At 71.3% G+C, this 56787-nt stretch carries 47 protein-coding genes and 2 tRNA genes (1 of these 49 only partly in view); 28 read left to right on the top strand and 21 right to left on the bottom strand.

Going from position 1 to position 56787, the window contains the following annotated elements:
- Positions 1-1301 carry the 5' portion of a phytoene desaturase family protein gene (locus tag ACQSSQ_RS20335; protein WP_431328957.1) on the bottom strand. The gene continues 217 nt to the left of window position 1, outside the view, so only the first 1301 of its 1518 coding nucleotides appear in the window; it begins with the start codon at positions 1299-1301; the stop codon falls past the left edge of the window.
- A 96-nt stretch (positions 1302-1397) separates the two neighbouring features.
- Here ACQSSQ_RS20335 and ACQSSQ_RS20330 point away from each other — a divergent pair, with 96 nt between their 5' ends.
- On the top strand, positions 1398-2387 hold the full coding sequence (locus ACQSSQ_RS20330) for a pirin family protein (protein WP_431328956.1): 990 nt from the start codon (positions 1398-1400) through the stop codon (positions 2385-2387).
- Here the strand turns inward: ACQSSQ_RS20330 and ACQSSQ_RS20325 are convergent.
- Positions 2308-3546, bottom strand: coding sequence for an MFS transporter (locus ACQSSQ_RS20325; protein ID WP_431328955.1), 1239 nt, complete (start codon positions 3544-3546; stop codon positions 2308-2310). The two genes, ACQSSQ_RS20330 and ACQSSQ_RS20325, sit on opposite strands and share 80 nt — an antisense overlap.
- 92 nt (positions 3547-3638) lie before the next feature.
- On the opposite strand from ACQSSQ_RS20325, the gene ACQSSQ_RS20320 reads away from it, so the two are divergent.
- The 4 genes from ACQSSQ_RS20320 (at position 3639) to ACQSSQ_RS20305 (ending at position 8849) form a co-directional block, all read left to right on the top strand.
- A complete protein-coding gene (locus ACQSSQ_RS20320) occupies positions 3639-4508 on the top strand; it encodes a LysR family transcriptional regulator (protein WP_431328954.1) in 870 nt (289 codons plus the stop codon).
- Between the two features lie 26 nt (positions 4509-4534).
- Positions 4535-6052, top strand: coding sequence for a glycerol kinase GlpK (gene glpK, locus ACQSSQ_RS20315; RefSeq protein WP_431328953.1), 1518 nt, complete (start codon positions 4535-4537; stop codon positions 6050-6052).
- 1 nt (position 6053) lies between these two features.
- Complete coding sequence (locus tag ACQSSQ_RS20310; protein WP_431328952.1) at positions 6054-7796, top strand: glycerol-3-phosphate dehydrogenase/oxidase; 1743 nt, start codon at positions 6054-6056, stop codon at positions 7794-7796.
- A gap of 228 nt (positions 7797-8024) precedes the next feature.
- Positions 8025-8849, top strand: a complete 825-nt coding sequence (locus ACQSSQ_RS20305) for a pseudouridine synthase (protein ID WP_431329364.1) — start codon at positions 8025-8027, stop codon at positions 8847-8849.
- 3 nt (positions 8850-8852) lie between these two features.
- Here the strand turns inward: ACQSSQ_RS20305 and ACQSSQ_RS20300 are convergent, their stop codons facing one another.
- Both ACQSSQ_RS20300 and lplB read right to left on the bottom strand, forming a co-directional pair.
- Positions 8853-9425 carry a hypothetical protein gene (locus ACQSSQ_RS20300; RefSeq protein WP_431328951.1) on the bottom strand — a complete coding sequence of 191 codons (573 nt, stop codon included), beginning with the start codon at positions 9423-9425 and terminating at the stop codon, positions 8853-8855.
- Between the two features lie 45 nt (positions 9426-9470).
- Complete coding sequence (gene lplB / locus ACQSSQ_RS20295; protein WP_431328950.1) at positions 9471-10517, bottom strand: lipoate-protein ligase small subunit; 1047 nt, start codon at positions 10515-10517, stop codon at positions 9471-9473.
- A gap of 494 nt (positions 10518-11011) precedes the next feature.
- Between lplB and ACQSSQ_RS20290 the strand changes: the two genes are divergently transcribed.
- Complete coding sequence (locus ACQSSQ_RS20290) at positions 11012-11521, top strand: Ltp family lipoprotein (RefSeq protein WP_431328949.1); 510 nt, start codon at positions 11012-11014, stop codon at positions 11519-11521.
- 71 nt (positions 11522-11592) lie between these two features.
- Here the strand turns inward: ACQSSQ_RS20290 and ACQSSQ_RS20285 are convergent.
- Positions 11593-11665: transfer RNA gene (locus ACQSSQ_RS20285), tRNA-His, on the bottom strand.
- A gap of 48 nt (positions 11666-11713) precedes the next feature.
- The gene (gene orn, locus ACQSSQ_RS20280) at positions 11714-12391 is read right to left on the bottom strand and encodes an oligoribonuclease (RefSeq protein ID WP_431328948.1); all 678 of its coding nucleotides are present in this window, start codon (positions 12389-12391) and stop codon (positions 11714-11716) included.
- Positions 12392-12517: 126 nt separating this feature from the next.
- Between orn and ACQSSQ_RS20275 the strand changes: the two genes are divergently transcribed.
- From ACQSSQ_RS20275 to ACQSSQ_RS20265, 3 genes are all read left to right on the top strand, one after another.
- Complete coding sequence (locus ACQSSQ_RS20275; RefSeq protein ID WP_431328947.1) at positions 12518-13321, top strand: DsbA family protein; 804 nt, start codon at positions 12518-12520, stop codon at positions 13319-13321.
- 3 nt (positions 13322-13324) lie between these two features.
- Positions 13325-14125, top strand: coding sequence for a DsbA family protein (locus tag ACQSSQ_RS20270; RefSeq protein ID WP_431328946.1), 801 nt, complete (start codon positions 13325-13327; stop codon positions 14123-14125).
- A gap of 124 nt (positions 14126-14249) precedes the next feature.
- Positions 14250-14696 carry an OsmC family peroxiredoxin gene (locus ACQSSQ_RS20265; protein ID WP_431328945.1) on the top strand — a complete coding sequence of 149 codons (447 nt, stop codon included), beginning with the start codon at positions 14250-14252 and terminating at the stop codon, positions 14694-14696.
- A gap of 1 nt (position 14697) precedes the next feature.
- On the opposite strand, the gene ACQSSQ_RS20260 is transcribed toward ACQSSQ_RS20265, so the two are convergent.
- Positions 14698-14771: transfer RNA gene (locus ACQSSQ_RS20260), tRNA-Arg, on the bottom strand.
- 56 nt (positions 14772-14827) lie between these two features.
- Between ACQSSQ_RS20260 and ACQSSQ_RS20255 the strand changes: the two genes are divergently transcribed.
- The 5 genes from ACQSSQ_RS20255 to ettA all read left to right on the top strand — a co-directional run bounded on the left by ACQSSQ_RS20255 (position 14828) and on the right by ettA (position 22057).
- Entirely contained in the window at positions 14828-16267 is a 1440-nt protein-coding gene (locus tag ACQSSQ_RS20255; protein WP_431328944.1) for a PrsW family intramembrane metalloprotease, read from the top strand.
- 132 nt (positions 16268-16399) lie between these two features.
- Positions 16400-18091: a GTPase family protein gene (locus ACQSSQ_RS20250; RefSeq protein ID WP_431328943.1), complete on the top strand. Its 1692-nt coding sequence runs from the start codon at positions 16400-16402 to the stop codon at positions 18089-18091.
- A 1-nt stretch (position 18092) separates the two neighbouring features.
- Positions 18093-19715: a GTPase gene (locus ACQSSQ_RS20245; protein ID WP_431328942.1), complete on the top strand. Its 1623-nt coding sequence runs from the start codon at positions 18093-18095 to the stop codon at positions 19713-19715.
- A gap of 101 nt (positions 19716-19816) precedes the next feature.
- Positions 19817-20287, top strand: a complete 471-nt coding sequence (locus ACQSSQ_RS20240; RefSeq protein ID WP_431328941.1) for a single-stranded DNA-binding protein — start codon at positions 19817-19819, stop codon at positions 20285-20287.
- An 87-nt stretch (positions 20288-20374) separates the two neighbouring features.
- Complete coding sequence (gene ettA / locus ACQSSQ_RS20235; RefSeq protein WP_431328940.1) at positions 20375-22057, top strand: energy-dependent translational throttle protein EttA; 1683 nt, start codon at positions 20375-20377, stop codon at positions 22055-22057.
- 85 nt (positions 22058-22142) lie between these two features.
- On the opposite strand, the gene ACQSSQ_RS20230 is transcribed toward ettA, so the two are convergent.
- Together ACQSSQ_RS20230 and ACQSSQ_RS20225 are read right to left on the bottom strand one after the other, a co-directional pair.
- Positions 22143-25931, bottom strand: a complete 3789-nt coding sequence (locus ACQSSQ_RS20230; RefSeq protein ID WP_431328939.1) for a glycosyl hydrolase — start codon at positions 25929-25931, stop codon at positions 22143-22145.
- Entirely contained in the window at positions 25928-28969 is a 3042-nt protein-coding gene (locus ACQSSQ_RS20225) for a family 78 glycoside hydrolase catalytic domain (RefSeq protein WP_431328938.1), read from the bottom strand. Before ACQSSQ_RS20225 ends, ACQSSQ_RS20230 begins: the two co-directional genes overlap by 4 nt.
- A 311-nt stretch (positions 28970-29280) precedes the next feature.
- Here ACQSSQ_RS20225 and ACQSSQ_RS20220 point away from each other — a divergent pair, with 311 nt between their 5' ends.
- Positions 29281-31167, top strand: coding sequence for a hypothetical protein (locus ACQSSQ_RS20220; RefSeq protein WP_431328937.1), 1887 nt, complete (start codon positions 29281-29283; stop codon positions 31165-31167).
- Positions 31168-31243: 76 nt separating this feature from the next.
- Here ACQSSQ_RS20220 and ACQSSQ_RS20215 read toward each other — a convergent pair whose 3' ends face one another.
- Complete coding sequence (locus ACQSSQ_RS20215) at positions 31244-31729, bottom strand: MarR family winged helix-turn-helix transcriptional regulator (protein ID WP_431328936.1); 486 nt, start codon at positions 31727-31729, stop codon at positions 31244-31246.
- 143 nt (positions 31730-31872) lie between these two features.
- On the opposite strand from ACQSSQ_RS20215, the gene ACQSSQ_RS20210 reads away from it, so the two are divergent.
- Positions 31873-32409, top strand: coding sequence for a YceI family protein (locus ACQSSQ_RS20210; RefSeq protein ID WP_431328935.1), 537 nt, complete (start codon positions 31873-31875; stop codon positions 32407-32409).
- 156 nt (positions 32410-32565) lie between these two features.
- Here the strand turns inward: ACQSSQ_RS20210 and ACQSSQ_RS20205 are convergent, their stop codons facing one another.
- Positions 32566-33147: a TetR/AcrR family transcriptional regulator gene (locus tag ACQSSQ_RS20205; protein ID WP_431328934.1), complete on the bottom strand. Its 582-nt coding sequence runs from the start codon at positions 33145-33147 to the stop codon at positions 32566-32568.
- A 107-nt stretch (positions 33148-33254) separates the two neighbouring features.
- Here ACQSSQ_RS20205 and ACQSSQ_RS20200 point away from each other — a divergent pair, with 107 nt between their 5' ends.
- The 4 genes from ACQSSQ_RS20200 (at position 33255) to ACQSSQ_RS20185 (ending at position 37258) form a co-directional block, all read left to right on the top strand.
- Positions 33255-34400, top strand: a complete 1146-nt coding sequence (locus tag ACQSSQ_RS20200) for an acyl-CoA dehydrogenase family protein (RefSeq protein WP_431328933.1) — start codon at positions 33255-33257, stop codon at positions 34398-34400.
- A gap of 89 nt (positions 34401-34489) precedes the next feature.
- Entirely contained in the window at positions 34490-35713 is a 1224-nt protein-coding gene (locus tag ACQSSQ_RS20195) for an acetyl-CoA C-acetyltransferase (protein ID WP_431328932.1), read from the top strand.
- The gene (locus tag ACQSSQ_RS20190) at positions 35710-36474 is read left to right on the top strand and encodes an SDR family oxidoreductase (protein ID WP_431328931.1); all 765 of its coding nucleotides are present in this window, start codon (positions 35710-35712) and stop codon (positions 36472-36474) included. Before ACQSSQ_RS20195 ends, ACQSSQ_RS20190 begins: the two co-directional genes overlap by 4 nt.
- A gap of 1 nt (position 36475) precedes the next feature.
- Positions 36476-37258 carry an SDR family oxidoreductase gene (locus ACQSSQ_RS20185; RefSeq protein ID WP_431328930.1) on the top strand — a complete coding sequence of 261 codons (783 nt, stop codon included), beginning with the start codon at positions 36476-36478 and terminating at the stop codon, positions 37256-37258.
- Positions 37259-37301: 43 nt separating this feature from the next.
- Here ACQSSQ_RS20185 and ACQSSQ_RS20180 read toward each other — a convergent pair whose 3' ends face one another.
- The 3 genes from ACQSSQ_RS20180 to fabG are packed head-to-tail and all read right to left on the bottom strand — an operon-like array spanning position 37302 to position 40350.
- Positions 37302-38546 (bottom strand): acyl-CoA dehydrogenase family protein, encoded by a 1245-nt coding sequence (locus tag ACQSSQ_RS20180; protein ID WP_431328929.1) that lies wholly within the window; start codon positions 38544-38546, stop codon positions 37302-37304.
- Between the two features lie 18 nt (positions 38547-38564).
- Positions 38565-39593 (bottom strand): phosphotransferase family protein, encoded by a 1029-nt coding sequence (locus tag ACQSSQ_RS20175; RefSeq protein WP_431328928.1) that lies wholly within the window; start codon positions 39591-39593, stop codon positions 38565-38567.
- Position 39594: 1 nt separating this feature from the next.
- Positions 39595-40350 (bottom strand): 3-oxoacyl-ACP reductase FabG, encoded by a 756-nt coding sequence (gene fabG / locus ACQSSQ_RS20170; RefSeq protein ID WP_431328927.1) that lies wholly within the window; start codon positions 40348-40350, stop codon positions 39595-39597.
- A 144-nt stretch (positions 40351-40494) separates the two neighbouring features.
- Between fabG and ACQSSQ_RS20165 the strand changes: the two genes are divergently transcribed.
- Entirely contained in the window at positions 40495-41265 is a 771-nt protein-coding gene (locus tag ACQSSQ_RS20165; RefSeq protein WP_431328926.1) for an acyl-CoA thioesterase, read from the top strand.
- Positions 41266-41287: 22 nt separating this feature from the next.
- Positions 41288-41710: a globin gene (locus ACQSSQ_RS20160; RefSeq protein ID WP_431328925.1), complete on the top strand. Its 423-nt coding sequence runs from the start codon at positions 41288-41290 to the stop codon at positions 41708-41710.
- A gap of 236 nt (positions 41711-41946) precedes the next feature.
- Here the strand turns inward: ACQSSQ_RS20160 and ACQSSQ_RS20155 are convergent, their stop codons facing one another.
- Together ACQSSQ_RS20155 and ACQSSQ_RS20150 are read right to left on the bottom strand one after the other, a co-directional pair.
- Positions 41947-42981, bottom strand: coding sequence for a mechanosensitive ion channel family protein (locus ACQSSQ_RS20155; protein WP_431328924.1), 1035 nt, complete (start codon positions 42979-42981; stop codon positions 41947-41949).
- A gap of 10 nt (positions 42982-42991) precedes the next feature.
- Positions 42992-44407: an amidase gene (locus tag ACQSSQ_RS20150; RefSeq protein ID WP_431328923.1), complete on the bottom strand. Its 1416-nt coding sequence runs from the start codon at positions 44405-44407 to the stop codon at positions 42992-42994.
- Between the two features lie 45 nt (positions 44408-44452).
- Here ACQSSQ_RS20150 and ACQSSQ_RS20145 point away from each other — a divergent pair, with 45 nt between their 5' ends.
- The 4 genes from ACQSSQ_RS20145 (at position 44453) to ACQSSQ_RS20130 (ending at position 47789) form a co-directional block, all read left to right on the top strand.
- Positions 44453-44782: a hypothetical protein gene (locus tag ACQSSQ_RS20145; RefSeq protein ID WP_431328922.1), complete on the top strand. Its 330-nt coding sequence runs from the start codon at positions 44453-44455 to the stop codon at positions 44780-44782.
- Between the two features lie 57 nt (positions 44783-44839).
- Complete coding sequence (locus ACQSSQ_RS20140) at positions 44840-45760, top strand: tetratricopeptide repeat protein (RefSeq protein WP_431328921.1); 921 nt, start codon at positions 44840-44842, stop codon at positions 45758-45760.
- A 77-nt stretch (positions 45761-45837) separates the two neighbouring features.
- Entirely contained in the window at positions 45838-46791 is a 954-nt protein-coding gene (locus ACQSSQ_RS20135; protein WP_431328920.1) for a hypothetical protein, read from the top strand.
- Positions 46788-47789 (top strand): DUF8094 domain-containing protein, encoded by a 1002-nt coding sequence (locus ACQSSQ_RS20130; protein ID WP_431328919.1) that lies wholly within the window; start codon positions 46788-46790, stop codon positions 47787-47789. The genes ACQSSQ_RS20135 and ACQSSQ_RS20130 overlap by 4 nt, the downstream gene beginning before the upstream one ends.
- Before the next feature lie 13 nt (positions 47790-47802).
- Here the strand turns inward: ACQSSQ_RS20130 and ACQSSQ_RS20125 are convergent, their stop codons facing one another.
- A complete protein-coding gene (locus ACQSSQ_RS20125; RefSeq protein WP_431328918.1) occupies positions 47803-48639 on the bottom strand; it encodes an NUDIX domain-containing protein in 837 nt (278 codons plus the stop codon).
- Positions 48632-50452: a 1,4-alpha-glucan branching protein GlgB gene (gene glgB, locus ACQSSQ_RS20120; RefSeq protein ID WP_431328917.1), complete on the bottom strand. Its 1821-nt coding sequence runs from the start codon at positions 50450-50452 to the stop codon at positions 48632-48634. The genes ACQSSQ_RS20125 and glgB overlap by 8 nt, the downstream gene beginning before the upstream one ends.
- Positions 50453-50586: 134 nt before the next feature.
- Here glgB and ACQSSQ_RS20115 point away from each other — a divergent pair, with 134 nt between their 5' ends.
- Positions 50587-52089, top strand: coding sequence for a hypothetical protein (locus ACQSSQ_RS20115; RefSeq protein WP_431328916.1), 1503 nt, complete (start codon positions 50587-50589; stop codon positions 52087-52089).
- 22 nt (positions 52090-52111) lie between these two features.
- On the opposite strand, the gene ACQSSQ_RS20110 is transcribed toward ACQSSQ_RS20115, so the two are convergent.
- Together ACQSSQ_RS20110 and treS are read right to left on the bottom strand one after the other, a co-directional pair.
- Positions 52112-53620: a maltokinase N-terminal cap-like domain-containing protein gene (locus tag ACQSSQ_RS20110; RefSeq protein WP_431328915.1), complete on the bottom strand. Its 1509-nt coding sequence runs from the start codon at positions 53618-53620 to the stop codon at positions 52112-52114.
- Positions 53617-55326, bottom strand: coding sequence for a maltose alpha-D-glucosyltransferase (treS, locus tag ACQSSQ_RS20105; RefSeq protein ID WP_431328914.1), 1710 nt, complete (start codon positions 55324-55326; stop codon positions 53617-53619). Before treS ends, ACQSSQ_RS20110 begins: the two co-directional genes overlap by 4 nt.
- 58 nt (positions 55327-55384) lie before the next feature.
- On the opposite strand from treS, the gene ACQSSQ_RS20100 reads away from it, so the two are divergent.
- Entirely contained in the window at positions 55385-55900 is a 516-nt protein-coding gene (locus ACQSSQ_RS20100; RefSeq protein WP_431328913.1) for a hypothetical protein, read from the top strand.
- Between the two features lie 762 nt (positions 55901-56662).
- Here the strand turns inward: ACQSSQ_RS20100 and ACQSSQ_RS20095 are convergent.
- The coding region (locus ACQSSQ_RS20095) for an integrase core domain-containing protein (RefSeq protein WP_431329363.1) at positions 56663-56787 on the bottom strand (125 nt) is incomplete at its 5' end.

Here is a 56787-nt window from a genome sequence, read left to right as displayed (position 1 = left end):
TCGCCCTCGATGTCGGCGGGCGTCTTCACCTCGACGCAGGGGTCGCCGTGGGCGTCGCGCGCGAGGACCGACGCGATCGGCTCCTCGAGGTAGGCGTCGATCGCCGCCTCGAACGCCCTCCACCCGCGCTCCTTCGCCTCAGGCCCGCGCGCGTCGTACGGCCAGTGGATCCCGAAGTACGTCAACGTCTGCGCGTCGCCCGCGGCCAGCTCCGGACCGAGGATCGAGCGGTCGGTGAGGGTGTGGCAGTAGAGCTCGCCGCACGCCACGTCGGGCGATGGTGAGGCGAAGGCGCGCTCGAGCTGCGCGTAGGTCTCGCCGAGGTGGAACGTCCCGGCGAACGCGACCGACGGGTCGATCCCGGAGCGCAGGCGCGGGAGCCGGTCGACGAGCACGTTGATCTTGAGCTGCGAGCCCTGGGGCTTGGTCGGCAGCGGGTCGCCGAGCAGGCCGGCCAGGACGTACGGCGCCACGCCCGACAGCATCCAGCGCGCCTCGAGGTCGAGCCCGTCGGCGTGGACGACGACCCCGTCCAGGCCGGCGTCGACCGAGGTGACGGTGACCCCGGTACGGATGTCCGCGCCCGCGGCCTCCGCGACGCGGCGCAGCTCGTCGGTCACGGCACCCATCCCGCCGACGGGGACGCGCCACTCACCGGTCCCGTTGCCGATCAGGTGGTAGAGGAAGCACCGGTTCTGCAGCAGGGAGGGGTCGTGCAGCGACGCGTAGGTGCCGATCAGCCCGTCGGTCGCCACCACGCCGCGGACCAGGTCGCTGGCGAAGCGGCGCTCGATCGCGTCGCCGAGCGGGTGGGCGACGAGGTCCTCCCAGACGCCGTCGCCGACCTGCTCGCGGATCGACTCGGTCGTCGGCAGCGGCTGCAGCAGCGTCGGCGCGACGGCGAGCGCGAGCTCCTCGGCGTCGCCGTAGAACGCCCGCCAGGCCTCGTACTGGCTCCCCGTCCCGGTCGCCGCGCGGAACGACTCCGCGGTCGCGCGACCCTCGTGGGTCTCGACGAGCAGGCCGCCCCCGTCGTACGGCGTGTACGACGCGGTGGCGCGCGAGCGGAGCTCGAGCTTGAGGCCGAGCTCGGTGATCAGCTCGTGCGGCAGGAGCGAGACGAGGTAGGAGTAGCGCGACAGCCGGGCGTCGACGCCGGGGAAGGGGCGCTCGCTCACGGCAGCGCCGCCGGTGTGGTCGAGGCGCTCGAGCAGGACGGTACGCAGGCCGCTGCGGGCGAGGAGCGCGGCGGCGACGAGGCCGTTGTGGCCGCCGCCGACGATGACGACGTCGTGAGTCATGGTCGCCAGCCTAGGACGGGGCCGCTCGGCCCTCGGTCTTGCCGGAAGTTGAAATATCAACTAAAGTCAAGAGCACCGACTTCCTGGGAGGCACCGATGCCCGCCGTCACCGTTCCCGACTGGACCGTTCTCCCGCGCGTGATCTCCGTCCCGGAGCACGAGGGCCGCGCGGTCGTCAGCGTCACCACCGCGCCGCAGGGCTACGAGGGGGAGGGCTTCCCGGTCCGCCGCGCGTTCGCCGGCGTCGACCTGCGTCACCTCGACCCCTTCATCCACATGGACCAGATGGGTGAGGTCGAGTACGCGCCGGGCGAGCCGAAGGGCACGCCGTGGCACCCGCACCGCGGCTTCGAGACGGTCACCTACATGCTCGACGGCGTCTTCGACCACGCGGACTCCCACGGCGGTGGCGGCTCGATCACCGACGGCGACACGCAGTGGATGACCGCAGGAGCCGGGCTGCTCCACATCGAGGCGCCGCCGGAGTGGCTCGTCGCGCAGGGCGGGCTCTTCCACGGGCTCCAGCTCTGGGTGAACCTGCCGCGGTCGCAGAAGCTCGCGACGCCCCGCTACCAGGACCTCCGCAGCTCCGAGGTCGGCCTCGCGACCAGCGCGGACGCCGGCACGCTGATCCGCGTGATCGCCGGCGACGTCGACGGCGTGAAGGGCCCGGGCAGCACGCACACCCCGATGGCGATGGTCCACCTGACCGTCTCGCCGGGCGCCGAGGTGACGCTCCCGTGGCGGGCCGACTTCAACGCGCTCGTCTACGTGATGTCCGGGGACGGGTACGTCAGCGGTGCGCGCCGCCCGCTGCGCTCCGGCCAGCTCGCCGTCCTCGGGTTCGGCGAGACGATCACCGTCGGCGCCGACGCGCAGCAGGACTCGCGTCACCCGGCGATGGAGGTCGTCGTCCTGGGTGGACTGCCGATCCGCGAGCCGGTCGCCTGGGCGGGTCCGTTCGTCATGAACACCCGCGAGGAGGTCACGACGGCGTACGAGGACTTCAACAAGGGACGGTTCGGCCAGATCCCTGCCCAGCAGGTGCCGCACGGCGACGTCGGGGGATCCACCCCCGGCGCCTGACGCCGGCCGCGTCCCGCTCGAGCCACACGACGCACGTCCCGGCCGCGAGGACCGCGCCGAGCGCGCTCACCGCCGCCCACCCCCCGTGCACCCAGGCGATCGTCGTCGCCGCCGAGCCCGCGGCGCCGCCGACGAAGAACGCCGTCATGAAGGCGGCGTTGAGCCGGTTGCGCAGCGCGGGGTCGAGCGCGTAGATCGCGTTCTGGTTGGCGTTGAGCAGCATCTGCTGCGCGACGACGAGCACGAGGACGCCGAGCCCGAGCCACGCCAGCCCCCGCGCGCCTCCACCTCCGCCGAGCGCGATCGCCGCCCAGGCGACCGGCAGGGCGAGCGTCGAGCCGCGGGCGACCGTACGGGCTCGTCCGGCGTCCACGAGCCGACCGGCGACCGGCGTCGCCACCACCCCGGCAATCCCCATCAGGCCGAAGGCGCCGATCGCCGCCTCCGACCACCCGTAGGTGCGGGCGAGCAGGAACGTCGATGCCGTCCAGAACGTGTTGAACGACGCCAGCGAGAGCGCCGCGACCAGGGCACGACGGCGCAGCACCGGCTGGCTCGCGAACAGGCCGAGCGTGGAGCCGATGAGGCGCGGGTACGTGATCCCGGCCGGCGTGTGGAGCGACGGCAGCCGGTCCCACAGAGCGATGGCGACGCCGGCGACCAGCACGCCGCACACGACGTACACCGAGCGCCAGCCGGCCAGCTGGGCGAGCGCCCCCGAGATCGGGCGCGACACGATGCTGCCGAGCAGCAGCCCGCTCATCACGACCCCGACGACCTGGCCGCGCCGGGCCGGGTCGGCGAGCGTCACCGCGAACGGCACCACGACCTGGGCCGCCACCGACGTCAGTGCCGTGAGCGTCGTCGTGAGAAGGAGGACGCGCCCGTCCGGGGCCAGCGAGGACGCCACGAGCAACGCCGCCGTCGCCCCGAGCAGCGAGACGGCCAGGCGCCGCCGCTCGACCAGGTCGCCGAGCGGCACGATGAGCAGCAGCCCGACCGCGTACCCGACCTGGGCTGCCGTCACGATCGCTCCCGCGGTCGACTCGGAGATGCCGAGGTCGGCGGAGAGGACGTCCAGCAGCGGCTGGGCCAGGTAGTTCGCCGAGACCGAGAGGCCGGTCGCGAGAGCCATCAGGAGGAGGAGCGGGCGGGTCATTCCTCCAGCGTGCTGCTCGATGAGCGATGAGTCCAACGCATGTTCGTCACGGCAAGCATGACGCAAATCGATGGATGGTGGACGATGGCCGGATGGAGCTCCAGCAACTCCGCTACGTCGTCGCCGTCGCCGAGACCCGCAGCTTCACGCGTGCCGCGCAGCAGTGCCACGTCGTGCAGTCCGCGCTCAGCCACCAGGTCGCCAAGCTCGAGCGCGAGATCGGGGCGCGGCTCTTCGACCGGACCAGCCGACGCGTCGTTCCGACCGCCGCGGGCGAGGCGTTCCTGCCGGCGGCCCGCGACGCCCTCGAGGCCGCGGAGCGCGCCCGGGCCGAGGCCGCCGCCGTGTCCGGGGTCGTGAGCGGACGCCTGCGGCTCGGCGCGATCCCGACCGTGACCGCGCTGGACCTGCCGAGCGTGCTGCGCGACTTCCGCGACGTCCATCCGCGCGTCGACGTCTCGCTGCGGACCGACGGCAGCGACGAGCTCGTCGCGCAGATCGCGTCCGGCACGGTTGACGTGGCCTTCCTCGGTCTCCCGCCGGGACGGGTGCCTCAGGGCGTGCGCAGTCGCGTCCTCGGCCGGGACGAGCACGTCGCGGTCGTCGCCGTGGACCACCCGCTCGCGGGGGAGCGCCGTACGGACCTCGCGACGCTCGCGCCGTACCCGTTCGTCGACTTCACCGCTGGCACGCCGGGGCGGCTCCAGTCGGACGAGGCGTTCGCCGCCGCCGGCCTGGAGCGGCACGTGGCGTTCGAGGTGACGACGGGCGACCTCGCGGCGCGGCTGGTCGCGCAGCGGCTCGGGATCGCGCTGCTGCCCGGTGCGTACGCTCGGACGCTCGCGGGCGTCCGTACCGTCCCGATCGCCGACGCCCCGGCCCGCGAGGAGCACGTGGCGTGGAGCCGGCACCGCCCGTCGCCCGCGGCAGCGGCGTTCCTCGCGGCGCTGACCGCTGGTTAGCACGCGGACTGCGGTAGAAACGTTCCATGGCCGACTTCGTGGGGTCCGTGGACCAGGGCACGACCAGCACGCGCTTCATGATCTTCGACCACGACGGCTTCGAGGTCGCGCGTCACCAGCTGGAGCACGAGCAGATCATGCCGCGCAGCGGGTGGGTCGAGCACAACCCGCTGGAGATCTGGGAGCGGACCAGCGCGGTGATCCAGACCGCGCTCGCGAAGGCCCGGCTGAGCGCGTCCGACCTCGCCGCGCTCGGCATCACCAACCAGCGCGAGACCACGGTCGTCTGGGACCGCCGTACCGGACGGCCGTACGCGCCGGCGATCGTCTGGCAGGACACCCGCACCGACCGGCTCGCCGCGCGGCTCGAGAACGAGGGCTTCGGCGACGTCATCCGCGAGAAGGCCGGCCTGCCTCCGGCGACGTACTTCTCCGGCGGCAAGATCGCCTGGATCCTCGAGAACGTCTCCGGAGTGCGTGAGGCCGCCGAGCGGGGCGACGCGCTCTTCGGGACGACCGACTGCTGGGTCACGTGGCAGCTCACCGGCGGCCGGCACGGCGGGGTGCACGTCACCGACGTGACCAACGCGAGCCGCACGATGCTGATGAACCTCGAGACCCTCGACTGGGACGACGAGCTGCTCGAGATCTTCGGGATCCCGCGCGCGATGCTCCCCGAGATCCGCCCGTCGTCGGTCGCCGACTCGTACGGCACGACGCTCGACGACGGCCCGCTCGCCGGAGAGGTGCCGATCACCGGCATCCTCGGCGACCAGCAGGCGGCGCTCGTCGGCCAGGTGTGTTTCGCGCCGGGGGAGGCCAAGAACACGTACGGCACCGGCAACTTCCTGCTGCTCAACACCGGCACCGAGATCGTACGGAGCAAGGCCGGGCTGCTGACCACCGTCGCGTACCAGCTCGGCGACACCGACCCCGTCTATGCGCTCGAGGGCTCCATCGCCGTCACCGGCTCCGCGGTCCAGTGGCTGCGCGACCAGCTCGGCATCATCTCAGGCGCCGCGCAGTCCGAGGCGCTGGCGCGACAGGTCGAGGACAACGGCGGGGTCTACTTCGTCCCCGCGTTCTCCGGCCTCTTCGCGCCGTACTGGCGCTCGGACGCCCGCGGCGCGATCGTCGGCCTCTCCCGCTACAACACCAACGCGCACCTGGCCCGGGCGACGCTCGAGGCGATCTGCTTCCAGTCGCGCGACGTGGCGGAGGCGATGGTCGAGGACTCCGGCGTCGCGGTCGACGTGCTCAAGGTCGACGGGGGCGTCACCGAGAACGAGCTGTGCATGCAGATCCAGGCCGACGTGCTCGGCACGCCCGTCAGCAGGCCGGTCGTCTCCGAGACGACGGCGCTCGGGGCGGCGTACGCCGCAGGGCTCGCGGTCGGGTTCTGGGAGAGCACCGACGAGCTGCGCCAGAACTGGCACGAGTCGCGTCGGTGGGAGCCGCAGTGGGACGCCGAGCGGCGGGAGGCGGCGTACGCGGGCTGGAAGAAGGCCGTGCAACGGACCCTCGGCTGGGTGGAGGTCGACTGACGTGCGACCGGTCGCGCTCGACCATGCCGCACGGCGCGACGCGTTGGAGCGCCTGCGCGCGACCGCCGCCGAAGGCCCGCTCGACGTCCTCGTCATCGGCGGCGGCGTCGTGGGCGCCGGCAGCGCGCTCGACGCCGCGACCCGCGGTCTGACCACCGGGCTCGTCGAGGCGCGCGATCTCGCGTCCGGGACGTCGAGCCGCTCCTCGAAGCTGATCCACGGCGGGCTCCGCTACCTCGAGATGCTCGACTTCGGCCTGGTCGCGGAGGCGCTGGCCGAGCGCAGCCTCCTCGTAGAACGCCTCGCCCCGCACCTCGTCCAGCCGGTCCCGTTCCTCTACCCGCTGACGCACCGCGGGTGGGAGCGCGCGTACGCCGGCACCGGCGTCGCGATGTACGACTCGATGGCGTGGCTGTCCGGCCAGTCCCGCGGCGTGCCGCGGCACCGCCACCTCTCCCGGCGCAAGGCGATGCGCCGCATGCCGGCGCTGCGCAAGGACGCGCTGGTCGGGGCGATCGAGTACTACGACGGCCAGGTCGACGACGCCCGCCACAGGATGATGCTCGCGCGCACCGCTGCCTCGTACGGGGCGCACGTCGCCACCCGCACCCGCGTGACCGGCATGCTGCGCGAGGGCGAGCGGGTGACGGGCGTCGTGGTCCGTGACCTGGAGGCGGGGGAGGAGTTCGAGATCCGCGCCTCGCAGGTGATCAACGCGACCGGCGTGTGGACCGACGAGACCCAGGCGATGGTCGCCGAGCGCGGGCAGTTCCACGTGCGGGCGAGCAAGGGGGTGCACCTCGTCGTGCCGCGCGACCGCATCCAGGGCGACGTCGGGCTGATCCTGCGCACGGAGACGTCGGTGCTGTTCGTGATCCCGTGGAAGCGGCACTGGATCATCGGCACCACGGACACCGACTGGGCGCTCTCGAAGGACCACCCGGCCGCGAGCCGTACCGACATCGACTACCTCCTCGCGCACGTCAACGCGGTGCTCGCGACGCCGCTGACGCACGACGACGTCGAGGGCGTGTACGCGGGCCTGCGGCCGCTGCTGCGCGGCGAGTCGGAGGCCACGTCGACCCTCTCGCGCGAGCACGCCGTCTCGCACGCGGTGCCGGGGCTGGTCGTGGTCGCCGGCGGCAAGTACACGACGTACCGCGTGATGGCACGCGACGCCGTCGACGCCGCCGCCAACGCCCTCGGGGTGCGGCTCTCGCGGGTGATCCCGGCCTGCGTGACCGAGGACGTGCCGCTGCTCGGGGCCGACGGCTACCCGGCGCTGTGGAACCGGCGCGGACTGATCGCCGCGCGCAGCGGGCTGCACGAGGTGCGGGTCGAGCACCTGCTCCAGCGGTACGGCGCGCTGGTGCACGAGGTGCTCGGGCTGATCGAGGCGGACCCGACGCTGGCGGAGCCGCTCGCAGCTGCCGACGACTACCTGCGGGCGGAGATCGTCTACGCGGTCACGCACGAGGGCGCGCGGCACCTCGACGACGTGCTGACGCGCCGTACCCGCATCTCGATCGAGACCTTCGACCGGGGGACGGACTCCGCGGAGGAGGCGGCGGCGCTGATGGCGGGGCCGCTCGGGTGGGGACCGGAGCAGGTACGCCGCGAGGTGGAGCACTACCTCGCGCGCGTCGCGGCCGAGCGCGAGAGCCAGACGATGCCGGACGACGAGACGGCCGACGCGGCGCGGATGGGGGCGGGGGACGTCGTGCCGGTGGCACGCGTCGAGTAGAGCGCCGGTGGCACGCGTCGAGTAGAGGGCGCTCACCGCAGCGTCGGTGCCTCCGTGGTCACCGAGATCGGCGCCGTGACCACGGACGCACCGACGCTCCGCGCGCACCGCCCGCGCGCCTACGATCGAGCCGTGCCGCCCCGCTCTCCGCTCCCGCCCCGCGACGGGCTCAACGCCGTCTGGTTGCGGACGCCGGACCGGGGTCGCGAGCCGGTGGCGTGGACGACGATGGGGGAGTGGCTGCGCTGGCGGCTCCCGGAGAAGGTCGACGTGTCGGGGATGTTCGCGGACCGGCGCTTCGTGGACGGAGCGGGCGCCGCGGTCGCCGACGACGCCCCGTACCGTCCGCACACGTTCGTCTGGTTCTACCGTGACCTGCGCGAGGAGGCGCCGGTCCCGGGCGCGCTGCACGTCCTCCATCGCGACGAGCGGCTCGTCGTCGTGGACAAGCCGCCGTTCCTCGCGACGATCCCGCGCGGCCGCCACGTGCGCGAGAGCGTCGTGGTGCGGCTGCGCGACGAGCTGGGGCTTCCGGAGGTCTCTCCGGTGCACCGGCTCGACCGGATCACCTCCGGCGTGCTCGTCCTCACGACCGAGCGGCGGTGGCGCGGGGCGTACCAGCTGCTGTTCCAACGCCGGGAGGTCCGCAAGACCTACCGCGCGCTCGCTCCGGTCGACCCCGGGCTCGCGCTGCCGACGACGGTGCGCAACCACCTCGTGAAGCGTCGCGGGTCGTTCCAGGTAGCGGTGGTTCCCGACGCGCGGCCGAACGCGATCACCCGCATCGCGCTCGAGGAGCGCCTCGGCGAGCACGGCGTCTACCGCCTCGAGCCCGAGACCGGACGCACGCACCAGCTCCGCGCGCACCTCTACGGGCTCGGCATCCCGATGGTCGGCGACCCGGTCTATCCCGAGGTGCTCGACGTCGACCTCGACGACTTCACGCGCCCGCTCCAGCTGCTCGCCAGCGAGCTCGCGTTCACCGACCCGGTGGACGGGCGCGTACGGCGCTTCACCAGCCGCCGTACGCTCCCGCTCCTCCCGGAGGGGTGACCGTCACTCGTGCAGCGTGCCGACGGCGATCATTGCGAGGCGAGGCTGCATCGAGTAGCCGGCCGCCACGCCGGAGCAGTCGATCCACACGTCGGAGGTCGCCGTCACGGTGAACGCGTCGCTCACGGGAAGGGTCGCCGTCGTGTTGCTTCCCGGGAAGAACGAGCCGACCGCTGCGCTGCCGGAAGCCGAGGTCTGGTGCCACAGCCAGCACTGGGCGTCGGCCGTCGCGCGGCCGAAGTAGACGGTGCCGTTCACGACGTACGAACCTGCCGGCACCGTCACGCCCTCTGGTCGCGTCAGCGCCCGCAACGTCCACGCCTCCGACGGGCCTCGCGCTCCGGTCGCGCCCTTCACACCCTGCGGGCCTTGCGGCCCGCGGACGTTGACGGCGCGCTTCTTCGTCTTCTTCGGGCACCGGCCCTGCGCGTCGGCCGATCTGACGACGTACTTCTTCGTGGTGCAGACCTTGACGGTCTTGGTCGCGGTGGAGGCGACGGCGACGGTGGTCCCGCCGGCGACGAGGCCTGCGATGACGCCTGCGGTCACGAGGACCGCCGTACGGGTACGAGACATGCGCTCATCATGGTGGCGCGCTCGACCGAGCAGGTCGCGCTTGCGTCACGGCACGCGCGCGGTCCACTCCTCGGTGGCGTACTTCGCCGCGGCCAGCGACTCCATCGCCTCGCGCGCCGCCTCGTCGAGGCCGACCGGCGTCAGCCCGTAGCTGGCGTCGAAGTGCTCGACCATCGCGCGGACGATCGCGTCCCGGGTCATGCCGGTCTGGCTGCGCAGCGGGTCGACCCGCTTGGCAGCGCTGGCCGTCCCCTTGTCGGACAGCTTCTCGCGCCCGATCCGCAGGATGTCGAGCATCTTCGTGGCGTCCATGTCGTACGACATCGTCACGTGGTGGAGGACCGCGCCGCTGGCCAGCCGCTTCTGCGCCGCGCCGCCGATCTTGCCGTGCGGGGTCGCGATGTCGTTGAGCGGCACGTACGAGGCGTCGAGGCCGAGCCCGCGCAGCGCCCGGATCACCCACGCGTCGAGGAACGCGTACGACTCGGCGAAGGTCATGCCCTCGACCAGGGACGCCGGGACGTACAGCGAGTACGTGATCGTGTTGCCGGGCTCGACGAACATCGCGCCGCCGCCGGACATCCGTCGTACGACCGTCGTGTCGTGCCGCGCCGCGGCGTCGAGGTCGACCTCGTTGGACAGCGACTGGAACGACCCGATGATGACCGCGTTGGACGCCCACTCCCAGACGCGCAGGGCGGGTGCGCGGAGACCTTCACCGACCTGGGTGGCGAGGACCTCGTCGAGCGCCATCTGCTGCGCGGGGTGGAGCGGGCCGGCGTCGACGAGCTCGAACGCGAGGTCGTGCCACGCGGTCGAGCGCCCGAGCGCGCGTGCCACCGCGAAGCCGACCGAGCGCGGGTCGAACCCGATCATCGTGGCGCCCTGCAGCGCGTCCTCGACGGCGCTCGCGTACGACCCGACGGAGGCGTCGTCCGGCTGACCCTCGAGCGCGTCGGTGATCCGGTCGAGCGCGTCGTCGGGCTCGAGGAAGAAGTCGCCCGAGAGCCTGACGTCCTTGAGCCGGCCACCGACCACCTCGAGGTCGACGACCACCAGCTTGCCACCCGGGACCTTGTACTCGCCGTGCACCGCGACCTCCTCGTCGACTGCGCCGACGTGGACGCGTCGACGCCGGGGTCAACGCCGAAGCAGCGGCGCGGCTTCCCGGGCGGAGCGTGGGGGAGGCCACCCCGGAGACGAGACGAGCCCCGCCTCGAGAGGCGGGGCTCGGCGCGGAACGAGTGGGGGTATTCGCGCCGCGCGAGTACGACATTACGGGACAAGACAGCACAACCGGAGGGGGTTAAGGAAATTCTTGGGCAGTTGTCCAGAAATCGGCGCGGCGGGCCTCGAGCGGGCGTCGGCGAAACAGAGCGTCCCGGTCAGCATCACGGCTGACCAGGCTCAGTAGGCGCGTCAATATTCAAAACGCAGTACAAAGACCTGCTGTCCGGGTGACGCTGAGAGACGGGGGGACCGACTGAGGGGAGTCGATCGTGAACGAACGCAGCCCGAAGAAGCCGATGAGCAACGCTCGAGCGGCCGCCTGGATCGCCGGCGGGGTGACCGCCATGCTCGTCCTGATGGGCGTGGTCGCCGTCGCAACGGAGGACGGGACATCACCCAAGAAGGATGACCCGGTCGCCGCCGTCGACGACGCGACAACGGCGACGACCGCTCCGGAGACCACGGACCCGCCGACCACGGACGCGCCGGCGACGACAGAAGCGCCGGAACCTGAGCCGACGACGGAGCCGACAACAGAACCACCGGCAGATCCGGAGCCGGAACCGGAGCCGGTCGAGACCCGCTCGCAGGCGAACGCCCGCGAGGCCGCTGAGGACTACCTCGAGTACGCGCCTTTCAGCAAGTCAGGCCTGGTCAAGCAGCTCGAGTTCGAGGGGTACTCCAAGAAGGACGCCCGCTACGCCGTCAACGCGATCGACGTCAACTGGAACGAGCAGGCAGCTCGGTCGGCCGAGGCATACCTCGAGTACACCAACTTCTCTCGCTCCGGACTGATCCAGCAGCTCGAGTTCGAGGGGTACACGCCCGCCCAGGCGACATATGGCGTCCGACAGACCGGACTCTGACGCCTTGCGCTCGATTGGTGATCAGGAATGACAAAGGCCCGGAATCTCGCGATTCCGGGCCCTCTTGTCGGGGTGGATGACGGGACTTGAACCCGCGGCCACCGGCACCACAAGCCGGTGCTCTACCAACTGAGCTACACCCACCGCGCGCGACCCGGCTCGTACCGAGTGCGGCCAGACGAGTGTAGCGGGTCAGGTCTCGTCGCCCGAAACCCGGGTCGGTGCCACGTCCTCGACCGCAGCCTCCACCGCGGGAGCCTCTGGGACCTTGGCCCGGAGCGAGCCCGCGTGCTCGGCCGCGATCGCCCGTGCGGTCTCACTGTCGGGCCCGGGCTCGGCGACGAAGACGGCGGCGCGGTAGTAGCGCAGCTCCTCGATGCTCTCCAGGATGTCGGCGAGCGCGCGGTGGTTGCCGGTCTTGGCGGGAGCGTTGAAGTAGACGCGCGGGTACCACCGGCGCGAGAGCTCCTTGATCGAGGACACGTCGACGACCCGGTAGTGGAGGTAGGACTCCAGCTCGGGCATGTCGCGGACGAGGAAGGCGCGGTCGGTGCCGATCGAGTTGCCCGCGAGCGGCGCCTTGCCGGGCTCGGGCACGTGCTGCTTGATGTAGTCGAGGACGACCTGCTCCGCGTCGGCCAGCGGGATGCCCGCGTCGAGCTCGGAGAGCAGTCCCGAGTCGGTGTGCATCTGCGTGACGACCGCGTTCATCTGGTCGAGCGCCTCGCGCGGCGGCTTGATGACGACGTCGATGCCGTCGGCGACCGGGTTGAGCTCGAAGTCGGTGACGATGGCCGCCACCTCGACGAGAGCGTCGTGCTCCAGGTCGAGACCGGTCATCTCGCAGTCGATCCACACAAGCCTGTCCACGACAGCCCACCCTAGCCGGAACGCCCGACACCGACCGGTAGCCTGGGGCCGTCCCCGGGAACGCGAGGCCGTGCCTGCACGTTTGACCGGCGACACGTGTCCGTACGCGAAGGATGGTTGAGCCAGGTGGCCAGCAGGGATGACAAGCGCGCGCGCCGCGAGCGCGCGGAGCAGATGCGCAAGGAGCGGGAGCGGCAGGAGAAGCGGCGCCGCAACGTCATCACGGCCGCGGTGGTCGCGGTCGTGCTGGTCGTGATCGCGGGCGCAGGCTTCGCCGTCAAGGCCGCCGTCGACAACTCGGCCGACGACCCCGCGCGCACCCCTGAGGGCCTCACCGAGGACGGGGGCATCGCGCTCACCGCCACCGACGTCGGCGGCACCGCGGCGGCCGACCCGGTCAAGGTGACGCTGTTCGAGGACTTCGCCTGCCCGCACTGCAAGGCTTTCGAGGAGGAGGCCGGCAGCTGGATCGACGAGCAGGTCGCCGCCGGCGCGATCGACGTCGAGTTCCGTCCGGTCGCCTTCCTGACCGACTTCTCCGGCGACGCGATGGGCTCCGCGCTGTGCGTCTTCGAGGACGCCGGCGCCAAGGCGTACCGCGACTACTCCGAGCTGGTCTTCGCCAACCAGCCGACCGAGGGCGGCAACCTCGACGAGAAGGACTTCGTCGACATGGCCGAGCAGGCCGGGGCCACGGGCGCCGCCGACTGCATCAAGGGACGTCCGTTCCGGGACTTCGCCGACCTCAACGGCGAGGCCACCAAGGCGGCGTTCGACCAGGAGGACTCGGAGGGCAACAAGCTCTCCGGCACGCCGACCGTGTGGGTCAACGGCACCACGCTCAACGGACCTGAGGACGCCGACGGCAACCCGACCGTCCCGGGCCTCGCCGATCTGCAGAAGGCCGTCGAGGCCGCGAAGGCGGGCTGATCCATGGCGACCGACGACAAGAGGAACCGCCGCGAGCGCGCGGAGGCGATGCGCAAGGAGCGCGAGCGGCAGGACAAGCGCCGCCGCAACATCATCACCGCGGCGGTCGTGGCCGTCGTGCTGGTCGTGATCGCCGGTGCGGGGTTCGCGGTGAAGTCCGCGGTCGACGACTCCGCCGGTGATCCGGCGCGCACGCCGAAGGGTCTCACCGAGGACAACGGCATCCTGCTGTCGGCCACCGACGTGGGCGGCACCGCTGCGCCCGACCCTGTGAAGGTCACGATCTTCGAGGACCTGCAGTGCCCGGTCTGCAAGGCCTTCGAGCAGACCTCCGGCGACTGGCTCGATCAGCAGGTCGCGGCCGGCGCGATCGAGATCGAGTACCGCCCCGTCGCGTTCCTCACCGAGTTCTCCGCCGAGTCGCTCGCCGCCTCGATGTGCGTGTACGAGGAGGCCGGGGCCAAGGGGTGGCGCGACTACGCGCGGACCGTCTTCGAGAACCAGCCGAGCGAGTCGGGTCCGGGCGTCGACAACGCCCAGCTCGTCGACTGGGCCAAGGAGGTCGGCGTCGACGCGGCTGCCGACTGCATCGAGGGGCGCCCGTTCCGCGACTGGGCCGGCGACCCGCCGGGCGACTACAGCAAGGTCACCGAGGAGGCCTTCGCGTCCAAGGACTCCGAGGGCACCCAGGTGTCGGGGACCCCGACCGTGTGGGTCGACGGCACGGCCGTGACCGGCTCCGGCGGCAACATCCCGACGCCGCAGGACCTCGCGACGGCGGTCGCCGCCGCCAAGGCCGGCTGACACCGGGTCCGGATCCCGCCCGGTCGAGACCCCGACGCCCCGTACGCCTCGTGCGTACGGGGCGTCGCGTCTCTACGGTGGGCAGGGACGAACCACCACAGAACCAACGACGGGAGCGACAACCATGGCCACACGCACCGCGACGACCCGGTGGACCGGCGGGCTGCAGGACGGGTCGGGAAGCGTCAACCTCGACAGCTCTGGGGCGGGCTCCTTCGACGTCTCCTTCCCCAAGCGCGTCGCCGACGAGGCGGACGGGACGACGAGCCCGGAGGAGCTGATCGCGGCCGCGCACGCCGCGTGCTACTCCATGGCGCTCTCGGGCGGCATCGGCAACGCCGGAGGGACCCCGCAGTCGTCCACGGTGACGGCGGACGTCACCGTGCGCCCCGACCGGGAGAACGGCGGGCTCCTCATCTCCAAGATCGTCCTCACCGTCCGGGCGAAGGTCGACGGCCTGACCGCCGAGCAGTTCGCCGAGGTCGCCGAGGAGACCAAGAAGGCGTGCCCCGTGAGCAAGGCCCTGGCGGCGGTGCCCGAGATCGAGCTCGACGCCGCGCTGGAGAGCTGAGCGCGCCCGGCAGGATTCGAACCTGCGACCGGCGGATTAGAAGGCCGCTGCTCTGTCCAGCTGAGCTACGGGCGCCCAGGGCAACCCTAGCGGCGACGCCGCCGTCGGCGCGCGCCGCTAGGGTTTCTCGTGTGTCCCAGCCCTGGGCGGCATCCGCGCCGCAGCCTCTGACGTCGCCCGTCCCGCCCGGGCCGCTGCCACGGCTGCGCGACCCGATGTGGCAGCGGGGCCACACGCTGCTCCTGGTGCTCATGTTCATCACCGCCGCGATCGGCGTGGTGGGTGTCGGTTTCTTCGCGATCACCAGCGGCGACGCGGCGGGCAGCGGCCTGAGCCTGCTCTACGCGCTGCTACCGCTGCCTGCGCTGCTCGGCTGCTTCTTCTGGCTGGACCGCTACGAGCCCGAGCCGTGGCACTACAAGCTCGCCGCCGTCGTCTGGGGCGGCGTCGTGTCGGTCGCGCTCGCGCTGGTCGCGCAGATCTTCATCGCCGAGACCTTCGACCTCTCCGACAAGGTGCTCGCGACCTTCATCGCACCGGTCACCGAGGAGCCGGCCAAGTGCCTGTTCCTCGTGCTGACGTTCCTGCGGATGCGGCGCGTCATCGACGGCGTCATCGACGGCCTGGTGTTCGCGGGCCTGGTCGGGCTGGGCTTCGCCTTCGTCGAGAACGTCGGCTACTACGCAGGTGCCTACCTGGGCATCGACGAGACCGGCATCGACGGTGCCGGCGCCACCACGGTCACCTTCGTGCTGCGGGGCATCATGAGCCCGTTCGCGCACCCCATGTTCACCGCCGCGTTCGGCATCGCCGTCGGCCTGTCGGTCCGCCAGCGCTCGACGGGCGTGAAGGCACTCCTGTGGGTCGGAGGCCTCCTCGGCAGCATGCTGCTGCACGGCATCTGGAACGGCGGCGTCAGCTACCTGGGCGGCACGGGGTTCCTCCTGGCCTACGGGTTCACCGGCCTGCTCCTCGCCGGCACGGTCGTGCTGGCCGCGATCGCGCGGCGCAACCAGGGCCGCTACCTCGCCCGTGCCCTCACCGACATCGCCCGGCGCGGCTGGCTGGTCGCCGACGAGATCCCGTTCATCGCCTCGCTGTCCTACCGGCGCAAGGCCGTCAAGCATGCCCGCGCGCACGGCGGGGACATCTCGGCCAAGGCGACGCGCCGCTACCAGCGCGATGCGATCACGATGGCATTCCTGTACGCCGGGGTGATCGACCGCCTGGCCAAGCCCAAGGCCGCCGAGCGCGTCGACGGCTTCCTCGCCGAGATGCGGCTGCTCCGCCCGTACGTGGTGCTGCCGCCCCCGCTGCGCTTCGCCTACGCCCCGCCACGTCCGCCCTACGGACAGGCGCCGTACGCTCCTGCGCCGTACGGACGAGCCCCGTACGCGCCCCCGGGACAGGGCGTCCCGCAGTACGGGATGAACACCCCGTACGCCCCGCGTCCGCCGTACGTCCCCCCGGTTCCGCAGGGGCCGCCGCCCCCGGCGCCGTCGACCCGGCCGCCCGACGTCCCGCCCCACGGTCCTCGACCGGACGGGTCGTCCGCGCACCGCCCCGGGTGACCGCGGCCACCTGAATCCTGGACGCGAGGGTCGCCGGTGCGTCATCCTTCGTGCTCTCCACTACGCTGAGGGCGGGCATGTACCACCCCTTCTCCGGAGGTTCGAGTGTCGAGGGACGGCTCTACCGCAACCTTGCTCGCCGCGTTGCTCAAGCTGCGCGCCGAGCTCAGCGGTGCTGCCCTCGGCCTGGAGATCGCCGGTGCGTCCGACGGTCGAGAGGCCCAACGCCGCCTGCTCTCGCAGCTCGACGACTACGTCCTGCCGCGCCTGGTGCAGCTCGACGCGCCCCTGCTGACCGTGGTCGGCGGCTCGACCGGCGCCGGCAAGTCGACCCTCGTGAACTCGCTCGTCGGCCGTCGCGTGACCGAGTCCGGGGTCCTGCGACCCACCACCCGATCGGCTGTGCTGGTGCACAACCCGGCCGACGCCGAGTGGTTCCAGCCTGACCGGATCCTGCCCGACCTCGCGCGCGCCACGACGCAGTCGCACGACACCCGGTCGCTGACGCTGGTGGCCGCGCACACGGTGCCCAAGGGCCTGGCGCTGCTCGACGCTCCCGACGTCGACTCCGTCGAGGCCGACAACCGCCGACTGGCCGGCGAGCTGCTCGCCGCGGCCGACCTCTGGCTGTTCGTCACGTCGGCGACGCGCTACGCCGACCAGGTGCCGTGGGACTACCTGCGCGAGGCCGCCGAGCGCAGCGCCGCGGTCGCCATCGTGCTCGACCGCACGCCCGAGACCTCGATGGGGGAGGTGCGCGGCCACCTCGCCCGCATGCTCACCGCACGCGGACTGAAGGACTCGCCACTCTTCACCGTGCTCGAGTCCGAGGTGGACGACGAGGGCCTCCTCTCGCCGGGCGCCGTCGCTCCGATCCTCAACTGGCTGCACGACCTCGCGGGTGACCCGGAGGTCCGCGCGTCCATCGTGACGCAGACGCTCGACGGAGCGGTCCGCAAGATCGTCTTCGGGGCGTTCGACGTGGCCGACGCCGTCGCCGACCAGGGCGCGGTGCTGACGGCACTGGTCGAGGACGTCGACAGCGCCTACACCGGTGCGGAGGCGACGTTCGCCAAGAGCCTCTCCGACGGCACGCTGATGCGCGGCGAGCTCGCCGCCCGGTGGCGCGACTTCGCCGGCGCCGGCGACCTGCTGCGGGGGACCGACGACCGGATCGGGCGCCTGCGCGACCGCATCGTGGACAGTGTCCGCGGGCGACGTGCACGGGTCAACGAGGTCCAGGAGAGCCTCGCGCACAACGTCGAGCTCCTGCTCCTGGAGCAGGCCGAGGCCGGCGCCCACACGGCGTACCAGTCCTGGGAGAACAACCCGGCGGGCTCCGCCCTGCTCGGCGGGGCCGGACGCGAGCTCGAGCGTGCCACCCGTACGCTGCGGCAGCGCTCGGAGCGGATCGCCGCCGACTGGATCGAGGCGTGCACGGAGATCGTGCGGGCGGAGGGCTCCGACCGGCGCATGACGTCGCGGTTCCTCGCACTGGGCACCGCCGGCTCCGCGGTCACCCTCGGGGTGTGCGTGATCAACGAGCTCGCGCCACGCGAGGAGGAGATCGCGACCGGCGCGGCGACGGCGCGGGAGCTGCTCGTCGACGTCTTCGGGGAGACGACGGCGCGACGGCTCCTGGAGCTCGCCAAGGAGGACCTCCTCCGCCGTGCGGGCACGGTCCTCCGCGACGAGCGACAGCGTTTCTACGACGTGCTCGCACGGGCTGCCGCTGCACCCTCTGCAGCCGATAGCATTCGAGCCGCTGCTCGCGCCGCCGAGGACGCACGACATACCGACCTGATCCCCGAGGACTGGGACTGACGTGAACGACACCCCTGCACCGTTGTTCAGCACGAGCGGCGGTGACGTCGCCGCACGCGTCGACGGTCTCGCCCGCGCCGTGGAGGCGACCGCCGGCCGCCTGGACGCCGCGCTCGTCGAGGAGGGCGACACCGTCGTCCGCCGCGCCGGCGACCGGCTCCGCCTCGCCAGCGACCGTACGGTCGTCGCGCTCGCCGGCGCCACCGGCTCCGGCAAGTCGTCCCTGTTCAACGCCGTGGCGGGCATCGAGCTCTCCGCGGTGGGCGTCCGCCGCCCGACCACGTCGTGGGCGATGGCCGTCGCCTGGGGCGAGAGCGGCACGCGCGACCTGCTCGAGTGGATGGGCATCCCCGAGCGCCAGCAGATGTCGCTGACGAGCCCGCTCGGCCTCGTCCCCGACGACACCAACCTCGACGGTCTGGTGCTGCTGGACCTGCCGGACCACGACTCGACCGAGGTGAGCCACCACCTCGAGGTCGACCGCCTCGTGCAGTACGCCGACGTGCTGGTGTGGGTCCTCGACCCCCAGAAGTACGCCGATGCCGCCATCCACGAGCGCTACCTGCGCCCGCTCGCCCGTCACGCGGGCGTGACGATGGTCGTGCTCAACCAGATCGACAAGCTACCGCCCGAGAAGTGGGACGGCACCCTGCAGGACGTACGCCGTCTGCTGGCGGAGGACGGGCTGTCCGGCGTGCCGGTCATCGCGGTGTCGGCGCTGCGCGGCGACGGCGTGGACGACTTCAAGCGCGCGCTGGTGCGCAAGATCCGCGACAAGCAGGCCGCGGGGATGCGGACGGGCGCCGACGTCGAGCACGTGGCGAAGGCGTTCGAGCAGATCTCCGGCGACGCGCCCGCGATCGGGCTGACCGACTCCGACCGCGAGCAGCTGGTCGCGACCCTCGCCGATGCCGCAGGCGTCTCGGCGGTCGCCGACACGGCCGAGAAGACGCTGGTCTCGCAGGCGGTGTCCGCGACGACGTGGCCGCCGCTGCGCCTCGTCGGGCGTTCGAAGGCCCCCGCCGGCGGCGACGCCAGCGCGGTGCGTGCCCTCGGCGGTGACGCCCTCGGTGCCCGCGTCCAGCGACCGGCCGTCGACGTGGCCGTGCGCGACGTCGCCGAGAAGGCGTCGATCGGTCTCACCCCGCCGTGGGTGCAGTCCATGCGGCGCGCGGTGGTCGTCCCCAACCACGACCTCGCCGACGTGCTGGACCAGGCGATGGCCCGTACGGGGCTCGGCCTCGACCGCACACCTGCCTGGTGGTCGGTCGTCAAGGTCGTCCAGTGGGCCGTGCTCGGTGTGACGGTGGCTGGGCTGCTGTGGGTTCTCGCACTCGCGGGTGCCGAGGCCACGGGGTCCGCGTCCGCCCCGACGATCGCGGGCGTCTGGGTCCCGGTCTACCTGGCTGTGGGCGGCCTGGTGGTCGGGCTGGTCCTCGCGCTCCTGACGACGGTGGCGGCGAAGTCGTCGGCGAGTCGCCGGGCGCACGGCGTGGACGACGCGCTCCGTGCCACGATCGCCGATGTCACGCAGCAGCGGGTGCTGGCGCCGGTGGACTCCGAGCTGGCGGCGTACGAGCAGGCGCGTCGCGGGATCGCGGTCGCGCTCGGCCGCAACGTCTGAGGTCGTCCACAGCGTTCGGGCATCCACACCTCGGGGTGCCCGCGCGACCGTTGTGCTCCACGGGACCCACCATCGGGTCGTCCCCGATGAATGGAGCGCAGATGAGCGACAACCAGATGACCGTCTATGGCAACCTCGGCACCGCGGTCGACCTCCGCGAGAGCGGCAGCTTCGCCTGGGCGATGTTCCGCGTGGGATCGACCCCACGCATCTTCGACCGCAACCAGGGCGGGTGGCGCGACCTCGAGACCGTCTGGATCACGGTCAAGGCGACGAGGGCGCTCGCGCACAACGCCGCGGCGTCGCTCGAGGTCGGTGACCCGGTCGTGGTGATCGGACGCCTCCGGACCCACACGTGGGAGGACAAGGAGACCCGCGAGCAGCACCGCCGCGACGTCCTGGAGGCGACGGCCGTCTGCCACGACCTCAACCGCGGCACGACGACGTTCTGCCGCAACGAGCCGTCGGCCACCCCCGAGGCGGCGCCCAACGAGGGCGAGGCGGTCGCGGCCTTCGAGAGCACCCACGTCGTGACCGATCCGGCGCCGCGCGGTGAGGCGGTCGCGGTCTGAGGGGCGCTGGCACCCCCGGCCGTGCGCGGGGCCGGCTGACGGTCCGATTCACGCACCGGCCGGGGGAGCGCCTAGGCTTGAGCCACCATGGCTGACTACGTCTTCACCCTGCACAACGTCCGCAAGTCGCTCGGCGACAAGGTCGTTCTCGACAACGTGACGCTGTCGTTCCTGCACGGCGCCAAGATCGGCGTCGTCGGCCCGAACGGCACCGGCAAGTCCACGCTGCTCAAGCTGATGGCGGGCATGGAGCAGCCCAACAACGGCGACACCTACAAGGATCCCGAGGCCACCGTCGGCATCCTCATGCAGGAGCCCCCGCTGACCGAGGGCAAGACCGTCCTCGAGAACGTCGAGGAGGCCGTCGCCGACATCAAGGGCAAGCTCGACCGCTTCAACGCGATCAGCGACGAGCTGGCGAGCCCCGATGCCGACTATGACTCCCTGCTAGCCGAGATGGGCGAGCTGCAGACCGATCTCGACCACGCCAACGCGTGGGACCTCGACTCGCGGCTCGAGCAGGCCATGGACGCCCTGCGCTGCCCGCCGCCGGACGCCGTCGTCGACAACCTCTCCGGTGGTGAGCGCCGACGCGTCGCGCTGTGCAAGCTCCTCCTCCAGCAGCCCGACCTGCTGCTCCTCGACGAGCCCACCAACCACCTGGACGCGGAGAGCGTGCTGTGGCTCGAGCAGCACCTCGCCAAGTACCCCGGCGCCGTGCTGGCCGTGACCCACGACCGCTACTTCCTCGACAACGTCGCGCAGTGGATCCTCGAGCTCGACCGCGGCAAGACCCACCCCTACGAGGGCAACTACTCGACCTACCTCGACACCAAGAAGCAGCGCCTCGTCGTCGAGGGCAAGAAGGACGCCAAGCGTCAGAAGATTCTCGAGCGCGAGCTCGAGTGGGTCCGCTCCAACCCCAAGGCCCGCCAGGCCAAGAGCAAGTCGCGTCTGGCCCGCTACGAGGAGCTGGCGGCCGAGGCGGAGCGCCGCCGCTCGGTCGACCTGTCCGAGATCAACATCCCGGCCGGTCCGCGCCTTGGCGACGTCGTCCTCGACGCCAAGGGACTGACGAAGTCCTTCGGCGACCGCACCCTCATCGAGGACCTGAGCTTCTCCCTGCCGCGTGCCGGCATCGTCGGCGTGGTCGGTCCCAACGGCGTCGGCAAGACGACGCTGTTCAAGATGATCGTCGGCGAGGAGCAGCCCGACTCCGGGAGCCTCGACGTCGGCAGCACGGTCAAGATCTCCTACGTCGACCAGTCGCGCGGCGGCATCGACCCGACCAAGAACGTCTGGGAGGTCGTCTCCGACGGGCTCGACCACATCAAGGTCGCCAACTTCGAGATGCCGAGCCGTGCCTACGTCGCGTCGTTCGGCTTCAAGGGTCCCGACCAGCAGAAGCGCGCCGGCATCCTGTCCGGTGGTGAGCGCAACCGCCTCAACCTCGCGCTGACGCTCAAGATGGGCGGCAACCTGCTGCTGCTCGACGAGCCGACCAACGACCTGGACGTCGAGACCCTCCAGTCGCTGGAGGACGCGCTGCTCGAGTTCCCGGGCTGCGCCGTCGTGATCTCCCACGACCGGTGGTTCCTCGACCGTGTCGCGACGCACATCCTGGCCTGGGAGGGCGACGCCGAGAACCAGGCCAGCTGGTACTGGTACGAGGGCAACTTCGCCGACTACGAGGCCAACAAGATCGAGCGCCTCGGCCCGGAGGCGGCGCGCCCGCACGCGCTCACCTACCGGCGCCTCACCCGCGACTGACGTCCCGACGAACGTCCCGACAAAAGGACCCGACGTTCCTGCCAGTATTTGGCAGGAACGTCGGGTCCTTTTGTCGGTTCTTGCGTCAGCCCGGGAGGACGCGGACGGCGTCGACCGCCACGTCACCCGTGCCGGTGAGCGGATCCAGCCGGACCTGGGTCAGCGACGCCCCCTGGCGCGGGATCTCTACCCGGTAGGTGCGGGTTCCGCCCGCCTCGACGGTGAACCGGCCGCTGCGTCCCTCGGCGAAGCCGCCGTCGGTGGTCGCCCAGAACAGCTGACCGCCGCCGCCGACCGAGGACGACATCACGATCTCGACCACGGCCCCGTCGGTCAGCGGCACCGAGACGCGCGGCCCGACGACGTACGGGTCGCCGCCGACGGAGCGGAACCGCAGCGCCCCGCCGGAGGCCGTAAAGCCCTCGACCTGGTTCGCCCCGGTCCACCCTTCGGTGTCGCCGTCGGTGTCGAACTCCCAGGCGGCGTACGCGTTGGTCACCGTGACGGTGGCCGTCCGCGTGACCGTACGCCCGTCGGGGCCGGTCAGCGTGAACCCGACCTCCGACGCCCCCTCGGCCGCGTCCGCCGGCGGCGTCACGACGACGTCCACGCTGGTGGTCACCTGGGCGCCGTTCGACGGCTCGGAGACCTCGGTCGAGGCGGGCTCGACCGTCCATCCGTCAGGAGCCGTGGTCGCCAGCGTGGCCGTGAGGTCGGCCGGCGCGATGCCGGTGACCGTCGCCGTGAACGTCGCCGGGCGGCCGGGCAGCACGGCGGCCGAGGCCGGGTCGACGGTCATGTCGACCGACGTCACCTCCGTCCCTTCCGTGAGCGTCAGGTCGACCTCCCGCTGCGGCCGGACCGCGACCGGTCCGAACAGGCCGGACGGGTTGTCGCGCCCCTCGATCTCGTTGGACGGGGTGTTGGTGACCTTCACCTCGACGACGTTCTCACCCTCGCGGAGCAGGTCCGTGACGTCGACGGTGTACGGCGACCAGTCCAGCGCACCGGCGTGCTTGCCGTTCACGGTCACGTCGGCGAACTCGCGTACGCGGCCCAGGTCGAGCACGGCGCGCCGACCGTCGGCGAGGAAGCCCTCGGGCACCGTGAACCGCTTCGTGTACGTGGCGGAGCCCGAGTACTTGGCGTCGAGCGCCGTCCACGACCCCAGTGGCCGCGACACCGTCTCGGCGCCATCCTTCGCGAACCGGAAGTCCCAGCTACCCCCGAGCGCGAGCGGCTCGAGCGGGTCGTCGACCGTCGCCACCGCGCCGTACGTCTTCCCGCGGAGCTCGCCGCGGGCATAGACCTCGCCCGGCTTGTCGGTGACCAGCGTCGCCTTCAGCCCGCCACCCGAGGCCATGACGGACTCCGGTGTCGCGTTCGTCGCGGTCAGATGCGCGACCTTCCCGCGCGGGTACGCGCCCGGCCGGAACGTCACCCATCGTGCCTCGTACGGGGCGAGCGTCAGCGGGACGACCGTCTGCTCACCGTCGCGTCGGAACACCGGGGCGACCGCGGTCTTGCCCGTCTCCGGGGCCCAGAACTCCGGTGTCTGCGCGACGTCGAACCGTGCGGTCGTCTGCTTCTCCGACCCGGACAGGTTGACGACCAGGAACGCGTCGTCGGCCTTGCGCTTGACGTGGCGGACGCGGACGTCGGGCGCGTTGTCGAGCGTGACGCCCGGCGACACGCGTTCGTGCAGCACCTCGGCGAGGCGCGAGCGGTCGGGCAGGTACGCCGCGAGGCCGCCCTTCCCGTGCTCCCGCTGCGACGCCTCCGGCGCCGACGGATCGGTGCCGAACAGCGCGGTCAGCCTCGTCCGCAGCTCGGCGTCGCGTCCGGACGCCTCGTGCGTCGCCAGCCCGTCCACCGCGACGACGGTGCCGCCGTCGGCGACGAGCCGCTCCAGCGTGCGCACCGCCTCCAGCGACAGGGTCGTCGTACGCGGCAGCACCACGGCCTGCCAGCGCTGGTCGCGCAGGGCGAGCGCGCCGTCGCGCACCTGCAGGTCGACGTCGAGGTCCTCGTCGCCGGCCAACGCCAGCTCGTCGAGGTAGTCAAAGTCCAGCTGTGCCTTGAGCAGGTCGTTCGACGTGCCCTTCCACGAGTCGTCGACCGGCCCCAGCGCAGGTCCGTTGCCGGCGAAGCCGCGGACGTCCCACGGCGTCCCCGCCGCCATCACCGACGAGCTCGGGTAGAGCACGCCGACCGGGTTCACCGGCGTCGCGCCACGAGCCGGCTCGGTCAGCCGCCCGACGAGGTTGGCGTACTGCGAGAAGCGGGGCCAGAACGTGTTCTGGTCGAACTGGCTCGGCGGCGACTCCGACGCACGCTGGCCGTCGATCGAGTAGTAGAACGCGTGGTTGTCGATCAGGTCGACGCCCCCGGCGGCCTCCCAGCCGACGGTGCGCTTCATCTCCTCCATCGTCAGGTCCCAGCCGAACGCGCCGAAGGTCTCGGCCAGGTTGCGCTTGCGGCCGAACAGGTGCGCCACGGACGAGTTGAGCTTCGGCGTGATCGCGCCCGTGTTGAGACCGCTGATCAGGTCCATGCCGGGCAGCTGGTAGTGCTTGCTCATCTCGAACCAGCTGCCGCCCTCGATCAGCTTGTGGCTGCCGAGGTCCTCCTCGACGAGCGGGTTCGAGATCAGTGCGATGTCGTGGTCCTCGGCCCAGTCCGCCAGGGGCTCGGTGTGCGCCTCGTTGTAGCGGTCCGACAGCGCGTCGTAGTAGTCGACCCGCGCCTTCGTCGTGGCCGCACCGGCGTCGTACCAGATCCCGAGCAGGCTCCGCGTCAGGTCGTACCCGGCGTTCTCGGTCAGGTACGACCGGAAGCCCGGGGTCCACGGGATCGAGCCGCGCGAGTCGAGCCCGCCGCGGTTGTCGGGGAAGTTGTTGTAGAAGCCGGGCTCGTCGTTGAAGATGCCCGGGATCGTCGACCCGAAGTACGGCCCGAACCGCTTCGCGTACGTCTCGTGGGTGATGTCGATGAACTTCTGCGTCACGTCGGGGTTGAGCATGTCGACGTAGGGCTCGTCCGGCTCGAGGTCCGGGTGGTAGTTCACCAGCGGCCGCTGGACCAGGTGCACGACGCACCAGCTGCCCTCAGGCGCGGTCCATCGCAGGCGCCCGTCCTCGACCTTGTCGGTCAGCTCCACCGTGGTCGAGCCGTCGAGGCGTACGCCTCGGGCCTCGCCGTTGGTCACGCACGACCCGTCCGCGGCCTTGCGGGCGGCGAGCGTCGCGACCAGCTCGGGCTGCGGTCCGGAGCCGCCGTCGCCCTGTCCCGGGACGGCAGCGTCGTACGTGGTGCCGCCCTCGACGTCCACCGCCGTGGGGGAGAGGTACCAGGGGACGTAGTCCGGGTCGGCCCCGACCGTGCGGCCGTCGACGTCGCCGCCGCGGACCGTACGCCCGCCGGCGAAGCCGCTCGGCCAGTTCAGGTCGTCGTACAGCCACGCCTTCATGCCGCGTGACTTCGCCTCCTTCAGCACGTAGCCGACCTTGTCGAAGTAGTCCTTCGAGAGGTAGTACGCGTTCTCGGTCTTGCCGAACTCTCCGCCGAGGCCCTGGCGGGGGTGGATGAAGAACTCCTCCACCCCGTTGCCCTGCATCTCGTCGAGCTGCCGCTCCAGCTCGGCCTCGGTCAGCTTGCCGTTCCAGAACCAGAACGCGTGCGGGCGCGCGGTGGACGGCGGGTCCGCGAAGGCCGCCGGGTCGAGTCGCCCGGTCGGGTCGTCCCAGGCGGGTTCCGGCGCAGGCTTTGCCGCGCCAGCGGCCCCCGCCAGGCCGAGGGTCAGCGTCGCGGCAGCGGCGGCCACCACCACGCGCCGGCCCCACGTCGTCGAGTGCCGTGCCGGTCGCCGTGTCATGCCTTCTCCTTCACCGTGAACTGGTAGGTGCCCGAGCCGACCTCGCCGACGACGACGTCGCCCTCGACGCGCAGGTCGCGCACGCCGTCGGCGCGCGTCGCGGGCTTGCCGTGCTCGCTGACGGCGGCCACGCTCGAGGCCGGGATCCGGACCGTGGCGGTCGAGTTGACCGGCACCGTGACCTGCAGGGTCAGCCGGCCGTTCTTGCGCGACCAGCGGGACCGGATCGTCCCGTAGCCCGACTCGAACGTGGAGTCCGCCCGGTCGAGTCCACCGCCAGGCTGCGGCGCCACCGTGAAGTGCCGGTAGCCCGGGTGCTCCGGGTCGGCCTGGATGCCGCCGATCGTCTGGTACATCCAGTTCCCGACCGCGCCGTAGGCGTAGTGGTTGAACGAGTTCATGCTGACGTCGCCGAAGCTGCCGTCGGGCATGATCGAGTTCCAGCGCTCCCAGATCGTGGTCGCGCCCTTCTCGACCTCGTAGCCCCACGACGGGTACGTGCGCTGGTTGATCAGGCGGTAGGCGACGTCGGTGTGCCCGGTCCGGCTGAGCACCGGCAGCAGGTCGGGGGTCCCGAGGAAGCCGGTCGCGAGGTGCCAGTCGTGGCGCTCGAGGTTCGCGACGAGCTTGTCGGCGGCGTCGTCGACGAGCGCGTCCGGGATCAGGTCGAACGACAGCGCGAGGACGTAGCCGGCCTGGGCGTCGCCCGGGAGCGCACCGTCGTCGCCGACGTACTTCGCCACGAACGCGTCGCGGACGTCGTCGGCCAGCGCCGCGTACGTCGCCGCGTCCTCGTCCTCGCCGACGGCCGCGGCCATCTCCGACAGCAGGCGGGTGACGTGCGCGAAGTACGCCGTACCGATGAGGTCGCGCGGCGTGTTGTCGTCGAGGTTCAGCCAGTCGCCGTAGCCGGCGTCGGGCCGGATGAGCCCCGTGCTGTTGGCCTTCAGGTACGCGACCCAGGCGGTCATCGAGTCGTAGCTCTCCTCGATCACCTTGGTGTCGCCGTAGGTCTGCCACACGGTGTACGGAACGGTGATCGCGGCGTCGCCCCAGCCGGCGTTGCCCGCGCCGACCACCGGGACGTACGGCACCACGTCGGTGACGGCACCGTCGCTGCGCTGCGCATCGCGCAGGTCCTGCAGCCACTTGTCGCCGAGGAACGTGGAGACGTCCATGTTGTACGCCGCGGTCGGCGCGAACACGTTGATGTCGCCGGTCCAGCCCATCCGCTCGTCGCGCTGCGGGCAGTCGGTCGGCACGCTGAGGAAGTTGCCGCGCTGCGACCACACGATGTTGCTCTGCAGCTGGTTGAGCATCGGGTCGGAGGTCTCGAACTGCCCCGTGACCGCGGTGTCCGTCCCGAGGACCTTGGCGACGAGGTCGCGCTTCGCGGGCTTGGCGTCGAGTCCGGTCAGCTCGACGTAGCGGAAGCCGTGGAAGGTGTAGCGCGGCTCGTACGTCTCGGTCCGGTCGCCGCGTGCGGTGTAGTAGTCGGTCGCCCGGGCGCTGCGGAGGTTCTCCGTGTACAGCGTTCCGTCCGGATTGACCTCCTCGCCGTAGCGCAGCCGGACCTTCTGTCCCGCCTCTGCGCCGCGCAGCGTGAGCGCGACCGTGCCGACGAGGTTCTGGCCGAGGTCGAGCACGTACGTCCCGGGCTTCGGCTCGGTGACCTCGGTGACCGGCATCTCCTGGGTCACCCTGACCGGGGGAGCGGACTGGGCGACGAGCTCGGTGTCCGTGTCGGTCTTCTCGACCACCGGCTCCCACGCGCCGTCGTCGTACCCGGCGCGGGTCCATCCGGGCGTCTCGCGGCGCGCGTCGTACTCCTCGCCGTCGAGGATGTCGGCGTGCGTGACCGGGCCTGCAGTGCTCTTCCACGACGTGTCCGACACGACGCGCTCGGTCGTACCGTCGGTGTAGGTGATCTCGAGCTGGCTCAGCAGGCCGGGCAGCTTGCCGTACAGGTTCGGGCCGTAGATCGCGATCTTGCCGGCGTACCAGCCGGTCGAGAGGCGGGCACCGAGGGCGTTCCCGCCCTTCTGCAGGAGCTTCGTGACGTCGTAGGTCTGGTACGGCGTGCGCTGGTCGTAGTCGGTCCATCCCGGCGCCCAGCGGTCGTCGGAGACCTCGCGTCCGTTGAGCTGGAGGTCGTAGATGCCCAGGGCGGTCGAGTACAGGCGCGCCGACTTCACCGGCTTGGCGACCGAGAACGTCGTGCGGAGCTGGGAGGTCACCTCCGGGTTCGCCTCGACGGTGGGGTTCCACCGGAGCGTCCGGTCGCCTGCGACGGGCTTGCCGTCGGCGTAGGCCTGGCCCTCGGCGTAGACGTCGTCGGTGTGGCTCCACCACCCGGCGGTGCCCTCGAGGCCCGACATCTCCAGGTAGTACTCACCGGCCTCGGCCGGCGTGGCGAGCGAGAGCTCCGCCCACCCGTTGTCGGCGTGGTCGGTGAAGCGCTGCTCCGCGACGACCTCTCCGTCGGGACCGCCACGGCGCAGCGTCAGCGTGAAGTCGGAGTCCCGGGTGTTCCAGGTCGGGAAGCTGCCGCCGATGCGGTCGAACGGGCGGTCGGTGGTCACCGACTGGCCGAGGGTGTGCTCGGACCTGAGCGAGGCGGGCGTGTTCTGCTGCGCGTTCGCGGTCGGGAGGGGGAGATCCGTGTCGTGCGCGATCCAGTCGGCGGACCAGTCGTCCTGCTCCAGCAGGCCGGTCTCGAACCACGTCGGGGCGCTCCATCGGCCCGCGCCGCCGGAGGCGTCCCAGACCATCACCTTCCAGTGGTACCGCTGCCGCGACGTCAGGGCCGGGCCCTGATACCGGACCTGCAGCGACTCGGCCGACTCGACCTTCCCCGAGTCCCAGACGTCGGCATCGCCGCGGGCGAGGCGGGCGGCGCTCGACGCGACCAGGATGCGGTACGCGCTCTGCGACTGCGCGCGCTGGCTCGAGCGGAGCTTCCAGCCGAACGACGGCGTCCGGTCGCCGATCCCGAGCGGCGAGGTCGCGTGGTCGGTGGAGAGCGCGAACGCGCGCACGTCGCCAGGCGGCGAGGCGACGGCGGGTGGGAGTGGGGCGAGAAAGACGGTGGTGGTGAGCGCAGCGGCGATACTGAGCAGGCGTTTGCCCATCGCGGGTCCCTTCGGCAGCACCGCCGGGCGCTGCACGGTCGACGACGTTGGAACGTTTCACTGTGACCCTGGCCACATCTGGTGCGAAGGGCAACCTTTACGTCCGGAATCGGCCACGGACTGTCCTGGCCACAACCGGACAGCGTCGTTGACGTGATCCGCGCCACACCCCTAGCGTCGGGCGGGTTGCAGTGAAACGTTCAAATCGGGAGACAGAGATGACCGGGGCGCCACGGACACGCCGACTTCTGACGGCACGACTCAACCTCCCGCTGGCTGCGCTCGTGCTCGTGAGCTCGGTCGCCATCGCCTCCGCCGCTGCGGCGACCCCGGAGCCCGCGTCCGCCGACGCGACGGTGACCGCCGGCGAGTCGACTCAGAACGCCCCGCGTCCCACGCCGGACTCCGGCGCCTTCGACCTCGGGTCGCTGACCGCGACCGACGACCTCGGGCGCACGCTGTCGCAGGCCGGAGAGGTGCGCAAGGCGCGGGAGGACCGGTACGTCGGCCTGTTCTACTTCCTGTGGCTCGGTCAGCACGGGACGTCGGGGCCGTACAACATCACCAAGATCCTCGAGGAGCACCCCGAGGCAGTGCACGACCCGAACAACCCCGCGTGGGGGCCGTACGGGGCCCACCATCACTGGGGCGAGCCGCTGTTCGACTACTACTTCAGCGACGACGCCTGGGTGCTCCGCAAGCATGCGCAGATGCTGGCGGCCGCGAAGGTCGACTTCCTCTACTTCGACGTCACCAACGCGTTCACCTACAAGAACGTGTACGACCGGCTGCTCGAGGTCTTCGACGACGTCCGCCGGCAGGGGTGGGACGTCCCGCAGATCGTCTTCTACACCAACTCCAGCTCGGGTGCGACGATCAAGAAGATCTACGACGACCTCTATGAGCCGGGGCGCTACCGCGACCTGTGGTTCCAGCTCGACGGCAAGCCGCTGATCATCGGCAACCCGGACGAGGTCTCGTCCGAGATCCGCGACTTCTTCACGTGGCGGCGCAACCAGTGGCCGAACGAGCCCAAGAAGCAGGACGGCTTCCCCTGGATCAGCTTCGAGCGGCCGCAGGACGTGTTCATGCGTGACGGCAAGCCCGACATCGTGAACGCCGCCGTCGCGGTGCACAACAACTTTCCGTTCAGCGACCAGCCGTTCTACGGCGCGGGCAACAACTGGTCCCGCAGCTTCCACGACGGCAAGCTCGACACCGCACCCGATGCCTACAAGTGGGGCTACAACTTCGCGGAGCAATGGGAGCGGGCGCTCGAGGTCGACCCGCGGATCGTCGCCGTGACGGGCTGGAACGAGTGGGTGGCGCAGCGGCTCGGTGGCAACTTCCCCGGCTGGGACAACAAGGACCGGCCGGCGGACCGCCCCATCTTCTTCGTCGACCAGGCGACCACCGAGTTCAGCCGTGACGCCGAGCCGATGAAGGGCGGCTACAACGACAACTACTACCTGCAGCTGGTCGAGTACATCCGTCAGTACAAGGGCCTGGACGCGGCACCGACGCCGAGCAAGCGGCAGCGGATCGACGTCGGTGCGGGGTTCGCGCAGTGGGGCTCGGTGCAACCGTCGTACCGGGACTTCGTCCGCGACACCGTGCGGCGCTCGCACGGAGGGTACGGCGGCGTCACCTACACGAACGACTCCGGCCGCAACGACCTCGAGGAGGTCAAGGTCGCCCGCGACGCGCGGAACATCTCGTTCTACGCGCGGACCGTCGACCCGCTCGTCCGCGCCGACGAGGACTGGATGACGCTCTACCTCGACGTCGACGGTGACGGTGAGAACGGCTGGAAGGGGTACGACTTCGTCATCAACCGCCGCGGCATCGGGAACGACACGACCACGCTCGAGGTACGTCGGAAGGGTTCGTGGCAGCGGGTCGGCACCGTGCGCTACCGCGTCGAGGGCAACCAGCTGCAGCTGACGATCCCGCGCAAGCTCCTGGGCCGTCACGCGCAGGGCCGGCTGGACCTCGGGTTCAAGTGGGCGGACAACGTGCCCAGCAGCAGTGGGGACGTCATGGACTTCTACACGCAGGGCGACGCGGCGCCGGACGGCCGCTTCACCTACCGGTTCGTGGGCTGAGCGCGGCCCGAGAGGCGACGAGGCCGGCTTCCCGCCACGGGAAGCCGGCCTCGTACGACGTGAGCGGGGTAGGGGGTCAGAACCCCTGGCCGCCGAGGTCCAAGCGGATGCGCTCGAACACCTGGCCCAGGATCTCGAACTCCTCGTCGGAGGTGTTGTCCATCAGGTAGCGACGGACGCCCCCCACGTGGGTGTGGGCCGCCTCCTCGAGACGGGCCATCCCCTCGGGCGTGAGCTGGGCGTTGACGCCACGGCCGTCCGAGAGGCACGAGGCGCGCTTCACGAGGCCGGCGCGCTCCAGCCGGGCGACGGTGTGGGTGACGCGGCTGCGCGAGTGGGCGACCTGGTCGGCGACCTCGGCCATGCGCAGCGTCCAGTCAGGGGCCTCCGACAGGCGGACGAGGATCTCGTACTCCGCCATCGAGAGGTCGTGCTCGCGCCGCAGGTCGCGGTCGAGCTGGTCGAAGAACACGGTGGACCCGCCGAGGAACGACCGCCAGAGCACCTGTTGCCGGTCGTTGAGCCACCGCGTGTCCGGGGAGGTCTGGGTGGTCGTCGTCATATCCGAAGTGTACCCCGGGAATAGTTGCTTCTTCAATTAGTTATGGTACGGTGAAGGCAGTTGGTTGAAACCGCAACAATCTGCGGAGAGGCCGGCGCCAGACCCGAACCAGAGAGTACGACCACCCGAAGGGGATGCACGACATGGCACAGATCACCGCAGGCACCTGGAACTTCGACCCGACCCACACCGAGATCGGTTTCACCGTTCGCCACATCATGAGCAAGGTGCGCGGCAAGTTCGAGAAGTTCGAGGGCAGCATCACCACCAAGCCCGAGATCACCGAGTCGACCACCACCGCGACCATCGACCTCGCGTCGGTCAACACCGGCACCCCGGACCGCGACGCCCACCTCCGCTCGAGCGACTTCTTCTCGGTCGAGAGCAACCCGACGATGACCTTCACGTCGACCGGCGTCGTGGAGAAGTCCGACACCGAGTTCGTCGTCACCGGCGACCTGACCATCAAGGACGTCACGCGTCCGGTCGAGCTCGCGGTCGAGTTCCTCGGCGAGGGCAAGGATCCGTGGGGCGGCACCCGTGTCGGCGTCGAGGCCACCACCTCGATCAGCCGCAAGGAGTTCGGCATCGACTTCAACATCCCGCTCGAGGGCGACAAGCTCATGATCGGCGACAAGATCAGCATCGTCATCACCGGCGAGGCCGTGCTCGCCCAGTGAGCTGACCGACCCCGTCACCGGTGCCGGACCCCCGCCGGCCCGGTGACGCTCGCTGCCCGTGACGGACCACCCCTCGGCGACACGGGACGTGCGACGAAGAGCGGCCGTCCTGGAGCTTCTGCTCCGGGACGGCCGCTCTGTGCTTCTCGGGCGGTCTCAGCTGCGCGTGGCGCCCACCGCGCGCAGTGCCAGGTCGGCATAGAGGTGGCCGACGGCGTCGGGGGTGCGGGGGCCGTCGGGCTGGTACCAGCGCACGAGGTCGATCGCCATGGAGATGAGGGCGAGCGCCGTGCCGGGGACGTCGTCGACCTCGAAGACCCCCTTCTCCACACCCTCGGCGATCGCGTCCCGGTAGACGCGCTCGATGTCGCGCCGGTAGCCCGCGACCTCCTTGCGGTGCTCGGGCGTCAGCGCCGAGATCTCGTACTGGACGACCCGGGCGCGCTTGCTGTGAACGGCGTGCCACTTGCTGAACTCGAAGTGGATGGTCGCGAGACGGTCGACCGGGTCGGCCGTCGAGGCGTACGCGGCCAGGATCATGTTGCGGGTGTTCTGGTGGCCCGCGGAGCTGATCTCGTAGAGCAGCTGCTCCTTCGACGCGTGGTGCACGTAGAGCGCCGCCGGGCTCATGCCGGCCCGCGTCGAGATGTCGCGCGTCGTCGTGGCGTGGAACCCCCGCTCGGCGAACGCCTCGACCGCAGCATCCATCAGCCGCTCGCGGGCGGGTACGTCGGTCATGGCGTCTCCTGGTCGTGTCTCCGGGGGAGGAGGGGACCCTCCTCGCGCTAAGCGAGCGCTTAGTACACTCTAGGTGATCGTGATCTCATAACCCGGAGGCACTCCCGATGAAGCGAGCCATCTTCGACGACGACCACGAGGCGTTCCGCGCGTCGGTGCGTGAGTTCGTCGAGCGTAGCGTCCTGCCTCACGCCGAGCAGTACGCCGAGGACAAGGGCCTCCCGCGCGACTACTGGCTCGAGGCCGGCAAGCAGGGTCTCCTGGGTCTCGAGGTGCCGGAGGCGTTCGGTGGTGCCGAGGCGAACGACTTCCGCTTCAACGCCGTCCTCGCCGAAGAGCTCTCCAAGGTCAACGCGGCGCTGCCGTCGTGCACCGGCATCCACTCCGACATCGTCGCGCCGTACCTCGTCGAGCTCACCACCGACGAGCAGAAGGCGCGCTGGCTCCCGCGCTTCGTCACCGGCGAGCTGCTGACGGCGATCGCGATGACCGAGCCGTCCGGCGGCTCCGACCTGGCCGCGCTCAAGACCACCGCCGTCCGCGACGGCGACGAGTGGGTCATCAACGGCTCCAAGACGTTCATCACCAACGGGTGGTCGGCCGACCTCGTCGTCGTCGCCGCCCGCACCAGCCCGGAGAAGGGTGCGAAGGGCATCACGCTGTTCGCGGTCGAGACCGGCACCGAGGGCTTCACCCGCGGCCGCAAGCTCGACAAGGTCGGGCAGTCCGAGTCCGACACCGCCGAGCTGTTCTTCGCCGACGTCCGCGTCAGCGACGCCCAGGTCATCGGCGAGGTCGACCGCGGCTTCATCTCGATGATGGAGCGGCTGCCGCAGGAGCGGCTGTCCTGCGCCGTCTCCAACGTGGCGCACGCCAAGCAGATCCTGCTCGAGACCATCGACTACGCGAAGGACCGCCAGGCCTTCAAGCAGCCGATCGGGTCGTTCCAGCACAACAAGTTCCTCCTCGCCGAGCTCGTCACGCGGATCGAGTCGATCGAGGCGTACGTCGACGCCGCCGTCCTCGCGCACACCAAGCGCGAGCTGACCGCCATCGACGCCGCGAAGGTGAAGTGGCTGTCGTCGCAGGTCCAGAACGAGGTCCTCGACCACTGCGTGCAGCTGCACGGCGGCTACGGGTTCATGAACGAGTACCGCGTGGCGCGCGCCTGGCGCGACGCCCGCGTCACCAAGATCTGGGCCGGCTCGAACGAGATCATGAAGGAGCTCATCGGCCGTGACCTCGGGCTCTGACCATCCGGTCGGACCCACCCTCGTCCGTACGGACGACGCAGCTCTCGGGCTCAACCAAGAGAAGACCGGCATCTAGAGAAGGAAGTCTCATGACCGAAGCCGTCATCGTCTCCACCGCGCGTTCGCCGATCGGCCGCGCGTTCAAGGGGTCGCTCAAGGACATGCGTCCGGACGACCTCACCGCGCAGATGGTGCGGGCCGCGCTCGACAAGGTTCCCGAGCTCGACCCCCGCGACATCAACGACCTGATCCTGGGTTGCGGGCTCCCCGGCGGTGAGCAGGGCATGAACATGGGCCGCGTCGTCTCGGTGCTGCTCGGCTACGACTTCCTCCCCGGCACGACCGTCACGCGCTACTGCTCCTCCAGCCTCCAGACGACCCGGATGGCCTTCCACGCGATCAAGGCCGGCGAGGGCGACGCGTACATCTCGGCCGGTGTCGAGACCGTCAGCCGTTTCGTCAAGGGCAACAGCGACACGATCCCCGGCCAGGAGATCACCAACCCGGTGTTCAACGACGCCGCGGAGCGGACCGAGGGCTTCACGCAGGGCGGCCAGAAGTGGAGCGACCCGCGCGAGGACGGGCACCTCCCCGACGTCTACATCGCGATGGGGCAGACCGCCGAGAACGTGCAGCAGGTCCTCGGCATGAGCCGCGAGGAGCAGGACCGCTTCGCGGTGCGCAGCCAGAACCTCGCCGAGGAGCGCATCAAGGACGGCTTCTGGGCGCGCGAGATCTCGCCCGTCACGCTGCCCGACGGCACCCAGGTGACGGCCGACGACGGCCCGCGGCCCGGCACGACGTACGAGGCGGTCTCCCAGCTCAAGCCGGTCTTCCGTCCCGACGGCACCGTGACCGCCGGCAACGCCTGCCCGCTCAACGACGGTGCGGCCGCGCTGGTCATCATGAGCGACCAGAAGGCCAAGGACCTCGGTCTCACGCCGCTCGCGCGGATCGTGTCCACCGGCGTCACCGGCCTGTCGCCCGAGATCATGGGTCTCGGCCCGGTCGAAGCGATCCCGCAGGCGCTCAAGAACGCCGGCATGAGCCTCGACGACATCGACCTCTTCGAGATCAACGAGGCGTTCGCCGTGCAGTCGCTCGGGTCCGCCCAGCAGCTCGGCATCGACATCGACAAGCTCAACGTGAACGGTGGCGCGATCGCCGTCGGTCACCCGTTCGGCATGACCGGCGCGCGCATCACCGCGACGCTGATCAACTCGCTGCAGACCCACGACAAGCAGTTCGGTGTCGAGTCGATGTGCGTCGGCGGCGGCATGGGCATGGCGATGGTCCTGGAGCGGCTCTCGTGACGGGCGGCGCGAAGCGGTTCGAAGGCCGCAGCGCGATCATCACCGGGGCGAGCCGCGGCATCGGCCTCGGCATCGCCCAGCGGATCGTCGACGAGGGTGGGCGCGTGTGCATCACCGCCCGCAACGACGAGGCGCTGCAGGAGGCCGTGGTCCACCTCGGCGGCCCCGAGGTCGCGATCGGTGTCGCCGGCAAGGGCGACGACCCGGAGCACCAGGACGAGGCGATCGCCAAGACGATCGAGGCGTTCGGATCGGTCGACCACCTGGTCAACAACACAGGGATCAACCCGGTCTACGGCCGCATGATCGACATCGACCTCGCGGCCGCGCACAAGATCTTCGCCGTCAACGTTCTGAGCGCGCTCGCGTGGACGCAGAAGGTCTTCCACACCTGGATGGACGCGCACGGCGGCACCGTCGTGAACCTCGCCTCGGTGGCCGGTATCAAGCCGGCGCCGGGCATCGGGTTCTACGGTGCGAGCAAGGCGATGCTCATCCACGTGACCGAGGAGCTCGCGGTCGAGCTCGGCCCGAAGGTCCGCGTCAACGCGGTCGCTCCGGCGGTCGTGAAGACCAAGTTCGCCACGGCGCTGTACGAGGGACGCGAGGACGAGGTGTCCTCGGCGTACCCGATGAAGCGTCTCGGCGTCCCCGAGGACATCGCCTCGGTGGTCGCGTTCCTGCTGTCGGACGAGTCGGGCTGGCTCACGGGGCAGAACATCGTCGTCGACGGCGGTCTCACGCTCACCGGCGGAGTCTGACGTGCTGCCCGATCGCGCGGGCGTCGTCGTCACCGGCGGCGGCAACGGGATCGGACGGGCGATCGCGCACCGGCTGAACGCAGCCGGTGCGCGCGTCGTCGTCAACGACCTCGACGCCGACGCAGCCGAGCGGGTCGCGAACGAGGTCGGCGGCCTGGCGGTGCCCGGCGACGCGGCGTCGGCCGACGGCGTACGCGCCCTGGTCGAGGCCGCCCGCGACCACCTCGGGGCGATCGACGTGTTCTTCGCCAACGCCGGCATCGCCCGTGGGGATGCCGAGACCGCGACCGAGGAGGACTTCGAGGCGTCCTGGCAGGTCAACGTCATGGCGCACGTGCGTGCCGCCCGGGCGCTGCTGCCGGAGTGGCTCGAGCGTGGCGAGGGGCGGTTCGTCGCCACCGCGTCGGCCGCCGGCCTGCTCATGATGCTCGGCTCCGCGCCGTACACGCTGAGCAAGCACGCCGCCGTCGCCCACGCCGAGTGGCTGTCGGCGACGTACCGGCACCGCGGGATCGTCGTGCAGGCGCTCTGCCCGCAGGGCGTGCGTACGGCGATGCTCGACGACACCGGTCCCGCGGGCGACGTCACGCTCAAGGACACGGCGATCACGCCGCAGGAGGTGGCAGAGACGGTGTACGCCGCGCTCGGCGACGACCGGTTCCTGATCCTCCCGCACCCCGAGGTCGCGGACTACGTGCGGGCGAAGGCGGCCGATCCCGGGCGGTGGCTCGGCGGCATGAACCGGCTCCAGCAACGGGTCGAGGAGCTCCGCGCCGACTTCTGACACCGGGTCACCTTCTCGACCCGGCGCCGTGAGGACGGGGCGGTCAGAGGTGCTTGCGGAGCTCGGCCTTCGCGAGCGCGTTCTTGTGCACCTCGTCCGGCCCGTCGGCGAACCGCAGGGTGCGGACGCCGGCGATCGACGCGGCGAGCGGGAAGTCCTGCGAGAGGCCACCCGCGCCGTGGGTCTGGATCGCCTTGTCGAGGATCCACTCCACCGTCCTCGGCGTCGCGATCTTGATCGCCTGGATCTCGGAGTGCGCGCCCTTGTTGCCGACGGTGTCCATCAGCCAGGCGGTCTTGAGGGTCAGCAGGCGCAGCTGCTCGACCTTCACCCGCGACTCCGCGATCCAGTCGCGGATGACGCCCTGCTCCGACAGCGGCTTGCCGAAGGCGACGCGCTCGTTGGCCCGCTTGCACATCAGCTCGATCGCGCGCTCCGCGATGCCGATCGATCGCATGCAGTGGTGGATGCGGCCCGGCCCCAGGCGGGCCTGCGCGATCGCGAAGCCGTCGCCCTCGCCGGCGATCAGGTTGGTCGCCGGCACGCGGACGTCGGTGAACTCGATCTCGGCGTGGCCTCCGTGGTCGCGGTCGTCATAGCCGAGCACGTGCATGCCGCGCTTGACGTCGACGCCGGGCGTGTCGCGGGGGACCAGGATCTGCGACTGCTGGCGGTGCCGTGCGGCCGTCGGGTCGGTCTTGCCCATGACGATGAAGATCTTGGCGTTCGGGTTCATCGCGCCCGTGATCCACCACTTGCGGCCGTTGATCACGTAGTCGTCGCCGTCGCGCACGATCGACGTCGCGATGTTGGTCGCGTCCGACGAGGCGACGTCGGGCTCGGTCATCGCGAACGAGGACCGGATCTCGCCGGCGAGCAGCGGCTTCAGCCACTGCTCCTTCTGCTCGTCGGTGCCGAAGTCGTGCAGCACCTCCATGTTGCCGGTGTCCGGTGCTGCGCAGTTGAGCGCGACGGGGGCGATCGCGGCGCTGCGTCCGGTGATCTCGGCCAGCGGGGCGTACTGGAGGTTGGTCAGTCCTGCGCCGCCCTCATCCGGTCCGCCCTGCTCGCCCGGTCCGCCCTGCTCACCCGGCAGGAAGAGGTTCCACAGGCCCTGCCGGCGTGCCTCCGCCTTCAGGTCCTCGATCAGCGGCGGCGGCCCCCAGTGGTCGGGGTGCTCGTCGACGTAGGCGTGGAACGCCTCCTCCGCCGGGTAGACGTGGTCGTCCATGAACGCCAGCAGCTGCTCGCGCAGCTCGAGCGTCCGGGAGTCGAGCGCGAAGTCCATCGGTGCTCCTTGGGCGGGTCAGCCGCGCGCGGACGCCAGTCCTGCGGCGATGAGCGGCTCGGTGGCGTCGCCCATGCGGCTGAAGCCCTCGCCGATCGTCTGGCCCTGCGTGTAGCGGTAGTGGATGCCCTCGACGATGATCGCGAGCTTGAAGTAGCCGAGGGCCAGGTGGAAGCCCATGCTCGACACGTCGCGCCCGCTGCGCGCGGAGTAGCGCTCGAGCACCTCGTCGACCGTCGGGTAGCCCGCCGCAGCGGTCGCGTCCGCCACCGCGTTGTTGCGGGTGGAGCGCCCCATCTCCTGGTAGACGATCGTCAGCGCGATGTCGGAGAGCGGGTCGCCGAGCGTGGCCATCTCCCAGTCGAGGACCGCGGTGATGCGGTCCTTGCCGTCGGGGGAGGTGTCGACGAGCGCGTTGTCGAGCCGGAAGTCGCCGTGCACGATCGTGGCGTCGGAGTGGCTCGGGACGTGCGCGGCGAGGTAGTCGCGCAGCTCCTCGTAACCGGCGAGCTCACGGCTCTTGGACGCCTCGGCCTGCTTGGTCCAGCGGCGGACCTGACGCTCGAGGTAGCCGTCGGGCCGTCCGAACTCCGCGAGGCCCACCGATGCAGGCTCGACGGCGTGGAGGTCGGCCAGCGTGTCGATGAGCCGTCCCGCGATGTCGGCCGTCCGCTCGGGTCCGAGCTCCTCGAGCTCGCCGGCGCGCCGGATCGCACGACCCTCGGCCTTGCTCATCACGTAGAAGGGAGAGCCGATGACCTCGGTGTCCTCGCACAGGACGTACGCGTGGGGGACCGGGACGTCGGTCGGGCCGAGGGCGTTGATGACGGTGTACTCGCGGCCCATGTCGTGCGCGGTCGCGAGCACGTGGCCGAGCGGCGGGCGGCGCACGATGAGGTGCGTCTCGCCGTCGGTCACGTCGTACGTCAGGTTGGACCGTCCACCCGCGATGACGACGCCGGTGAGCGGCCCCCCGACCAGGCCGGGCACCGTCTCGTCGAGATAGGTGCCCAGCCGGTCGAGATCGAGACCGGGGAGGTCGGTCATGTCAGTCCTTCGGTCCGCCGGCGACGTAGATCACCTGACCGGAGACGAAGCCGGCCTCCTCGCTGGTGAGGAACGACGCGGTGGCTGCGATGTCCTCGGGCTGGCCGACGCGGGCCACCGGGATCTGCTGGGCGCTGAACTTCTTGAAGTCCTCGTAGTCGACGCCGACGCGCTTGGCGGTCTCTGCGGTCATCTCGGTCTCGATGAAGCCGGGCGCGATCGCGTTGGCGGTCACGCCGAACTTGCCGAGCTCGATGGCGAGGGTCTTGGTGAAGCCCTGCATGCCGGCCTTGGCGGCCGAGTAGTTGGCCTGGCCGCGGTTGCCGAGAGCCGAGGTCGAGGAGAGGTTGACGATGCGTCCGAACTTCGCCTCGACCATGTGCTGCTGGGCCGCGCGCGCCATCAGGAAGGCGCCGCGCAGGTGAACGCCCATGACCGAGTCCCAGTCGGAGACGGTCATCTTGAAGAGCATGTTGTCGCGGATGATGCCAGCGTTGTTCACGAGGATCGTCGGCCCGCCCAGCTCGGCGACCACGCGCTCGACGGCGCCGGCGACGGCCTGCTCGTCCGAGACGTCGGCACCGATGGCGATCGCCTTGCCGCCGGCGGACGTGATGGCGTCGACGGTGGCCGCGCAGGCCGCCTCGTCGAGGTCGATGACGGCGACGGCGTGTCCGTCGGACGCGAGGCGCTTGGCGACGGCGGCGCCGATCCCGCGGGCGGCGCCGGTGACGATGGCAGTGCGCTGCTGGCTCACAACTTCTCCTCGTTGCTTCAGGCTGAAATGCTCTTCCCACCGCTAAGCGGTCGCTTAGCAACGTACCCCATCGCCCGTGAGCGAGAACACACGGGGAGCCGGGGCCGGTGCGGGCTGCGATCGCGAGTCTGTCACGATCGACGGGTGCGACACGTCTACGCGTGCCCGATGCGGTGGGCCGACATGGATCTGCTCGGGCACGTCAACAACGTGGCATACGCCGACTACCTGCGCGAGGCCCGGCTCGCGGCGTTCGCGGACGCCGGCGACAGCGCCGAGACAGGCTCCACGGACGGGACGGCGGCGCCGATCCTGCGCCTCGAGCTCGAGTACCGCACGTCCCTGGTCTTCCGCCCCGAGCCCGTGCTGATCGAGACCACGTCCGACGGCGACGGCGTCCTGGACCAGGAGATCGCCGCGCTGCGCGATGACGGGGGTCGCACGGTGTACCTGCGCGGCAGGACGGTCCTCGCCCCCGCCGACGGCCCGCTGCCGGAGGTCGCGCCGCGCCAGGGGCGTACGACCGAGGTCCCGGTGCTCGTCCGCGCCAGCGACCTCGCGCCCGGCGGGGCCGTGGACGAGGTCGCCATGCTCGAGCTCTTCCAGGAGGCCCGGGTCGCCTTCATCTCGACCATCGGCGCCCGCCACCCGGAGCTGCCCTGGGTCGTAGGGCGCAGCGAGACCACCTACCTGCGCCCGGTCCGGCGACGGGACCGCCCGTATGCCGTCCGGAGCGCGATCGGCCGCGTCGGTAGCTCCTCCTTCGAGGTCCGTGCCGAGATCGTCGACGACGACGCGCACGTGCTCGCGACCTCTCGCGCGGTGATGGTGGGCTTCGACCCGGTCGCCCAGCGCTCGCGGGAGCTGTCGGAGCACGAGCGGACCCATCTCGTACCGCACCTCACGACGTCTTGAGCCGACCCGGGAGAATGGACGCGTGAGCCAGGACCAGGCGGAGCAGCAGCAGACCTTCTACGACGCGATCGGCGGGTACGACACGATCGCGGCGATCGTCGCGGCCTTCTACGAGGGAGTGGCGGAGGACCCGGTGCTCCGCCCGATGTATCCCGAGGAGGACCTCGGTCCGGCGGAGGAGAGGTTCCGGCTGTTCCTCGTCCAGTACTGGGGCGGGCCGACCACCTACTCCGAGCGCCGCGGGCACCCGCGCCTGCGCATGCGGCACGCGCCCTTCGAGGTGACGCCGACCGCCGCCGAGCACTGGCTGCGGCACTTCCGTGCGGCGCTCGACCGGGTCGCGCTGTCGCCGGAGCACGATCGCGAGTTCTGGGCGTACGTCACGCACGCCGCGCAGTTCATGATCAACACGCCGGAGGGCCTCGACCCCGTCCAGCCCCGCTGAAGCCTGCGTCAATTGATCGCCGGGTGACATCGGACAGAAATCGCACGGTCATGAGCCGGGCTCAGCTACACCGACGACGCCGAGAAGGTGCGGGACTGGTTCACCGAGATCGGGAACGCGCAGTTCGACTTCTCTGACCGCTGATCCCTCGCGCCCGTCCCCGGTTTGACCACTTCGACAAGGTCTTCGACACCAGAACCTTGTCCAACCGGTCAAACCGGGGACGGGCCGGGCGGTCAGGCCTTGCGGCCGGCCGGCCGGTCCTCGTCCGCGTCGGCGGTCTCCTTGTCCGTCCGTTCGGGCGCCTGCTGCGGGGGAGCGCCGTACGCCGCCGCGTGGGCGTAGGGGATCTCGATGTCGAGCGCGTCGAACCGGTCCTTGATGAGCTCGCGCATCTCCCGTGCGACCTCCCACTGCTTCATCGGCGCGGTCTTGAGCACGACGCGGACCACGACGCCCTCCGGCGTCCACCGCTCGACGCCCCACACCTCGGGCTCCTCGAGGATCGCGCCGTTCCACGCCGGGTCCTGCCACAGCGCGTGCGCGACCTCGTGCAGCACCTCGCGGACGCGCCCGAGGTCGACCTCGTAGCCGACCGGGACGTCGAGGACGGTGCGCGCCCAGTTCTGGCTCTGGTTGCCGACGCGCAGGATCTCGCCGTTGCGGACGTACCAGACGGTGCCGTTGACGTCGCGCAGCCGCGTGACGCGCATGCTGACGGCCTCCACGGTGCCGGTCGCGTCGCCGAGGTCGACGACGTCGCCGACGCCGTACTGGTCCTCGAGGATCATGAAGATGCCGGAGATGAAGTCCTTGACGAGGCTCTGGGCGCCGAAGCCGAGGGCGACGCCGAGGATGCCGGCCGAGGCCAACAGCGGCCCGATGTTGTAGCCGAGTGTCGCGATGACCATGAACGTGACGATCGTGAAGATGACGATCGTCGTGATGTTCTTCAGCAGCGACCCCATGCTGCGGGCCCGCTGCTCGCGCCGCTCGTGGAGGACCGGGGTGAGAGCCTCTGCCGCCCGGGCGCCGGGGACGGTGCCGGCAGCCGCGGTCCGCGTGATGCGGTCGATGAGACGGCTGACCAGCCACCGGGCCGCGAAGCCGCCGAGCACGAGGACGAGGATCGCGAACGGCTTGGCGAGCAGCACGTCGGAGAGCTCGGCCAGCGTCGCGTTGTCGGTCCAGTCGTGGACGAGGCGACAGATGTTGTTGTCGGCATCGTCCCAGCACTTGGCGCTGTCCAGGGGCATGGCGGTGTCGAGCATGCCCCCGACGTTAGCGGTCGGCCATGAGCGTCGACGGACGCCGCCAGGCGTTGGCGGGCGTGGAGCACTCGTGCTCGACCTGTGCCGCCAGACTGAGCAGCAGCGGCTCGCTGCCCGGCTTGCCGGCGATCATCGTGCCGATCGGCAGCCCACCGCTGCTCCACCCGGTGGGGAGGGAGAGCGCCGGCGCGCCCGCGATGTTCCAGACCGACGTGTACGGGGTGAAGCCCTTCTGCGCCTCGAAGTCGGCGGCCGGGTCCGCGTCGTCGCGCAGCGAGCCCACGGGCGCCGGCAGCTGGCCCAGCGTCGGTGTGAGCACGACGTCGTACGCCGCGTACGCCTCGAGGGTCCGCTGCTCGGCCTGGCGCATCGCGAGCAGCGCCGACGCGTACTCGACGCCCGTCGCCGCGCGGCCACGCTCGCGCTCCCACCGGGTCAGCGGGCGCAGCAGCTCCTCGCGCTCGGGCGGCACGGGCACCGACGCTGCGCCGACGAACCAGGCCGTCTCGAACGCCGCGACCGTCTCCGGGCCGAACGGCGGCGGCACGTCCACCACGTCGTGCCCGAGGCGCACGAGCAGGCGGCTCATGTCCTCGTACGCGGCCACGACCTCGGGGTCGGGCGGGAGCTCGCTGATGACCGGGTCGCAGAAGCGTGCCACCCGCAGTCGTCCAGGGGCCCGGCCGCAGGCGTCCTGCATCCGGCTCCCAGTGAGCGCCAGCACGTCGAGCAGCGCCGCGGCGTCGGCCACGGTGAGCGCCAGCGTGCCGGGGACGGCGAGCCCCGACACGTCGATCTCCTCCGGCGTGCCACCGACCAGGCCGCGCGACGGCTTGATCCCGACCAGGCCGCACGAGGAGGCCGGGATGCGGATCGAACCGCCGCCGTCAGAGCCGACGGCGACAGGGACGAGACCGGTCGCCACGGCGGCCGCGGCACCGCCGGAGGAGCCGCCTGCGCCACGGGTCAGGTCGTACGGCGTGCGTGACGGCGGTGCGACGTCGGGCTCGGTGTAGCAGGGGAGGCCGAGCTCGGGCGTGCTGGTCTTGCCGAGGCTGATCATCCCCGCGGCCGCCACCCGGACCGCGGGGGAGCCGTCCATCTCCGGGACGAGGTCGGCGAACGCGGCCGAGCCGAAGGTCGTACGGATCCCTGCCGTCGGCGTCAGGTCTTTCAAGGCGGTCGGCACACCGAACAACGGCGGCAGCGCGTCGGCGCCCGGACCGCGCAGCGCGTCGCGTGCCGCCACGGCCGCGGCGCGCGCCTCGTCGGCGGTCACGGTGACGAACGCCCCCACCTCCGCGTCGAGCGCGGCGACCCGCTCGAGCAGGGTGTCGACGACACTGACAGGGTCCGCCTCCTCGCTGCGGTAGGCCGCCGCGAGGGCAAGGGCCGAAGAGGGGATGGTGCCGATCTCAGCGGGCATACCGCCGAGCCTAGACGCGCTGAGCCCTCGGCTAGAATGACCGCCATGCTGAGCCGGAGCCGTACTGCCCCTTCCCGTGTCGCAGCGCGTTCGGTCGTCGCCGGTGCCTTGGTCGCGTCACCGCTCCTCGCGGTCGCCGCTGCCACGCCGGCCGCTGCCGACGTCCCGGTCGGATGGGAGGACGGTGAGTCCATGTCGACGCTCGACGTGCTGCTCGTGTTCGTCGGCATCCCCGTCGCGATCTGCCTCGTGCTCGCCCTGTTCGGCTTCATCCTGGCGCGCCGCACCACGCCGAGCTACCTCCCGTACGTCGTGGCGCCGGGCGTGGCGGTCACGTCCTCGACGGAGCGCAAGACGCTCGAGGCGCACCACTGACCAGCAGCCCGCTGAGATCGGCCATCCGCTGACCCAACCTCTCGAGGAGACCCGACGATGAGCTTCTCGCGTCCCGGCGCCGTGGACCTGTCGGCGCTGAAGAACACCGCTCCCGGCGCACCGGCGGGTGCTCCCGGGGCCCCGGCCCCCGCCGGCGCCTCGTGGGTGCTCGACGTCACCGAGCAGAACTTCCAAGAAGTCCTCCAGAGCTCGCTCGACCACGTCGTGGTGCTGGCGCTCTGGTCGTCGCGCGCGCCTCAGGGCGACGCGTTCAACCGGACGCTCGCCGACGTCGCCAACTCCTACGGGGGACGCCTGCTCCTGGCACGCGTCGACGTCGACACCAGCCCCCAGATCGCGCAGATGCTCGGGGCGCAGGGCGTGCCGTTCGTGGTCGGCGTCGTCAAGGGTCAGCCGGTGCCGCTGTTCCAGGGCACGGCCGAGGAGGCCCAGGTCCGCCAGTACCTCGACGAGCTCCTCCGGGTCGCGCAGGCCAACGGCGTGACGGGCACGGCAGCGCCCGTCGGGGGACCCGCGGACGGCGCGGCCGACGAGGGCCCGGTCGAGGACCCGCGCTTCGCGGCCGCCGACGACGCGTTCGCCGAGGGCGACTACGCCACCGCGATCGCCGAGTACGAGAAGCTGCTCGCGTCCAACCCGGCCGACACCGAGGCCTCCGAGCGGCTTGCGGGCGCACGGCTGCTGCACCGGACGGCCGACGCCGACCTGACCGCTGCGCGGGATGCCGCCGCCCAGAACCCGGACGACGTCGACGCCCAGCTGCTCGTCGCCGACCTCGACCTCTCCGGCGGCCACGTCGACGACGCGTTCGGTCGCCTCATCGACCTCGTGCGCCGGACGGCCGGCGACGAGCGCGAGCGCGTACGCGCCCGGCTCGTCGAGATGTTCACGATCGTCGGCCCCGACGACCCGCGCGTCGGCCAGGCCCGTCGCAAGCTCGCGTCCGCGTTGTTCTGAGGTCGCCGTCCCGTCGTTCTGAGGTCCGCCGGGCCGTCGACGGACGACGTCTACGGTCCGCCCGGCATACTGGCTCCATGCGACGGGTGGCGGGGGTCGGGCTGCTGACGCTCGGGATCCTTGCCGCGATCCTGGGTGCCGTGGCCGCTGTCGCGTTCGGCCCGGACGACCGCATGACGACCGGGACCCGCGAGATCGACACCGACGCACGTGCGGTGGTGACGCGCCCGTCGGTGCTCGCCCGCTTCGGCCCGCAGGTGAGCGTCCTCGTCGAGCTGCCCGACGACAAGCCGGTCTTCCTCGGCCTGGCGCACACGCTGGACCTCGACGACTACCTCGCGTCGACGGCGCGGCTGGAGGTCACGCGCTATCGCGTCCCGTGGTCGGTCCGCACGCGTGCCGTCGACGGCGACCCGCAGCTCCCGGCCGCTCCGACCGCGCTGGACTGGTGGGTGGAGCAGTCCTCCGGCGTCGGCGGCGCGGAGCTCCGCTTCCGGCTCCCCGACGAGACCGTGTCGTTGGCCGTGCTGGCCGTGGGGGACTCCGACCTCGCGGGGCTGCGCCTGACCGGGGCGTACGAGGTGCCGGGCGCCTTCGGCGTCGCCGTCGGCGTGACCCTCACCGGGCTCGGCGCCGCGGTGCTGGGGCTGGTCGCCCTCGGGCTCGTGCCGGGCGTCCGTCGGCGCGCTCCCGCCGTCGACGCGCCCGGGTTCGTCGACGACGAGTGGGACACCCCGTGGCTCGAGACCGATCCGTCCGACGCCGACACGTGGGACGACTTCCTTGAGGAGGGGGCGCCGGACTCCAGCCGCGCGGACGACGGCGGCGGGGACAGCGGGGCGGCGACGAAGAAGCGTCGGCGCCTGCTGCGTCGCGGGAGGCGCTCCGGACCGGACGGACCCGACGCGAAGGACACGGACGCGAAGGACACCGCCGAGAAGCGCGCCGACAAGAAGGACGCCGACAAGAAGACCGCCGCCGGCAGCGAGCCCACCAAGGCCGGCCGTGCCCCCAGCGGGGGACGCGTATGACCGCCGCTCGCCGCCGCGCCGCGCTCCTCGCCGCGAGCGCGCTCACGCTCACCCTCGTCACCGGCTGCGGTGTGTTCCCGCTGGAGAAGACGAGCAACGACGTCTCGAAGGTCGCCGCCGACCACGGCGAAGTGGACCGCACGTACCGCAACTACGAGAAGGCGCGCGGCGCCGCGTTCACCGCCCTCGACCCGGACATCCTCGCCCTCGTCGAGACCGGCCCCATGCTGGCCGTCGATGCCGGCGCGATCGACGTCGCGAAGCGTCTGCATGGCAACGCCTCCACCGGTCAGGAGGTCGCACCGGCAGAGATCGAGGACGTGTTCACCCCGCGCCTCGACGCGTACCCGCTCTGGTTCATGACGACGGCGCGCGACGACGCCCGCGGCCTGCGGAGGGTCCAGGTCTTCGAACGCGAGTCCTCGACGGCCCAGTGGGAGCTCACGACGTCGCCCGAGGCGCTGCTCAGCACCGTGCTGCCGGTCCCCAAGACGGTGGACGGCGTGGTGGAGACGGTCGGACCTGACGACAGCGACGGGCTGCTATCGAGCCCGACGGCGGCGATGCAGGCGTACGCGGCGACGCTCGGCGACCCGAACTCGCCTCGCGCCACGCAGGTCACCGCGGACTCGTTCGTCACGCAGATGCGTGCCCAGGCGGCGGCGCTCGCCAAGCCGGGGACGACCTTCCAGCGCACCTGGGCCTCGCAGCCGGTGACGCACGCGGTGCGCACCCAGGACGGCGGGGCCCTCGTCTTCGGCACCCTGATGAGGCAGGACGGTTGGGTGCTCGCTCCCGGAGCGAGCGTCACCTGGCCCGAGGACTCGGAGCAGAAGGCCTACCTCGGCAGCCCGATGAACCGCTCGGGTGTGCTCCGCTACTACCACCAGGTGCTGATGTACGTCCCGCCGCAGGGCGGGGTCGGCCTGCCGCGGGTGCTCGGCCAGTACGGCGGCGTGATCGGGTCGGAGGACACCGGGAGCGTCGCCGCGCCCTGACGCGGCGGGAGGCTCAGTCCTCGACCGTCGGCCGGAACACGTGCCCGGCCTCGCGGTAGGTGTCGTCCGGGTCGTCGTCGAGGCTGTCGAGCAGCTCGATCGTCGCCGCCGTGGCGCGCTCGCGCACGAGGTCGCGGTCGCACCAGTGGACCGCCTCGATCTCGGTCGGCTGCAGCGTGAGCGGGGCGTCGGGGTCCCACGCCTCCACGTCGAACACGAAGAGCACCGCGTCGTCCCACGCGCTCCACGGCGGCAGCCAGTTGACCGTACGGAGGCCGCGCACGCGGGCGTCGACCCCGAGCTCCTCGCGCAGCTCGCGCACGACCGCGTCGGCCGGTGACTCGCCGGGGTCGACCACGCCGCCCGGCAGGTCCCACTCCCGCTTGTAGGTCAGCTCGCACAGCAGCACCCGGCCCTCGGCGTCGCGGACGAGCGCCTGCGCGATCGCTCGCTTCTTGGGGAGCGCCGCGTTGAGCATCGCCACGAACCCCTCCCGCGTGTGCGGGTGCGGGTCGTCGGCGAGCCGCGACAGCAGCTCCTGGTCCGGGGCGTCGACCTGGCGGATCAGGCCGTCGCGACGCATCCCGGCACGGGCGGCGGCGCGGCGGTCGGCGACGGCGTCCTCGCTCACCAGCGTCTGCACGCGCGTGACACCGAGCTCGTCGAACGCGTGCGTGATCGCGAGGTTGACCGCCTGGGACCGTCGGGGCTCCTCGGTGCGGCCGAGCTCCCACCGCACCGACGCCGTACGGGTGTCCTCGCGGACGAGCGTGACGGTGCCGAGGACCCGGTCGCCGTCGACCACCTCGTACACGTCGTCGCCGGCCGAGCGGAGGGTCAGGTCAGCCATCGACGGGCTCCAACCAGGTGACCGAGAGCGCGGGGAGCCGCAGCTCGGCCGACGAGGTCTGCCGGTGCCACGCGATCTCCTCCGTCACCAGCTCGGGGTCCGGGGACGCACCCGCGCCGCCGTACTCCGTGTCGTCGGTGCAGAGCACGACCCGCCACGCGCCCTTCTCCGGGAGGCCGACGCGGTAGCGCTGCCAGGTGTTGCCGGACAGGTTCGCCACGCAGACGAGCGTACGACCGTCGCCGCGGCGCAAGAACGCGTACACGTTGTTGGCGGCGTCGTCGGCCTCGAGCCACGCGAACCCGTCCGGCGTGTGGTCGTCCTTCCACAGCGCGGGGTTGTCCGCGTAGGTGGCGTTGAGCGCGCTGACGAGCCGCTGCACGCCCGCGTGCGACGACGCCTCGGCCGCCCCGGCGTCGAGCACGTCCCAGTCGAGCGAGCGCTCCTCGGACCACTCGCGGTCCTGCGCGATCTCGGCCCCCATGAACAGGAGCTGCTTGCCCGGGTGGCTCCACTGGTAGGCCAGCAGCGCGCGCAGCCCCGCGAACTGCTTCCAGCGGTCGCCCGGCATCTTGCCCAGCAGCGACCCCTTGCCGTGCACGACCTCGTCGTGGGAGAGCGGGAGGACGAAGTTCTCGGCGTGGTGGTACATCATCGCGAACGTCAGCCGGTGGTGGTCGTGGCTGCGGTACATCGGGTCGACGGCGAAGTAGCCGAGCGTGTCGTGCATCCAGCCGAGGTTCCACTTGAAGCCGAACCCCAGCCCGTCGTACGCGACGTCGCGCGTCACGCCGTCGTACGCGGTGGACTCCTCGGCGATCATCGCGATGCCCCCGAAGCGGGCGTAGCAGGACGCGTTGAGCTCCTGGAAGAACGACACGGCCTCGAGGTCGATGTTGCCGCCGTGCACGTTGGGCACCCAGCCGCCGGGCCCGCGCGAGTAGTCGAGGTAGAGCATCGAGGCGACGGCGTCGACCCGCAGGCCGTCGACGTGGAACTCCTCGAACCACCAGAACGCGTTGGCGAGCAGGAACTCCCGCACCTCGCCCTTGGTGAGGTCGAAGACGAACGTGCCCCAGTCGGGATGCTCGCCGCGTCGCGGATCGGGGTGCTCGTAGAGCGGCGTGCCGTCGAAGCGCCCGAGCGCCCACTCGTCGCGGGGGAAGTGCGCGGGGACCCAGTCGAGGATCACGCCGATGCCTGCGGCGTGGAAGGCGTCGACGAGGGCCCGGAAGTCGTCGGGGTCGCCGAAGCGTGCCGTCGGCGCGTAGTAGCCGGTCACCTGGTAGCCCCACGAGCCGCCGAACGGGTGCTCCATCACCGGCATCAGCTCGACGTGAGTGAAGCCCTGCTCCGCGACGTACGGGACGAGGGTCTCGGCCAGCTCGCGGTAGCTCAGGCCGACCCGCCACGAGCCGAGGTGCACCTCGTACACGCTCATCGGCTCCGCCCACGGCTGCCGGGTGCGCCGCTGCTCTACCCACGCGTCGTCGGTCCATGTGTGGCGCGAGGTGAAGACGCGCGAGGCGTTGGCCGGCGGCACCTCCGCCCAGACGGCGAAGGGGTCGGCCTTCTCCCGGCGCACCCCGTCGGCGCCGTGGACGGCGTACTTGTAGAGCGCGCCGTCGTCGACGCCCTCGACCCGACCGCGCCAGACGCCGTCGTCGCCGCGTCGGAGGCCGTGACCGCTGCCGTCCCACCCGTTGAAGTCGCCCAGGACCTGGACGTCGTGCGCGTTCGGCGCCCAGACGGCGAAGTCCACGCCGCCCTCGCGCCGGTGAGAACCGAGGTCGTGCCACAGGTCTCGCGTCATGTCCGCGAGTCTTTCACGCGCGGGCGACGCCGTGTTGAGGCCGTCGGGAGGACGAGGGGAGGCGAAGGTCACGGTTGGATGTCGGAGCGCCTGATGGAGGTCGGCCGCCACGCCGCCCGCCCTACGATCCCGCCATGCGCGTTCCCCCGACGCGGCGTTCCCTCGTGCGCCCGCTGCTGCTCCTGCTCCTCGTCGTCGGCCTGCTGGCGCCGGTCTCGGCCCAGGCCGAGCCCGAGGTGCCCGTGGTCACCGAGCTGCTCACCGACGTCTGCTATCCCTCGGTCGTCCTCGCCGGCGACGAGATCATGGCACCGCCGGTGCGGCTCGTCGATGCTGCGACCGGTCCGGGCGAGGACATCGACGAGGAGGGGTGCTACGACGAGGAAGCAACAGGACTCGCCGCGCTCGCGAGCGCGTCCGAGGTGCTCGCGGAGGCCGACTGGACCGGCGTGGCGGGGCGAACGGTCACCTGGGAGATCCGCACCCTCGCGGGAGGCGTCTGGTCCGCCTGGACGCCCGTGGGCGAGGCGACGACCGGCGCCGACGGCGTGGCCGCGCTCGAGGCGTTCCGGCAGATCGCCGCGGACAGCCAGTGGCGGGTCTCCTTCGCCGGTGACGCCGCGGCAACGTCGTCCTCGAAGACCGTGTCCGTCGAGGCCTACCACCTCGACGTCGTGCACACCCCGTGGGGGAACCTGCCCGGGGAGGCGAGCGGGACGCTGGCGGCCGGCAGGCCGATCTCCTGGCACGGGCGGGTGCGACGGGAGTCGTGGGAGGAGTGGGGGTACGAGTCGTACGTCGGCGCGGTGGTCCACCTGGAGACCGCCGCCGCGGGCTCCTCGACCTGGACGCGCCGGGCGACGACGAGGACCGACGCGAGCGGGTCGTACCAGGTCAGCGCGTCGCTGCCTGCCGGAAGACTCCGCGTCCGCGTGGTCGTGGCGTCCCCGTTGCCGTGGCGGACGGTCGTCGACGAGTCGCTGCCCGAGGTCCTCGTCGTACGGCGGGCCGTCAAGGTGGTCGGCAAGTCCATGGACCAGGTCGTCGAGCTGGGGCGACCGTACGTCGCGACGTGGCTCCTCGGCGGCGCCGACGACCAGACACTGCTCGGCACGGCGCCGCGGCCGGCCGAGGTCTGGTACAAGCCGTGGTTCTCCTCCGTCTGGCGTCGCGTCGCATCGGTGAACGGCGTGCTCGACCCCTACGGCCGTGCCTCGTTCACCACGAGGGTCACCGTGAAGGACTCGGGCCGGCTCCAGCTGCGCTATCACGGCAACGCCGCCGAGTCGGGGTACCGGACGACGGCCGAGCACGACGCGTACGTCGCGATCCGCCCGCGCCTGACGGGATGGCCCAAGCGGACGCTGCACACCAAGCGCAAGAAGATCGTCAGGAGGACGGTCACGATCGCGCCCTCGACGGGAGCGATCGTCGAGCTGTGGAAGGGGGAGTACCGGTGGGGGGCGTGGGAGCGCGCCCGCAGCTACCGCCCCGACGCGCGGGGCCGCGTGACCATCCGCTTCCCCCGTGGGTGGGACAGCGGCGAGTACTTCCGCTTCAAGCTGGTGGTGCGCGCACCTGACGGGTCCAACTACGGCTCGATCGAGACGCCGACCTGGAAGATCGTGCGCCGCTGACGGTCGGCCGGCCGGTGCGCACTCACGCGAGCAGCCGCTCCAGGGCTCCCTCGGGCACCGCGCGCCAGTCGGGTCGGTGGTCCAGCTCGTAGACCAGCTCGTACACCGCCTTGTCCACCTCGTACGCCGCGAGCAGCGCCGTCTCGACCTCCGACGGGCCGCTGTCGGCGGCGGTGTCGTCGGCGGGGGGCACGGCGTAGTAGCCGTCGAGGAACGCAGCGCGGTTGCGCTCGACCCAGGCGAGGGCCTGGCTCTTCGCCTCATCGCCGTCCGTGCCGGTCTGGAGCACGTACGAGTTCGCGGCGTAGTCGAACGACCGCACCATCCCGGCGACGTCGCGCAGGGCGGAGTCGAGGGTCACCCGCTCCTCGAGCGGGGCCACCGGCTCGCCCTCGAAGTCGATCAGCTTCCAGCCGGCGGTGGTCCGCAGGGTCTGCCCCAGGTGGAGGTCGCCGTGCACCCGCTGCGCGACCACCGGACCCTCGAGCGAGCGGAGCCGGTCGTAGCGAGCGCGTACGCCGTCGGCGAAGCGGCCGAGGTCAGGTGCACGCTCGAGGAGCCGGTCGAACCGGGCGTCCAGCCGGTCGGCCAGCGCACGGAGGTCGTCGTTGCCCCACGACGTCGTCGACAGCCGGTCCGCCATCAGCGAGTGCACGAGCCGCACCGTCTCACCGAGGCGCGCCGCCTCGCCGGCGAAGTCGCCGCCGGCCTCCTCGGGCGTGAGGCCCGGCTCGGCCAGCAGGTCGCGGACGCTCGTGCGCGCGCTCTCCCAGCCGTTGGTGGCGGTCCGGAGGAACTTCTGCAGCATCGCGAGGTCGTACGGCTGCCCGCCGCCGGTCGGCGTCGCGGTGATCCATCCCCACAGCGGAGCGATCGCGTCGTCGCCCGGACCGGCGAGCGCATCGTGGATCTCGACGTCCGGGTTGCGGCCGGCGACGACCTTGCGGAACACCTTGAGCATCGCCGTCTCCTCGACCACCAGAGACGTGTTGGACTGCTCGACCGCGAGGAGGACCGACTCCGAGTCCGGGCCGATGGGCGTGGCGCCGTCCTCGTCGTGCGGGAGGTGCGAGGAGTAGACGGTGTCGGCCGGCGGCTCGGTGTCCGTCGCGTCGAAGAAGCCCCGCATGAGGACGCGGCGGGCCTCCGGGTCGTGCACCGCGTCGTACACGAACAGCTCGTCCGCGGTCTCGCCGAGCCCCGGGGCGTAGGTCCCGACGAACCCGTACGCGTTGGCGTCCACCGGCTCGGGCCGGTACGCGAGCGGGACGTTGTAGGTGTGCGGCCCGCCCGGTCCGCGCACCGTCACCAGCTCGAAGCGCACCCCGAGACCGGTCGCTGGCCGGCTCAGCCAGCCCAGCGGAGTGATGCGCTCGAGCTCCCACCCGTCGCTCTCGCCGGCGAACCAGCGCTGGCGCACCAGGTAGTCGAGCACCTCCCGCCGGTCACCTGGCCTGCGGTCCGCCGTCGTGCGATCGGCCGTCGTGCGGTCGGCCGGCGTACGGTCTCCGGTGCCGGGCGTGTCCGTCATGCTGCCCCCTCGATCTCGGCCGGTCGTCCCAGGCGGAACCAGTAGAAGCCGTGGCCCGCCAGCGTGAGCAGGTAGGGCAGGTCGCCGATCGCGGGGAACTCCACCCCTCCGAACGTCTCGACCGGGCGGACGCCGGCGTAGGCGTGGAGGTCCAGCTCGACCGGCTGCGGGAACCGCGACAGGTTGTTGACGCAGAGCATCACGTCACCCTCGTGCTCGCGCACGAAGGACAGCACCGACGGGTTGGAGCCGCCGATGTCGCGGAACGTGCCGACGCCGAACGCCGGGTGCTGCTTGCGGATGTGGATCATGCGCCGTGTCCAGTGCAGGAGCGAGGAGGTGTTCTCCTGCTCCGCCTCGACGTTGACCGCCTGGTACCCGAAGACGGGGTCCATGATCACCGGGAGGCTCAGCTTGCCGGGGTTGGCGACCGAGAAGCCGGCGTTGCGGTCCGGCGTCCACTGCATCGGCGTACGGACGCCGTCGCGGTCACCGAGCCAGATGTTGTCGCCCATGCCGATCTCGTCGCCGTAGTAGAGCACCGGGGATCCCGGCAGGCTCAGCAGCAGCGCAGTGAACAGCTCCATGCGGTTGGTGTCGTTGTCCAGCAGCGGCGCGAGGCGGCGGCGGATGCCGATGTTGGCCTTCATCCGCGGGTCGCTGGCGTACTCGCGCCACATGTAGTCGCGGTCCTCGTCGGTCACCATCTCGAGGGTGAGCTCGTCGTGGTTGCGCAGGAAGATGCCCCACTGGCAGCCGTCCGGGATGTCCGGGGTCTGCTCCATGATCTCGCTGATCGGGTAGCGCGACTCGCGTCGTACCCCCATGAACAGGCGCGGCATGACGGGGAAGTGGAAGCACATGTGGCACTCGTCGCCGCCGACCTCCGGGTCCCCGAAGTAGTCGACCACGTCGGCGGGCCACTGGTTGGCCTCGGCCAGCAGGACCCGGCCCGGGTAGTTGTCGTCGACGTAGCGCCGTACCTTCCGCAGGAACGCGTGCGTCAGGGGCAGGTTCTCGCCGTTGGTGCCCTCCTCCTCGTAGAGGTACGGCACGGCGTCGAGCCGGAACCCGTCGACGCCGAGGTCCAGCCAGAACCGCAGAGCGTCCAGCATCGCGTCGTGCACGGCGGGGTTCTCGAAGTTGAGGTCGGGCTGGTGGCTGTAGAAGCGGTGCCAGAAGTACTGCCCGCGGACGGGGTCGTACGTCCAGTTCGACGCCTCGGTGTCGACGAAGATGATGCGCGCGTCGGCGTACGCCTCGTCGGTGTCGTGCCACACGTAGAAGTCGCCGTACGGCCCGTCGGGGTCGGTCCGCGACGCCTGGAACCACGGGTGCGCGTCCGACGTGTGGTTCATGACGACGTCGATGATCACGCGGATGCCGCGTGCGTGGGCCTCGTCGAGGAGCTCCTTGAAGTCCTCCACGGTCCCGAGCTCGGGCGAGACGCTCGTGTAGTCGGCGACGTCGTAGCCGCCGTCGCGCAGCGGCGAGGGGAAGAACGGCGGGAGCCACAGGCAGTCGACACCGAGCCACTGGAGGTAGTCGAGCTTGCTCGTCAGACCCGCGAGGTCGCCGATCCCGTCACCGGTCGAGTCGTGGAACGACCGGACCAGGACCTCGTAGAAGACCGCTCTCTTGAACCACAGCGGGTCGTCGTCGCGCCGGTCGGTGGGGGAGCCCGGCATGGGCACGGGGACGTCCATGCGCGCCATCCTCGCACGCCTCCCACCGGGCCGAAGATCGCGGCACTAGGCTGTTCTCATGCTCCTGGCCGTGATCGCCGCCGTGCTCTCGGGAGTCGCCATCGGCGCCCTCCTGATGTGGTGGGGCGGTCGCCGCGAGACCCCCGAGCCGGTCGCCGCGCGGCGCCTCACGCCGGTCGCGCCGGAGCTGAAGCACGCCAAGCTCAACACCCGCGGCAACCGCCCCGTCGACGAGGTGACGCGCTCGGAGATCACGCGTCTCCTCGAGTCCGGGCGCAAGATGGAGGCCACCCGGCTGCTCCACGCGAGCACCGACATGTCGCTGCTCCAGGCCAAGGCGCGGGTCGAGGAGTGGTCGGAGGCCGTCGAGCGACGCCTGATCGAGCGGGCGTACGCCGACGCGTCCAACCTCGACCACGCCGAGGTCGACTCGGACCTGGCCGACGACCTGCGTCGGCTGCTGGCGTTCCGGTGGGGCCGCTGGCGGGCGCTCAAGCTGCTGCGGCGGCGTACGACGATGCGCCTCGTGGACGCGTGGGACTACCTCTCCTCGCTCCGCGGCACCCCCGTCTGAGCAGGTCCGCTGGTCCCGGTGGTCGAGTAGGGCGAGGAACGAGCCCGTATCGAGACCCCGTGGGTGTGGGCAGGGGGTCTCGATACGGACTCCGCTGGCGCTCCGTCCTACTCGACCACCAGAGGGCGGTCCGTTGGTCGAGTAGGGCGAGGGACGAGCCCGTATCGAGACCCCGCAGAGAGCAGGCGGTCTCGATACGGACTCCGCTGGCGCTCCGTCCTCCTCGACCACCGGGGCGGGTGCCGTTGGTCGAGTGGGGCGAGGGACGAGCCCGTATCGAGACCCCGTTGGTCTGGGCAGGGGGTCTCGATACGGACTCCGCTGGCGCTCCGTCCTACTCGACCACCAGGGCGGGTGCTGTTGGTCGAGTAGGGCGAGGGACGAGCCCGTATCGAGACCCCGTTGGTCTGGGCAGGGGGTCTCGATACGGACTCCGCTGGCGCTCCGTCCTCCTCGACCACCGGGGCGGGTGCTGTTGGTCGAGTAGGGCGAGGGACGAGCCCGTATCGAGACCCTGTTGGTCTGGGCAGGGGGTCTCGATACGGACTCCGCTGGCGCTCCGTCCTACTCGACCACCTGAGGTGGGTCCGCGTATCGAGACCTGTTGGTCTGGGCAGGGGGTCTCGATACGGACTCCGCTGGCGCTCCGTCCTACTCGACCACCGGGGCGCCCGCTGGTGCTCCGTCCTACTCGACCACCGGGGCGCCCGCTGGCGCTCCGTCCTCCTCGACCACCGGAGGTCGAGACAGGCACCTCTCCCGCTAGCTGTGATGTCCAGCCAGGTTGTTCAACCTGGTGATGGGTGCGGCTTTGCCGAGTGCTGAGTGGGGCCGGTGGTGGTTGTACTCGTGGAGCCATGCTGGCAGGGCGGCGAGGCGGGCTGATT

Origin of the sequence: Mumia spirodelae (genome assembly GCF_050632745.1) — a bacterium.
Classification (GTDB): Bacteria; Actinomycetota; Actinomycetes; order Propionibacteriales; family Nocardioidaceae; genus Mumia.
The sequence above is the reverse complement of the archived record's forward strand: the minus strand, read 5'-3'. Positions and strand labels throughout refer to the sequence as shown.

Bases quoted from the DNA above. Each gene is read 5' to 3' on its own strand.
- ACQSSQ_RS20200 (WP_431328933.1), top strand. From the start codon at position 33,255: ATGAAGCGAGCCATCTTCGACGACGACCACGAGGCGTTCCGCGCGTCG.
- treS (WP_431328914.1), bottom strand. From the start codon at position 55,326: ATGGACGTCCCCGTGCCCATGCCGGGCTCCCCCACCGACCGGCGCGAC.
- ACQSSQ_RS20135 (WP_431328920.1), top strand. From the start codon at position 45,838: ATGCGACGGGTGGCGGGGGTCGGGCTGCTGACGCTCGGGATCCTTGCC.
- ACQSSQ_RS20240 (WP_431328941.1), top strand. From the start codon at position 19,817: ATGAGCGACAACCAGATGACCGTCTATGGCAACCTCGGCACCGCGGTC.
- ACQSSQ_RS20265 (WP_431328945.1), top strand. From the start codon at position 14,250: ATGGCCACACGCACCGCGACGACCCGGTGGACCGGCGGGCTGCAGGAC.
- ACQSSQ_RS20220 (WP_431328937.1), top strand. From the start codon at position 29,281: ATGACCGGGGCGCCACGGACACGCCGACTTCTGACGGCACGACTCAAC.
- ACQSSQ_RS20150 (WP_431328923.1), bottom strand. From the start codon at position 44,407: ATGCCCGCTGAGATCGGCACCATCCCCTCTTCGGCCCTTGCCCTCGCG.
- ACQSSQ_RS20130 (WP_431328919.1), top strand. From the start codon at position 46,788: ATGACCGCCGCTCGCCGCCGCGCCGCGCTCCTCGCCGCGAGCGCGCTC.
- ACQSSQ_RS20320 (WP_431328954.1), top strand. From the start codon at position 3,639: ATGGAGCTCCAGCAACTCCGCTACGTCGTCGCCGTCGCCGAGACCCGC.
- ACQSSQ_RS20145 (WP_431328922.1), top strand. From the start codon at position 44,453: ATGCTGAGCCGGAGCCGTACTGCCCCTTCCCGTGTCGCAGCGCGTTCG.
- ACQSSQ_RS20140 (WP_431328921.1), top strand. From the start codon at position 44,840: ATGAGCTTCTCGCGTCCCGGCGCCGTGGACCTGTCGGCGCTGAAGAAC.
- ACQSSQ_RS20230 (WP_431328939.1), bottom strand. From the start codon at position 25,931: ATGACACGGCGACCGGCACGGCACTCGACGACGTGGGGCCGGCGCGTG.
- ACQSSQ_RS20205 (WP_431328934.1), bottom strand. From the start codon at position 33,147: ATGACCGACGTACCCGCCCGCGAGCGGCTGATGGATGCTGCGGTCGAG.
- ACQSSQ_RS20210 (WP_431328935.1), top strand. From the start codon at position 31,873: ATGGCACAGATCACCGCAGGCACCTGGAACTTCGACCCGACCCACACC.
- ACQSSQ_RS20175 (WP_431328928.1), bottom strand. From the start codon at position 39,593: ATGACCGACCTCCCCGGTCTCGATCTCGACCGGCTGGGCACCTATCTC.
- ACQSSQ_RS20305 (WP_431329364.1), top strand. From the start codon at position 8,025: ATGGGGGAGTGGCTGCGCTGGCGGCTCCCGGAGAAGGTCGACGTGTCG.
- ACQSSQ_RS20215 (WP_431328936.1), bottom strand. From the start codon at position 31,729: ATGACGACGACCACCCAGACCTCCCCGGACACGCGGTGGCTCAACGAC.
- glgB (WP_431328917.1), bottom strand. From the start codon at position 50,452: ATGACGCGAGACCTGTGGCACGACCTCGGTTCTCACCGGCGCGAGGGC.
- ACQSSQ_RS20330 (WP_431328956.1), top strand. From the start codon at position 1,398: ATGCCCGCCGTCACCGTTCCCGACTGGACCGTTCTCCCGCGCGTGATC.
- ACQSSQ_RS20115 (WP_431328916.1), top strand. From the start codon at position 50,587: ATGCGCGTTCCCCCGACGCGGCGTTCCCTCGTGCGCCCGCTGCTGCTC.
- ACQSSQ_RS20100 (WP_431328913.1), top strand. From the start codon at position 55,385: ATGCTCCTGGCCGTGATCGCCGCCGTGCTCTCGGGAGTCGCCATCGGC.
- ettA (WP_431328940.1), top strand. From the start codon at position 20,375: ATGGCTGACTACGTCTTCACCCTGCACAACGTCCGCAAGTCGCTCGGC.
- ACQSSQ_RS20125 (WP_431328918.1), bottom strand. From the start codon at position 48,639: ATGGCTGACCTGACCCTCCGCTCGGCCGGCGACGACGTGTACGAGGTG.
- ACQSSQ_RS20290 (WP_431328949.1), top strand. From the start codon at position 11,012: ATGGGCGTGGTCGCCGTCGCAACGGAGGACGGGACATCACCCAAGAAG.
- glpK (WP_431328953.1), top strand. From the start codon at position 4,535: ATGGCCGACTTCGTGGGGTCCGTGGACCAGGGCACGACCAGCACGCGC.
- ACQSSQ_RS20300 (WP_431328951.1), bottom strand. From the start codon at position 9,425: ATGTCTCGTACCCGTACGGCGGTCCTCGTGACCGCAGGCGTCATCGCA.
- ACQSSQ_RS20110 (WP_431328915.1), bottom strand. From the start codon at position 53,620: ATGACGGACACGCCCGGCACCGGAGACCGTACGCCGGCCGACCGCACG.
- ACQSSQ_RS20155 (WP_431328924.1), bottom strand. From the start codon at position 42,981: ATGCTCGACACCGCCATGCCCCTGGACAGCGCCAAGTGCTGGGACGAT.
- ACQSSQ_RS20180 (WP_431328929.1), bottom strand. From the start codon at position 38,546: ATGGACTTCGCGCTCGACTCCCGGACGCTCGAGCTGCGCGAGCAGCTG.
- ACQSSQ_RS20195 (WP_431328932.1), top strand. From the start codon at position 34,490: ATGACCGAAGCCGTCATCGTCTCCACCGCGCGTTCGCCGATCGGCCGC.
- ACQSSQ_RS20325 (WP_431328955.1), bottom strand. From the start codon at position 3,546: ATGACCCGCCCGCTCCTCCTCCTGATGGCTCTCGCGACCGGCCTCTCG.
- ACQSSQ_RS20270 (WP_431328946.1), top strand. From the start codon at position 13,325: ATGGCGACCGACGACAAGAGGAACCGCCGCGAGCGCGCGGAGGCGATG.